This window comes from Oceanospirillum sediminis, from assembly GCF_014164585.1.
Lineage (GTDB): Bacteria > Pseudomonadota > Gammaproteobacteria > Pseudomonadales > Halomonadaceae > Oceanospirillum > Oceanospirillum sediminis.
Genome location: NZ_JACJFM010000031.1, coordinates 1 through 57,029 on the forward strand (window position 1 = coordinate 1; position 57,029 = coordinate 57,029).

The window sequence follows — 57,029 nt, forward strand, 5'->3', positions numbered from 1 at the left end:
TGCTCTTCAATGTCTGTTGCTATGCATAAACTGACAGATCTCAACTATTCGTCAAGGTAGCAAATAGTTGAGAGCGGGCTGAATAGTTACGCGGCTTTTTTATTTTCTGCCTTTTCTTTTTATCCATAATAAGCTGATGAGTCTCTTTATCGTGCTCAGGGTGTGGATAGTTTATGCGTCTTCCCTTCTTCTTTTATCCACATGCTCTGCCCTGCCTGTTTTATTCACAAGCTGTGATATGCTGAAAATAACACTGAACTCTGCAAAAGACGGAAATGGCATGGATAAATCAAAAAAGCTGTTAACCCGTATGATACGCCCTCTGGGCTGTCTGCTGATTCTGTTTGTGTTTCTGATGCACAGTACCGGCACCTGGCGTATTGAGTTCTTTGAGCGTCTGGAACGGATAGCCTACGATATCCGCATCAATATGACCTTGCCAGGGGAGGGTGATCCTCAGATTGTGATCGTCGATATTGATGAAGACAGCATGAGAGAGCTGGGACAGTTTCCCTGGCCCAGGGAGTATCTGGCCGAGCTGATATATCGTTTGTTTGCGGAATATGAAGTCAGCACTGTCGGGTTCGACATCGTGTTTGCTGAACCGGATCGAAGGGGAGCCAGTGAAGTGCTGGGCCGGATGCTGGAAGAAAAACCAGAACTGGAAGAGATATTATTGCCTTTGATGGCAGAAATGAACGGCGACCAGCAGTTTGGTGACATCCTAGCTCAGGTGCCAGCTGTACTCGGGTTTTACATGGATCGTGAAAGTGAAGATAGTACCCCTTCCGTGGGTGATCTGCCTGAACCTCTGGAAATTATCAGTCCGGTGTCTCCGGATCTTTTACCGATACCGGAAGCGTTTCGTTTTAGCGGTAACCAGCCCATTCTGCAGAATAGTGCGTTATCCGCTGGTTTTTTTGATAATCCTCTAGTGGGTTCGGATGGTATTTTCCGTCGTGTACCTATGTTGCAGAAATATAGAGGCCAGTATTATCAGTCTCTTGCTCTGGCGATGATGAGAAGCCTGCTGGATATGCCTCCCGTGGAGCTGATTGTTTCCGGGGATGAAGAGAATCCTATTCTGGAAGCACTGGATGTTGGTGGTTTTCGGATTCCGGTTGATAATCAGAGTGGTGCTCTGGTGCCTTACTATGGCGGACGAGGTACCTTTGAATATATTTCAATTGTGGATATTTTCCGTGAAGAAGTGCCAAAAGAGCGCTTGCAGGGAACTATTGTACTGGTCGGTGCCAGTGCGCCGGGCCTGCTGGATCTGCGAACCACGCCTATCGAAAGTGTGTATCCGGGAGTAGAAGTACACGCTAACCTGATCGCGGGTATTCTGCAGCAATCATTCAGGCATCAGCCTGCCTATACCCTGGGTGGAGAGGTTTTGCTGATGCTGCTGATTGGACTGGTACTGACCTTCGCTCTGCCCAGAATGCCACCTCTTTTGATTCTTGCGGGGTCTTCTGTTCTGTTTATCAGCCTGTGGTCACTGAATCTCTGGTTATGGGAAGAGTATAACTGGGTGTTTCCATTAGCGGCTTCTATGTTACTGGCAGCTGCTTTAATTGCTTATCAGCTATCTTATGGCTATCTGGTAGAGTCCAGAGGAAAGCGTCAGCTGACCCGGTTATTTGGCCAGTATGTGCCTCCTGAACTGGTAGATGAGATGGATCAGGATCCATCCAGTATCTCTCTTGAGGGTGAAAGCCGGGATATGACCGTACTGTTTTCCGATGTCAGGGGATTTACTACCATTTCTGAAGGTCTGACGCCTGAGGAGCTGACGCGACTGATGAACGCTTTTCTGACGCCTATCACGGGCGTGATCCATGATCACAGGGGCACCATTGATAAATATATGGGCGATGCGGTGATGGCCTTCTGGGGAGCCCCGCTGAATGACCCTGAGCATGCCAGTCATGGTGTAAAAGCCGGACTTGAGATGATTAAAGTAATGGAAGAGCTGGGTCCGGAATTTAAAAAACGGGGCTGGCCTGAACTACGGATTGGTGTCGGACTGAATACCGGAATGATGAATGTGGGCAACATGGGATCTGAATTCCGTATGGCTTATACCGTATTGGGTGATGCTGTGAACCTGGGCTCCCGTCTGGAGGGTTTAACCAAGCAATATGGTGTTGACCTTATGGTGAGCGAAACAACCGCTGAGGCGGCATCTGAGTACGAATACCGACAACTGGATCTGGTGCGGGTAAAAGGTAAGCATGAACCGGTAGCGATTTTTGAACCCCTTGGTCTGAAAGGGATGCTGGATGAAAAGACGGTTTCCAGACTGGAGCGATATCATAATGCGCTGGAGCATTTCCGCAATCAGGAATGGGGATATGCGGAACGGGTACTGGATGAACTGAAACAGGAAGACAATCACTTGCTGTATGAGGTGTATCTGGAACGTATCCATCTGTACCGGGAAAATCCTCCGGGGGCTGACTGGGATGGCGTCTTTACCCATACATCCAAATAAAGACAATCAGGTACTTTCCTTGTGGGGAAAGTACCTGATTTTTATCGGCTCTCTATTCCAGAATGATAGATTAGTAGCCAAAAACAGCAGGTGCCAGATAGATCGTTGCCAGAGTAATCACCGCAATAGCGATGATATTCAGCAGGAACCCGGCGCGTATCATATCTTTCATCCGAATCAGGCCTGATCCGAATACAATGGCGTTCGGTGGGGTGGCTACAGGCATCATAAAGGCGCAGCTGCAGGCAATGGCTGCCGGAATTACCCAGACCAGAGGTGTGCCTGTCACCGACTCGGCAACCGGGCCGAGCAGGGGCAGAAATCCGGCTGCTGTTGCTGTATTACTGGTGATCTCTGTCAGGAAGGTAATCGCCGTGGTAATAATCAGTACGCTGAAAATCAGTGAAACGGCGCTGGCTCCTTCAATCTGATGAGCAATGAACTCTGCAAGTCCTGAGCCTTTAATCTGGGCCGCCAGTGTCAGGCCACCACCAAACAGAATCAGAATTCCCCAGGGGACCTTTTTTGCGCTTTCCCAGTCCAGCACTCGCTCATTACTGCCGGAGCGTACCGGCAGGGTAAATAGCAGAATAGCCGCAGCAATGGCGATACCAGTATCGGAGAATGCCAGTCCTGTCACCTGAGCCAGGTAAGGGCGGAATATCCAGCCAAGAGCGGCAAACAAAAAGATAATCAGTACTTTTTTCTCTCCGGCACTCATGTCACCCAGAGCACTTAATTGCTGTTCAAAGACTGCCCTGGCGCTGATACTGCCTGCTTTATCTACTTTATAGCTGACGCGAGTCAGCCAGAACCAGCAGATTGCCAGCATGGTGACTGATACCGGCACACCGAGTTTCATCCAGTCTGAGAAACCGATACTGATGTTATAGCTGTCTGACAGATAGGCGGCCATGAGTGCATTGGGCGGTGTGCCGATCAGAGTGCCAATACCGCCAATACTGGCACCGTAGGCAATGCTCAATAGCAGCGCTTTGCCAAAAGCATCATTCTCCGGGTCCCTGTCTTTAACGATCTGAATCACTGACAGAGCGATGGGTAGCATCATGACTGCGGTGGCAGTATTGGACATCCACATTGATAAAAAAGCGGTCACCAGCATCATACCCAGAATCTGTATGCTGGGGCGGGTTCCGGCCAGCAGCATGGTTTTAAGGGCAATACGTTTATGCAGGTGCCATCTCTCCATGGCGATAGAGATCAGGAAACCGCCTAAAAACAGGTAGATCAGCGGGTGAGCATAAGGGGCAGACACCGCTTTAATACTGGCAATGCCTGCCAGAGGGGCAATCAGGATAGGTAATAACGATGCCGCTGGGATGGGTACGGCTTCTGAAACCCACCAGCTGGCCATCCAGAAGGCCAGGCCTGCGGTTCGCCAGGCTTCAACGGAAAGGCCTTCGGCAGGTGGTTCGGTCATTAATGTGATCAGCATGACCACCGGGCCAAGCAAGAGCATCAGCCAGGGGATCTTTCTGGTTTGGTCGGTCACGTTCTTTTCCTCGTTAAGGATTATTTTTTTTGTGCTGACGTCTTATGAGCAATCTGGATGCCAGAGCCTGTTTCAAAGATTTTAGTTTATTAAAATCAGATAGTTACTTTTATTCAGAGGTAGCAGTTATTGATGATTGGGAGGATTTCCACACAGAAAAAATTCTATTTTTGTCACTATTTCCGCACATCAACAGAGATAAAGTCAGAACAGATACTCTATGATGTGAAATTAGATGTGGCTAATGAAGTCAGGCGCTGTACAGAAGGGAAAAATCAGGCGTTATATCGGTGAATTATAAACAGATATCCTAAGGTGGATGCTGAAAAACTCAGTTGTTGCCTCTGGTATAACGGCTACGTTCCAGTCCATATTTCGCCATTTTGTCATAGAAGGTTTTGCGAGGCAGGCGGAGTATCTCCAGGGCCTGCTTTACTGAGCCAGAGGTTTGTTGTAAGGCATCCTCCAGCAGTGATTGTTCATAAAAAGCCACTTTTTCAGACAGGCTTAAGTCCTCACTGAAGGCCGGTGATGTTGCACTGGATGACAGCTGAATATCAGTACCCAGAAGCACATGACGTTCAGCCGTGTTTCTGAGCTCTCTGACATTGCCTGGCCAGTCATAACTGATCAGCTGTTGTAGCTGATTGCTGTCCAGTGGCAATAGTGACTTATGAAAACGATTGGCTGCAATAGAGCTGAAATGTTTAAACAACAGGGGAATATCGGCTTTTCTGGCCCGTAATGGCGGAATATCGACTTTGACCAGATTCAGCCGATAGTAGAGATCGTGGCGGAAATCTCCCAGGTCAGCTTGCTGCAGAAGATCGGTTTTGGTCGCTGCAATGATACGAATGTCCAGATCGATCGCTTCATTGCTGCCAACCGGGGTGACTTTGCGTTCTTCCAGTACTCGCAGCAGTTTGATCTGTAATGATAGTGGAGTGGCTTCGATCTCGTCCAGAAACAGTGTGCCCTGGTGGGCAAACTCAAACTTACCGGCACGATGCTCTTCTGCTCCGGTATAGGCACCTTTTCTGACGCCGAACAGCTCGCTTTCGATCAGGTTTTCTGGAATAGCGGCGCAGTTAAGGGCGACAAAATTGGCCTGTGCTCTGTGGCTGTGTTCATGCAGAAAGCGGGCAACCAGTTCTTTCCCGGTACCGGTTTCACCGTGAATCAGTACATCCGCCGGAGTATCAACCACCGCATTGAGCAGACTCATCATCTCCTGCATGACAGGGGTATCGCCCAGAATTCTGACGCCGGGTTCTTTGTTCTGACGCAGCTGGTCTTTCAGCTGTCTGTTTTCCAGTACCAGACGACGCTTTTCCAGAGCCCGGCTTACGGTATCGGGCAGCGTTTCATTAACCGGTTTTTCGACAAAATCATAAGCACCCTTATGCATGGCCTGAACAGCCATAGGCACATCGGCATACCCGGTCAGCAGTATTACGGGTAACTCGCTGTCCAGGGCGGTAATTTGCTCCAGCAGTGACAGGCCGTCCATATGGGGCATATTGATATCGGTAATAACAATACCGGGAAACTGCCTGTTAATACGATCCAGGGCTGTTAAAGCACTGGTATAGGTGTGAACCTGATAACCTTCCAGCTCGAACAACTGACGCAGAGAATCCCGGATGATTTGTTCATCATCAACAATAATAATATCGGTTAACTCTGCTTTGTTGCTGAAAGGGAGATCAGCCATGAAAAGGTTCCTGTTTCAGTCGGATCGTAAAGCTGGCGCCCTGCTCTGATGCTTCGGCACCAAGCTCACCATCAAATGAACGGATAATATTCCGGGAAATGGATAATCCCAGTCCCAGCCCCTTTTCAGATTTAGTTGTAAAAAAGGGTTCAAAAATGGCATCCCTGAGCTCTTTATTCAGTCCGGGACCGGTATCCGTGATCTTTATGATAACCCATTTTTCGTGATTATCCTGTGAGTGCTGATCAGTTTCCGGATAAATCCGGATATCCAGTATTCGATCGTGATTTTCCGGAATCTGAGACATCGCATCGCAGGCATTAGACAATAGATTAACCAGCACCTGTTCCAGACGAATACTGTCAGCCTGTACCTGATAATCACCGGCAGATTGCTGCAGGCAAATATCATGCTGCTTTAATTGTGGGCCGATAATCGTCAGAGCGTGTTTCAGGCTGGTGATGACCGACACACGGCCTAAACGAGCTTCATCCTGACGACTGAACTGTTTAAGTTGGGCAACAATGCTATGCACACGCCGGAGCAGACTTTCAATAATGTCCAGGTTATCCCGTGCTTTGTCTGGCATACCCTTGTCCAGCATCCTGCGCGATGTCATAAGATAAGTACTAATAGCACTGAGAGGCTGATTGATTTCGTGGTTAATGCTGGCTGATAACTGGCCAACGGTGGCCAGTCTGGCGGTCTGAACCAGTGCATCACGAGTGGCTTCCAGCTCAGCTGTACGGGCAGATACTTCCTGTTCAAGACTGGCCCGTGTAAATAGCAATTGTCTGTATCCGGCAAGACGTCGCCAGAGATAGTTACCTGCCAGAAACAGTAACAGGTATCCGGCAGTCCCCAGAATAAGCCAGGTATAAAGCGAATCATCAGCAGAATCTTCGGCGATTAATACTGCCAGTTTCATTCTGAGCAAAGGTAACTCTGACTCACTGTAGATATAACGTCTGGAGTGAGAAGGAGAAAGGTTGTCACTCAGTTGCCAGAGCGGCGTGTTATGTATGACTGATTCTTTTTTCAATCCCGGCAGGATTTGCTGATTCAGGTCAGGATAGCGCCGGGACTGATCAATCTCAGTCCAGCTGTGCTGCCCGCTTTCTTGAATTTGTTTGAGCTGCCAGGGAATGAAGTTAGAGATAAAAACAACCTGATCTTCACCCCAGGCGATAAAACGAATGGGGTTGTCGTGTATATCGGCTAACAGGCCTGAATTCTGTTCGAACCGATTAATCTCCATTTTAAAGGTAACGACACCAGCTACTTTCTGATTCAGGTAGATCGGAGCAGAAAAGAAAACACCACGTTCACCGGACTTAAGCCCTAGCGCATAGTAGGATGCACTTTGTCCCGAGGCGGCTTTACGAAAGTAAGGACGGAATGAAAAGTTACTGCCAATAAAACTTTGTCCTGTCATATAGTTACTGGATGCGATTACCGTACCGCTTATATCCATCAGATAGATTGCATGGTCACTGCCGCTGCTATGGGCAATCTCCAGCAGAAGATGATTCAGATCCGGATTAACCCGATTATCTGATAAGCTTTTTATAATCATGTAGTTACTGGCTAATAACTCTGGAATAGCCTGAAAGCGGTTCAGTTCATTATTAATGTACTGACTCAGTTTATCAGCATGGTAGTCAGCCAGTTTTTGCTGCTGGATATGCTGAGCTCCGGTGATCAGGTAAAAAATGATACTCAGTAAAATAATCAGACCAGTTATTCCGGCCAGCAGGGTCAATCGCAGATATCGCATAAAATATATAAAGATATAAGTAATATGGTTTTTATGTCGTATTTTGTTGTATTCTGCCCTGGAATAGTGCGATCAGAAAGATAAATTCTGCCTTATCAGCTTATTTTGTCTCAACATTGTCTTCATCGGGCAGCTGAAGAAAGCATATCTTTGTTGTCAGAGGGTACGGGATAATCTTCTACTTTATGCTTACTGAGGTTCTTTTATAAAAAATGACAAGGTTGCCCATGATGACCAGGCAAAAGCCGGTTATGTTGATTTCATTCCATTCATAGTTTTCAAAAATAGTCGATATTCCCAGAGCAATAGCCGGGAACATAACGGTACTGTAAGCCGCTTTATCTGCTCCTGTACGGCCTACAAGCATCAGATAAGCCGTAAATCCAATCAGAGTGCCTGGAATAGCCAGATAAATGAGTGACCATAGATAAACAGGATCTGTACTCATATTAAACTGACTGTCTTGTATCAGAGCCAGAAGTGTCAGAATAAGAGTGCCATACAGAATACTCCAGGCATTGGTTGTCGGAGGACGCAGGCCTTTTTTCTGATGATGGACTGAAATCATATTGCCGGATGAGAACAACCAGGTTCCTGCCAGGCATAGGAGTATGCCTGAGATAGTGTCTTGCTGGGCGTCATATTGTAATTCAGGCCAGAACAACATAGATATGCCGCATAGTCCGATAATGGCTCCTGTCAGCATTTGCCGGGTTGGCAATATACCGAACCACAAGCGGTTATTAAGCATATTCATCACAGTGGCGATTGAAAAAACAACAGAAGCCAGTCCACTGCTGATATAGGTTGTTGAAAGGTAAAAGCAATAAAAGTTCAGCCCGAAAAGGCATACACCCTGAATCATACAAAGCAGATGATCCTGAAATGAGAGAGCCTGTAAACGTCGACTGAGCACGAGCAGAGGGAATAACACACTACCGGCCAGCAGAAAACGATAAATGATTGAAACTTCGGCGGCAATATCGCCCTGTTGTAGTTTAATAGCGATCCAGACAGAGCCCCAAATCCCGACTGTGACGATGTACAGGATCAGTGTCAGCATGGTGGAGTTCCTTTTATTGTCTGGCCGGATTTTCAAAAGCAGTCACTGTGCCTGAAAGAAACCAGATAAGTCCAGTTTTCTATTTCGTTTGATCAGTCATGAAATAACAACGTTCCGGGTAAGTTCCCGGTGCTCATACCCTGTTTGCTCCTATAGTTGGAGCAAACAGAAGAAAATCTCGACAATTTTTGTTCAGGCGCTTAACTGATGCCGTATACCCTGAGGCTTTACATAGAAAATATCGGAGCAATTTTATTTATGAATGTATATCTGGCTATAAAGCTGTTTTGAAAAGGTACTGAGATATACATTGATTTATATCAGGGAAAGCTTTTTTATATGCAGGGTTTCAGTATTGATACTGATAAAAACTGATTTTTCACCTGTCAGATTGATAGTGTAAGAATTTGTTTTATTGGGAAGTGCTTATTTATATGTTAATTGTGTTAAAAAGTATTGAAAGATGTAACCGGGTATAATACATTCTGAAAAGATACATGGCAGAGCCGCGTTTCATAATAGCAATCTTGTGCGCATGCTCAGTGGGGCAAAGGACAGGTACGGGTGATGGAAAAAACACTGAAAATTGATATTAGTGCGTTCAGAACTCAGAGTGACCAGAGTGCTCTGAATGAGCGAAGGGTAACCCCTTTGTCAGCCTGTAACCCTTATGACAGAAAGCCTGGGGAAAATAGTCATTTTGATTACTGGGCCAGAATAGAAGGCGCTGATAATGAATATGGTTTCAATTCACCAGAAGAGCTTGCCCGCATTATCGTTCATACTCCCGAAGTTATGAATATGATTAATGATAAATAAAATCATAAATCAATCAGGATGGCAGACTGATGAAAGAGCGATTTATTTTTAAAGAAAGAAATCAGTACAGTAAAATAAAATCTCTTTTGATATTTGCTTTGATTCTATGTTGTTATTTGTGGCTTTGCCTGCATAGTGGTTTTAGCCAGCTTTCTGATATAGTAAATAATAATACCGCGATGGTATTTTCTCTGGTTACTCTTCTTTCTTTTTATACTTCCGGCAGAGAGGCCAACGACTATGAATTTGTAGTCACCAGAATAAAGTTTGCTTATAAGTTATCGGTCCTTTCTTTGTTCTGTGTGATCTCTTTGTGTTTGCTGGATAACCAGGGCGCTGTTGTTTTATTTGGTTATGGACTGAAGTTTCTGATTGTTCTGCTGGCTATGATGACGGCATGCCTGATCGATATTTTCTGGTTTACGCTGGCCAGTAAGCTGGCAGGTGCCAGACGATCAGATATCAGTACTCATCATTAAATCTGAATTAAGGCCTGACAGTACAATTGCTGTCAGGCCTGTTTTTTTGCTTCCAGTCTGCTCTTAACAGGGGCTGGCGACTCTATCTTTTTGTAGCCACTGTGGCAGTCGGGCAAAAATCATCACATTGCCCAGCATAACCAGAGCAAAGCCAGCTGCTGCCAGAGATGTCCACTGATATCCCTCATAGAAGGTTGATACTGTCAGGGCCACCGCTGGAAACATGACTGTACTATACGCCGCTTTATCTGCCCCGATACGTCCAACCAGCATCAGATACGTGGTAAATGCAATGACAGTGCCCGGAATAGCCAGGTAAAGCAGAGACCAGAGATATTGAGGTTCTGAACTGAAGCTGAATTCAACACCCTGAATTATGGCGGTAATGCCCAGAATCATCACACCGTAGAAAATACTCCAGGCGTTAGTTGACGGTGGTCGCAGGCCTTTTTTCTGGTGGCGAACAGACACCATGTTGCCACTTGAAAATAACCATACCCCTAATGCACCTAATGATGCACCAAACAGTACGTCCTGGTTAAAGCCCCCTGCTGTTATTTCAGGCCAGAACAATAACGTAATGCCGGTCAGGCCTGTAACAGAGCCAATCAGAGTACGCTGAGTCGGGCGAGTACCAAACCAGATGCGGTTATTAATAACATTCATGACCGTTGCCATAGAGAAAATGACTGAGGCCAGTCCACTACTGATATAACCTGTTGCAGTGTAGAAACAGTAAAAGTTAAAGCTGAACAGACAAGCTCCCTGAAGTACGCAGAACAGATGATCCTGGATATCCAGTTTTTGCAAACGCCGACTGATCAGCAGAATTAAAAACATGGCACATCCGGCCAGAATAAAGCGATAGATAATAGAGGCCTGTACTGCCACATCACCAAGTTGTAATTTAATTGCGATCCAGGTAGTACCCCAGATCAGCACTGTAGCCAGATATAAACCTGCATTGAACATGATGTCTTCTCCGAGTATCAGCTAACAGGAGATAGATAGCGAACCAATCTCCTGTGAACAAAGAACTATCATGCCGGTTATAGCTACGGATAACTTGCATCATTCTGCGCTTTTTACATATTCTTGCGCTTTTTTGTCCGTATCTGCCGTTTTATGTCCTGTTATGACCTTGAGGCAGGCTAACAGCAGCAGTAGCATACAGGTCTGCAGGCATAAGATGATAAATCGGGTTATGCCGGTGATAATTGACTAAAGTAAGGTACCTTGAATGTCTGATCATACCCTGAAAGCCGGGCCAGCCTGTGTATCTGAACCCGTGTATCATTGCCTGTCTCAGACTAATGCTCGACTGGAAGTGCAAACGGAACTGACCAATGGCACCAGTGCGGCAATATGGGACAGGGATGATATTGATCTGACCCATTATCAACATCCGGGGCACCACACGCTAAGCTGTTATCTGGATGGAGGTCATGACATTCGAAGGGTTGATCAGCGCCGTTCCCTGAGTGGCAGAGGCCCCGGACGTATCTGTCTGATGCCATGTGACCATGAATCCAGCTGGGATGTGTATGGCAGAATTCGTTTTATGCATCTGTACTTTTCAGAGCAGCATCTGAAATCACTGGCTGGTCGTATTCAGGATAAAGGCAGTGATAATCTTCAGCTGCAGGATCTGACCTTTATTGATGACAGCTGGATTCGTAGCTTATGTCAGCAGGTGATTATGCCTATGAACTGGCAGGATAATGCTGACCGGCTGGCGCTGAGCAGTGCCAGTGATATGCTGATGGTGCATCTGTTAAAGCATTATTGCAGTGATTATCGTATCCGGCAGGATGTGAAGGGTGGCTTGTCGCCCTGGGTTCAGCGTCGTGTACTGGAGTTTATTGAGATCAGTCTTGATCAGCCATTGAGCCTGCAGCAGCTGGCGTCCATTGCAGAGTTAAGTGAATATCACTTTGCCCGCATGTTCAAAGTGTCTTTTGGTATGTCGCCACACCAGTATGTAACAGAGCGTCGACTGAATCTGGCAGCACGGCTGCTGACTGAAAAAACGTTTTCTCTGGCAGAGATTGCACTACAGTCCGGTTTTTCCAGTCAGAGCCACTTCAGTAAACGCTTTAAGGATTTTTACCGGGTTTCTCCGGCGGCTTATCGTAAAGCTCATTAAACGCGCTGGAATGCTTTCCTTAACGATATTGCCTGTAGCCAGGGCTGTGTATCTGCTTCAGGATTATCTTAATGGCGTTTATTCAGTTTCCAGTCATAGGATAAAAAATCGATATCTGTTTTATTCTGTTGCAGACGAAGGCTTTGTTCCTGTGTCAGGCCCAGCGCATCACTGTAAAGAGCAAGGAAGGTTGCCAGAGAGTCAGTATTACGCCAGCCCTGTTCAAAATCTTCCCGGTACCATTTAAAAATACTGGAGACCTCCAGTTCATCATCATTTAAGCGGTTGCGGGTACGATCCATAAGAAACCCTTGTGTCGCCTGTTCCAGCTGTTGTTCCAGCTGATCGCCGGTGTACGCTGTTCTGGCCAGTGCCGGACAGCCGATACTGGCGCAGTTAACGGCAAAATGAATTCTGGGTTCGTTATATCGACCAGAGCCCCGAATCAGCCCGTGTTCAATATCATCCAGAGAGCGCACCTCTCCCAGTAGCGGGATAAACTCCTTTTTCCAGGGCGAACTGAACAGTGAGCCCAGATCTTTAATTGAATCCAGCTCCGGGTAACGGGTCAGTATCAGCTCAACAGTCCAGGCATTATAAGCATTAATCAGAAACGCAAGCTGTTCTGTTTTCTCCCATTGATCAAATTGCTTCTGAGATACTTCCGCCAGCTGATTCAGATAAGCCTTCAGATTATCCCTATGCTGATTAAAACCTGCATAGTCGACTTCTGTAGCCTGACCTCCTCTGAGTTCATAGACATGATGCTGTAATAATGATTGCCAGGGGGTGTGGTCAAAGCGTTCAGAAGCCAGAACAGAATGGCTGAATATTAATGAAGCCAGAGCAAATGGCATCAGTAACTGAACAGGCCATTTTCTGAAGGTAAACAAGTGTCGGTTTACTTTGTACATCGGGGATGCCCCTGCGATCGGTAACCTTGTCAGAATGATAGGAACTTGCAGAATGCTTGCTTCTGTTTATCCTGATGAACATATCACTGATAGCTGTATACGCCTGAGCGGTGTATCCGGATGCATTTGAATATCTGCGTACTTATCGACTCGGATGCTTGTCTTCTCCCTCGCTAGCGAAAAGCCCGTGGGGCTTCGCCAAAATATTCCCTGAAACGACGACTGAATGCAGATGCGTCCTGATAACCCGTCTGGTGAGCGATCAGACTGACAGGATAGTCACTGTGTACTAATAACGCTCTGGCTTTTTCCATCCGCAGTTTTGTCAGATACTGCCCTGTAGACAGGCCTGTCACCTGCCGGAACAGGTGCTTGTACTGACTCAGGCTCAGACAGGCAATCGCTGCCAGCTCTGACAGAGGTGGGGTCAGACTAAGATCCCTGGCCAGAAATTCAGTCACCTTCTGAATGCGGGCATCATACAGGTTAATGCTTTGTTGTTTCTCCAGAAGCTGCATAAACAGTGTGAACATCTCACTTTCCAGATCAGGTGCATGCTCTGTGTTTAGCTGAATTTCTGCAAACTGGCAGAAGCTGAGCAGGCTATCGGAAACGGATATAAAGGGTTCACTCAGTTGCAGCAAGGATGAAGGCAATTCCGGTAAATCGGCAACCAGAAAGCGGGCTTTTTCATCTGCACAGAAGCGATGAGGCTGATATGAGCGAATCAGCACGCCTTGCCCTGGACCTATGCGAGCTTTGATCTCGTGGCTGTAAGCCTGATTTTCTTTCCTGGTTTGAATCTGTGCTTCTGTTTCTTTGTCTGTGCTCTTCCTCGCTGCAGAGGCAGATTTATGCAGAGGAATTTTTGGGGGAGATAATCCGATTTCAATGACACCATGCAATGGCATTACAACCTGACAATAATGATGATCATGCATTCGGGTTTTCAGGCTGTATGAACGCACAGACAGGCGGGAAATGGTTTGATTCAAATCTGACTCCATCGGATTCAATCGTCAGTACCTGATATCCCTGATCTGGAAAAGCTGGCCGGTTTTCCAGTGGGTTTATATCCTGCAATGGCGAAAGACTTTATTTGAACGCTGGTAAGCGTTGAGGATATTTGAATGAGTGCCTCTCTTCATGAGAGACACGCTTATAAAGCCTCTATTTACCCCATTTCTGCGCAGGCGGATGGTATTGATTAATAGCAGATAAAAGGGATTCAGGTGTATCAACCGTAATCAGCATATCCATATATTCCTGTTTCAGAAATCCCGCTGATACCATGCTTCTGATCATCTCCATTAATGGGTTGTAAAAACCTTTTGTATTATAAAAAGCGCAGGGTTTCTGATGATGGCCCAGCTGTGCCCAGGTCCATACTTCAAATATTTCTTCCAGTGTTCCGGCGCCGCCAGGCAAAGCTACAAAAGCATCCGCCATGTCAGCCATTCTTGCTTTGCGCTCATGCATATCTGAAACCACGGTTAATTCAGTCAATCCGGTATGAGCAATCTCTTTGTTCACCAGGTATTCCGGCATAACACCATAAACCCGTCCGTTTTTTTCCAGAACGGAATCTGCAATACAGCCCATTAGCCCTACTTTGCCACCGCCGTATACAACGTCAATACCGGCTTCAGCCAGCCAGTGGCCGAGCTGACGGGTTGCATCCATAAAGTCAGGCGTAAGGCCTGATGCTGAACCACAGTAAACAGCAATTTTCATAGAGGGATTATCTCCATATTCTGAAAGAAAAAGAGACATTAATGGATTTTCGCAGAAGTGTCAGTGGATTTATTTATTCACAGTGCTGGTTTAAAAAGACCTCCGATAAGTCATTTCTCAGAGGTCTCACTATCTGTTAATCAGCTAAACAGAGTATCAGTTAGACGAGGCAACGACTTTGATACCCATGGCCACCATAGCGCCTCCCAGAACTCTGTCAATCCAGTGGCTGATGCGCTGGAATTTCTGATTAATTGTCGGGTTGGACAGTATCATGACCACGGTTGAAAACCAGCCCATCTGAATCATCATCATCCAGATGCCATACACGGCCAGTTGGTACAGTGGCATATCCGGAGACAATACCAGGGTAAACAGAGAAACAAAGTAGATGGGGGCTTTAGGATTCAGGGCATTACATAAAAAGCCCATTGCTACGGTTTTCAGAGCTGATTTTCTGACATTATTCTGAGCGCCGTTTTCAGAAGCATTCACCTGATGATCAAGTCTATTATCATTCATGGCTCTTGCTTTCAGTCCCTTGATACCCAGCCAGATCAGATAGCTGCCACCCAGAATCTTGATGGCCCATAGGGCTGTTGTCGAGCTGGCAATTACGGCTGCCAGACCAAAGCTGGAATACAGGATGTGAATGGATAATCCCAGTGCTATCCCCAGACTGCACAGAAAACCTGTTTTTCTACCGTGGCTTAATGTCTGTTGAGAAACCAGTACAAAGTCCGGTCCGGGAGATGCCGCAGCCAGCAGATGAATAGAGCTGATAATAAGTAAACCCTGAATAAGATCCATCATGATCCTCCCGAATACGGTAAAAAGCTGTTTCGTTATTAAAGTATGGCGTCAGAATAACCTGATCATCGGGCTTTCTGAGCCTGGTTAAGCATATATAATAAACAATAAACTGATTAGACCGCTTTTAAGGAAAGGATTATTGCACTGTGCGCAAGAATCAGCATTTTTCTTTGTTATATGAAATGGCTGTCTTTGTTGAGGTGGTCCGTCAGGGCAGTTTCACACGGGCAGCTCAGGTTCTGGGGTGTTCTACCTCTTCTGTCAGCCGCAGTGTTACCCGGCTGGAAAATGCCCTGGGGACGGCTTTATTGCAGCGAACCACACGTAAGCTGAGACTGAGCCACGGAGGGGAAGATGTTTTCAGTCGTTGTGAACAGATGCTGGAGGCATCAGGGCTGGTGCTGGAGGTCAGTGAGAGCCTTAAGCAGGAAATTGAAGGGGATATCAGTTTATGTGTGCCAAAAGCGGTTGGCAGCACGCTGATACATCCCTTGATTCCAGAGTTTTTGCAAAGCTATCCGAAAGTGAATATTCATATGACCCTGGATGACCGGCCTCTGGATCTGATTGATAACCAGCTGGATCTGGCGATACGTATTACTGACCAGCCTCCTCCCGGATTGATGGGGCGGGAGTTATTTCAGCTGGATCATCTGCTCTGTGCATCACCGGACTATCTGACCTGTCATGGAACGCCTGAGCATCCTTCTGAACTATCAGAACACAGCTGTATCTATCTGGGTAATAACCCTCTGGATGCCCGCTGGCGTCTGAGAAACAATAAAGAACTGGTGACGGTTAATCTGAAGGGACGTTATGCTGCCAACCATACCCGTGTCCGGCTGGATGCCGTTAAAAAAGGTATAGGCATAGGAACCCTGCCTTTTTTCACTGCGCAGCCTGATCTGGAGGCGGGTAATATTGTGCAGGTTTTTCCAGATTGGGAGTTTATTACAAACTATCAGGGTGCGGTCTGGATTCTGCATCTGGCGACACGCCATTTACCACAGAGACACAGGGTATTTATGAAATATCTGGCAGAGAATCTGAAAGGGATTGCTGAACGCAATACTATGTCTGAAGACAGCTGGATGCCTGAAGGATACGATCTTTAGTCTGCATTGGCTTTAAAACGACGGCAACCAGAGTGCGAGAGTTTCCCCGGATTGCCGCCAGAAAAATATCAGACCCGGAATTTATGCAGCTCTTTATCCTGCTGAGCTGCCAGCTCAGCCATGATCTGGCACTGGGATTTCTGGGTAAGTGCTTGCTCTGAAACGTGCTGACTGATATCACGTATGCGCAGGGTGTTCTGATTAATTTCGTCCGTTGTGCGACTTTGCTGTTCTGCTGCCGTGGCGATGTGAGTGGTTATTTCATGAATCTGGCGGATATGGTTACGGGCATCATCCAGCACACCATTAGCCTTATCCGCAACCGTTCGGGCATCTTCTGCCTTATCCCGACTGGCCATAATAATATGTTCCGCTTTTTTCACGCCGTTCTGTAGCTGCATAATCATGTCATGAATCTCTTCAGTTGATTGCTGAGTCCGAGCTGCCAGAGCTCTGACTTCATCGGCAACAACCGCAAACCCACGTCCGCTTTCTCCTGCCCTGGCGGCTTCAATCGCGGCATTCAGTGCCAGCAGATTAGTCTGCTCTGCGATACCGGTAATAACGGTCAGGATGGATTCAATATTATCGCTGTAACGGGATAGTTCCTTAATGGTATGGACGACTTGCTCCATATCTCCGGTCAGATCGGTAATGGTTTTCTGGGTGTGCTCAACGACATTCAGCCCCTGGTCCGCAGACTGATCGGCAGAATGTGCTGCCAGAGCGGCTTGCTCTGCATGTTCGGCAACCGATTGAGAGGTCAGGTGCATCTCATGCATGGCGGTTGCCAGCTGATCCAGCTCATTTAACTGGGAAGACAGGCTGTCTGCTGCCACAGCGGCAGAATGGGAGGTTTGCTGGCTGTTACGGTGAACATCACCGGTGATCTGTTTAATGCGGGTGATCAGGCTTTGCAGGTGATCGACAAAATAATTAAAGTCCTGAGAGAGCAGGGCAAATTCATCATTGGATGTGATACTCAGACGCTGAGTCAGATCGCCTTCGCCGCGATTGATTTCTACCAGAGAGGTATGCAGGTTATGCATGGGTTTTAGCAGTGCAGTCACAGCATAATATAGGAGAACACAGCAAATCAGAGCACTGATTACTGTCGCTATCATGGCATTGATGCCCAGCTGACTGGCATCGGCCATAACCTTATTCTGTTCCAGCACTACACCGACATACCAGTTCTGACCATACAGTTTATCCAGTGGATGAAATGCGGTATACACATTACTTCCGGCGGATACGGCTTCGGTTAAATTATGTGTCAGTGCGGGTTGATTACCACTGAAACGGGCTCCCAGTAGTTCTGCAACCGATTTACCGTACATTTCTTTATCCGGGTGACTGATAATTTTACCGTCAGCCCCCAGCAGAAACGCATAGCCCGTGCCATTGAAGCTCAGGGTGTTCAGTGCTTCTGATACTTCATTCAGACTCAGGTCGCCGCCAAATGCGCCTTTAAATACCCCTTTATCGTAGAAATTGGCCACTGCTGAAATCAGCAGTTTGCCTGATGTGGCTCCGATATAGGGCTGGGTCAGTACCGCCTGACTGTGGCGGCGAGCCAGAGGGTACCAGGGACGTTTTCTGGCGTCATATCCTTCTGATTTTGAGTTCGGATTATTGGAAATCTTTTTTCCATCGCTATCCAGACCACCGAAAATCAGCAGAAACTCCTCTTTCAGCAGAGGATTATCAAATGTTGACTGAATGGTTGCTCGACTGAAATCCTGATCAATACGGGCTGACATCATATCAATCAGGCGCAGTTTGCCATTCAACCAGTGCGTAATCTGATGGCTTAATACCGTCATCGCTTCCTGGGTATTGCGCTCAGTTTTATCAAACAGTGTTTGTCGGGCGCTCTGATACTGGAACCAGGAATAGGTTGCCAGGGTGATAATAATGATGGCAGATGCGAGCAGAGCAATCTTATGTGACAGTTTCATCGGGTTGATCAACCTGTTAAATAGGGCGGCTGGTTAATGGACTGCTGGAATATTCAGCAATAATTGTCTTTGCAGGCGGGTTGCATTGATTACATGAAACCAGGTTATCCGGACATCCATGATTTGTTTTTTTATCTTTCCCTGACAACAGGTGGCAGCCTGAAACAACAGAAGCAGCCCGAAAGCTGCTTCTGTTGTTCAGAGTGGGTGCTGCTGTGTTCAGCTCTGAACCATTTCAGGTTCAGATACAGGATCTTTGGCGTTATAAATGTCTTCGTTCAGTTCGTTCTCAGACTTACCAATCAGTACCGATACCATCAGATCACCGGATACGTTTACACAGGTACGGGCCATATCCAGAATACGATCAATACCGGCTACGATAGCCAGGCCTTCCATTGGCAGGCCAACAGTGGTCAGTACCAGAGAGAGCATAATCAGACCGGCTCCAGGTACACCAGCTGTACCTACAGAGGCCAGCGTCGCAGTGGCGATAATGGTCATGTAATCCGCCATACTCAGATCAATACCGAATGCCTGAGCGATGAACAGTGCGCAAACCCCCTGGTACAGTGCGGTGCCATCCATATTAATGGTTGCACCCAATGGCAGGACAAAACTGGCAGTGCCTTTCGAGACACCCAGATTTTCACGGGCACAACGAATACTGACTGGCAGGGTGCCAGAAGAGCTGGTAGAAGTGAACGCCATCATCTGAGCATTCACAATGCCTTTCAGGTACTGAACTGGCTTCAGGCCTGCAATAACCGAGATTGCACCGGAGTAAACAACCAGTACATGCAGAATGCAGCCAATATATACCGCTGCAATCACTTTAATCAGAGGCAGGAGTACTTCCAGACCATATTTGCCTGCCACCCAGGCCATCAGGGCAAAGATGCCGTAAGGCGCAAACTTCATTACCAGTTCAGTCAGCTTGTACATGGCTTCAGCCAGGCTGTTGAACATTTTAACGGCAGGCTCGCCTTTCTCACCAATCAGGTTCAGAGCGATACCCAGGCCCAGAGCGAAGACAATAATCTGCAGGATTTTTCCGCCTGCCAGCGCTTCAATCGGGTTTTTAGGAATCAGGCCGATCAGAGTAGAAACCAGGCTGGGTGCTTCTTTGGCTGCAGCTGCAGCACCGGCATCCGGCTGCATATTCAGACCTGCTCCAGGCTCAAAGATAGTGCCCAGGCCCAGACCAATGCTGATTGCCACAGCCGTTGTAGCCAGATAGATCAAAATTGACTTGATACCGATACGTCCCATCTTGGCAGTATCCTGCATAGAGGTCACGCCGACGACCAGCGAGCAGAAAACCAGAGGCACAATCAGCATCTTGATGGCATTAATGAACAGGGTACCGATAGGCTTCAGCAGTTCTGCTTCAGGGCCCAGGAAGGCACCGACCAGAATACCTGCGATCATACCGATCAGAATTTTTTTCCACAGAGCCATCTGGCCCCATCCACCGCCACCGGTGGTCGCTGTCGCTACAGACATACGTTAACCTCTTGCTGGTTTTTTTCATTGTTGTCGGGAGGCTGGGACAGAAAGAGACAGAACTACAGTGATTCACTGAATCCGGAAACATTTAATACTGGCCCGCTGCACGGATACAGAGCAATGTCAGTGCCAGTTATTGTTTTTAGTTTAACTTGTTGAAATTAAAAGATTATTTATATTTTTATCTTAAGACCATAAAAGGGAAGGGGTATATCCATAGTTATAGCGCTATTCAGAGCCGTGCTGACATAATCCGGCTGGCACTATGATATAGCTGGCTTTTAGTTCTCTTTCTGACCAGATAACTCTGGTTATAACTATTCCTGAGGTTATAGTGGTTTGCGCTATGTTTTACTGATCTAATCTTTGAGGTTCAGGTATATGTAAAGGGAGAATGAGTAACTCTGCCGTATCCGCCCTGAAAGAACTGATATTCTGCGGCATAAAAAGCATTTTCTCAGATATCTGGTGGCGCCTTTTGACATAGACCCGGAAATATATCCATTCCATATAACTCAACCTATTCTTTTAAGGAATAGATTAAATGCACTCTTTTCTCTGTTCACGATTCATTCTGAGCTGATAAAGTCCGTTCTGTCGCCTTTTTCAGAATATGGAGTCTGATCTGGGTATGTCATTTTCTCTGAATAAAGGGCAAGGGTAATGGAGCTGGATCTGTTTCTGATTGGTTTACTGATTCTGACTGGATTGGGAGCCGGTATGGTGGATGCTATTGCTGGTGGCGGCGGAATGATTACATTGCCGGTGCTGATGGCGACGGGAATGAGTCCGGTTGAAGCGCTGGCGACGAATAAATTACAGGGCAGCTTTGGTTCTTTCGGGGCTTCTTTATATTTTGTACGTCGTAAAATGGTCCGGCTCAGCGAAATGAAACTGCTAATCGCCTGTACCTTTGTTGGAGCGGTAGCCGGAACTGTGCTGGTGCAGATGATAGATACCAGTCTGCTGGCAACAATAATGCCATTACTGCTGGTTGTTGTGGCTCTGTATTTTATGTTTTCCCGTTCGATTAGTGATCAGGATAGCGAACGCCGTATCAGTGAAAATCTGTTTGCTTTTACTTTTGCTGCTGCTATCGGATTTTATGACGGTTTTTTCGGTCCGGGAACCGGTACTTTTTTTGCGCTGGCTTTTGTGATTATGGCCGGATTTAATCTGAAGAAAGCTACAGCACATACCAAAATTCTGAATTTTACTTCCAATATTGCCGCACTGATTTTCTTTGCAATTGGCGGAAATATTATCTGGCTGGCAGGCTTTCTGATGGCGATAGGGCAACTGGCCGGAGGACAGCTGGGTGCCCGTATGGTCGTCACAAAAGGTACTCGTCTGATCCGGCCACTGGTTGTCGTCGTGACTCTGACCGTGTCGGCTAAATTATTCTGGCAGGAATATCAGAACGGTAGTTTTGAAGCGTTACTGTCGATATTGTAATAAAAAGCCGTTGTAAGTTGTTGAACAACTGTATGCAAACAATTCCAGTAAGCATCCGGGGCAGGCACTATTATTCTGATTTGCATGAAAAAAGATTGTTGCACCTGATGATGATTATACTATTTATATTAAAGAGTTAGAGTCATTATAATCGTTTATTATAAGTGGTAAAATAAATATTTCTTTTGCTGTTAGCATCACTCTGAGCTAAACCTGATAAAGCTACCAATAAATAACCGGGAGCTTTATATGAAAATTGCAACACGAATTATTCTTGCAATTGCATCTATTGCTATTGTTAGTCTGGTGTTATCAGGGATGATTCTGTTGTCTGAGTCTTCAGGGCTGAGCTCCGCTGCATTACAAAAAAAGGCCCAGGATAATCTGATTGCTATTCGGGAGATGAAAAAGCAGGATGTTGAACGCTATTTTGATACACTGTCCAGTCAGGTTGTCAGTATGGCGGCATCATCGGCGATTAAAGATTCTCTGTCGCAGCTCTCAGAAGCTTTTGAACAATACGAGTCTTCTTCCTTTCAATCTGATGCTTTGCGCCGTTATTACCGGGAGGCATTTAACGGGCAGTTCCGGGAACTGAATAATGGTCAGGATGGTAACCCTGATCAGCCCTTATCCCGATTGAGTGATACGGGGCGCCGTCTGCAACACTATTATATCGCCAGAAACAGCAATCCTCTGGGTAACAAACATCTGTTGGATAAGGCGGATGATGGTTCTGTTTATAGTGAAATTCATGCGGTATATCACCCTCAGATTCGTCTGTTTCTGGAAAAATTTGAATACTATGATGTTTTTCTGATTGATACTGCCGGTAATATTGTTTATTCCGTATTTAAAGAGCTGGATTATGCCAGTAACCTGATCAGTGGGGCCTATGCACAGTCAGGTCTGGGTGAGGCATTCAGAGCCAGCCGTGATTTGCCTGAGGGGCAGTTCTACTTCGAGGACTTTGCACCTTATTATCCCTCCTATATGGCACAGGCTTCTTTTATTGCAGCGCCGGTTTATAAGCAAGGGCGCAATATCGGTGTCATCGCTTTCCAGATGCCCATTGACCGGATCAATGGCATCATGACCAATGAGCAGAGCTGGCAGACAACCGGGCTGGGAGAAACCGGTGAAATGTTTCTGGTTGGGCCTGATATGACTCTGAGAAGTCAATCCAGGGCTCTCACTGAACGCCCTGAAGCCTACCTGCAGCGTATGTCTGAAATGAATGTCAGCCAACAGAGTCTGGAACAGCTCAGGGCTAAAGGTTCCAGTATTAAGCTGCAACCCGCGTTTTTGGAGCAGGCCAGACGTGCGCTGAGCGGACAATCTGATTTTGGTGCTGCCAGCAATTATATGGGGCAGGATGCCTTTATCGCTTCTGTGCCGGTCAGAGTACTGGGGCAGCAGTGGGCTATGATCAGCCAGATTGATCAGGATGAAGTGTTTCTGGCAATCAATGAGCTGAAATATTCGTTGATGGTTACTGTATCTATGACAGCGGTTGCAGGTGCTGTCATCGCGATTGTACTGGCAATGGTTGTCGGACGAGGTATCAGTACGCCTGCTGTGAAAATCACTCATGCGATCACCCGAATAAGTAAGAATAAAGACCTGACAATCCGGTTGAATGAGAACTGCAGCGGTGAAATCGGAGTTCTGAGCCGGTCGGTGAATACGATGCTGTCCTCTTTTGCTGAGCTGATTCAGGATATAAACCAGACTGCCGTACAGGTACGGCACTCTTCCGACAGTATCGCTTCTGCTATGGATGGTATTGGTGACAGTGTCCATAATCAGACGTCGCAGACTGAGCTGGTGGCGTCTGCGGTCAGTGAAATGTCAGCAGCGTCCAATGAGGTTGCTGAAAATGCTGAAAGTACTTCCGAATCCTCTCAGCAGGCTTATCAGGTTACGGCAAAAAGCTCAGAACAGGGTGATATTCTGGTTGAGAATATTCGGGCTTTGTCTGCTGGTATGTCTGGTGCCTCTGAATCCATGGCCCAGCTGAAATCTGAAAGTGATGCGATCAGTTCTGTACTGGATGTGATTCAGGACATTGCTGAACAGACCAATCTGCTGGCACTCAATGCTGCGATTGAAGCTGCCAGAGCCGGTGAGCAAGGCAGAGGTTTTGCGGTTGTGGCGGATGAAGTCCGACAGCTGGCACAGCGTTCCAGAGATTCCGCCGATGATATCCGGGGAAAAATAGATTCTCTGCAGGCTGAAACGGTGGCAGTGGTCAGGAGTATGGATAGTGCCAATCAGCTGGTAGAGTCCAGTGTCAGCAGTTGTTCAGAAAATAATGAGCGTCTGGCCCAGATTCAACAGATGATGACAGATGTGGCGGATAGAAATGCTCAGATAGCGGCTGCGGTTTCTGAACAGACTTCTGTTTCAGAAGAGATTAATATGAATATCAGCAGTATTTCTGATGCTTCTGCCGAGATCAGAGATCAGGTCAGAGTAACATCAGATTCTGTTACTGAACTGCGTAACCAGACCAGCATTCTGAATGCAAAACTGAAAGCATTTAAGGTCTGATTATTGCTCTGAAAGGAGATATGGCAATGGATAATCTGTTTTATCTGGTATATGCAAGCAACACTCCGGGGCTTAATGACTTTTTCGATAACCAGGGGTGTATCGCTGACTTAAATGAAGGCCGGGTTAAAAACTGTTAAGTGGGTTCTCTGAAGGTCAATGGCGTCAGGATTGATCGCTTTTATTCTTCGAATCAGGCGATTTCAATCCATGCCTGGCCGTGATGAGTGGTCAGGAAGTCTCTTGGAGCAGCATAAACATCAATACTGAATAGTTGTGCTGCTTCTGTCACCGCCAGATATTTTTCCTCTTTACCTTCCAGCTCGATACCATGAACCAGCTCGTACACGATAAAATCATCCGCTTCATAAGCAATCTGCTCAACACGATATTTACGACCATTGAAAACAATCGAAATAATAGTTTTCTTTGTTTCTTTGATCCAGTGGGTGTGCAGGTCGGAAAGATGTTGTGCCATTGCCATATTGCTCTCCTTATACAAAGCACCAGGCCATCAGATCTCCTTTGCTTTGTCAGGGGGTAAATCATGTTTTACTGATAAGGTTATATATTTGAGCAAAAGTATTGCGATATCCTTCAGCCAGTAACTGAAGCGTTTCGCATAGAAACTTTTACTCAGATGCCTGCTTATTATTTTCGGATCAATTTAAGAATTCTTTAGCCCGGAAGTTATTACCAACGATTACTCCGAGCGGTAGCAGAGTGGAGTGTTATCTTGTGTATCGCTTGTTTTTTTAGCTATGAACTGTCTGAAAGGCTTATTGCATAAGGATTTGAGCTATATATGCTTCAGGATATGTCATGAATCAGTCAAAGCAAAAAAATGCTGATGTAAAGAATTGTGTAACTTGTGTATACGTTCGCGTTGCAAGCTTCTGGCCCGACAGCAAAGACTGATAGGGCGACTCAGTTCTAACGGAAAGTGGTGTATGGCCTGAGTCGGAATGTGCATGGCTCTGATCAGACCGACAGGTATCAGAGCAGGGGCAACGCCACTAAGCCCGAGCTGGGCTACCGCAAAGTAGGAATCCATCTGCATCATCACTTTATAGCCATTGGCCAGTAGTATGGGTTCCAGGTAGCGATTGGCCGGATTCTGAAGGTCAATGGTTAGTAAGTGAGCTGATTCAGAGTAAGTTGGGGGGCTGGGGTAAATCAGCACATAGCGTTCCTGATATAACTCTGTAATCTGTAAGTCCGTCATAGCAGGCAACTGACCTGCGCAGATTCCCAGGGCTGCATCGCCTGCTCTGACTTTTTCCAGAATGACCGGGGTATGGTGAGTATGAAAGCTCAACCCCGGATCCTGTATAAGATATTGTGCAAGGAAAGGCCCCAGATAAGCAGCCAGTACTGTTTCTGAGCACGCCAGGTGCAGTGTGCTGTCATCTGTCATCTGCTGATGATCAAACAATAGCCCTTTAAGTGTCACCAGTTCAGGACCGGCTTCTGCTAAAAGCTCTTTAGCTTCTGGTGTGAGCTGGATATTACGGCCTCTGGGTTCTATCAGCTTTTTACCCAAACGGGCTTCCAGGTTAGCAATACGTTTGCTGACGGCAGACTGACTGATATACAACCGACTGCCCACTTTACCCATAGTGCCTTCCTGGGCCAGCACATACAGGGTTTCTAAGCCCTCAAGTAGCACCAGATATTCTCCTGCTTATTGATCCGGTCGATTTTTCTTCAGCCGTTTGCTGAGCGCGGGTTGCGAGATGCCCAGCAGGCGAGCCGCCATTGATTGATTATTGTCTGCCCGGCGAAGGGCTTCCTCAACCAGCAGGCTATCCATCATCGCCAGAGTTGGTAAAGGTTGCTCCGGATTAAACTGAACCGGCACCTCTTCACAGGCTGATACCGGTAGCTCCGCATCCTGTTCCAGCAGGTGGCGGAAGCTTTCCAGTGACAGCATATGTGATCGATGGCGGCTAAGGGCATCAAATATCAGAGCCCTGAGCTCTCGGATATTACCCGGAAAATGGTAGTTGCTCAGTAATAATGGCAACTCAGCCGGATATGATGGCACATTTTTCGACATCTCTTTTGCTGCCTGAGTGAGAAAGTGGTCGAGCAGCAATGGCAGATCTTCCTTTCTCTGACGTAATGCAGGCAGCATGACCTGATGAATGCAGAGGCGATAATAGAGATCTCGCCGGAATCGACCATCCTGCTGATGTTGTTGCAGATTCTGGTGAGTGGCAACAATAATTCTGGCCTGGCTACGTTTAGGACGGTCACTGCCTAACGGGTAATATTCACCTTCCTGTAGCAGACGCAATAGTTTTACCTGAGAGGCCATGCTCAAATCGCCAATTTCATCCAGAAACAGAGTGCCACCGGCGGCTTCTTCAATCAGGCCCGCACGGCTGCGATCTGCTCCGGTAAAGGCACCTCTCTGATGGCCAAACAGAGTATCAGCAAAGACATTATCATCAAGACCGGCAATATTGACGGTGACCAGAGGTCCGTTACGTCCACTGAGGTCATGAGCGGCTTTAGCGATCAGCTCTTTGCCTGTGCCGCTTTCTCCACAGATAAGAACCGGCTGATTGCTGTGAGCAATAGACTCCAGGTACTGAAAGATGGCTCGCATCTGAGGACTACGGGTCACTATGTCGTCGAAGACTCCGGGATGCTCCAGATGGTTGTGCATCATGCGCTGAGTCAGTGCCTGATTCTCCAGCCGGAGTTCCTGCATACGGATTGCTCGTCGTATTCCTTCGGTCAGTCGATCCTCTTCGGTTGTTTTTACAAAGTAATCAAATGCCCCCAGCTTCAGGCTTTCAACGGCAGATTCCACCTGATTCAGGCCGGAGATAATAATAACGGCAATCTCAGGATGTTGCTCGGCAATCATCTGCAGTACCTGTTGTCCGGCGATGTGGGGCATTGTCAGATCAAGTAAGACCAGGCCGATATGATGCGTCTGTAGCAGTGAAATGACCTGACGGCTATCATCGCAACGGTACAGGTGGTTAATACCAGCGCGTTCCAGCGTAATACTCAGACTACGCAGGAAAGATGCTTCGTCATCGACCAGAAGTACGCCGAATTCCGGATATAGGGTCTGATTTATCATGATGTTCTTGTGATGGCTCAAACGGTGCGGATAAATAGATTAGTATACCTGAGCATTCTGTGCTGTATTCAGGAATGATTAACCTGTGATTCCGAGTGCATGGAATAGCTATCAGTGGTTTGTGCAGTGGTGCTGGCAGGAAAAGTCAGTGTGACCCGTGTTCCTTCACCGGGTTCAGAGGAAAACTGCATCTGGCCATTATGGGCCTGAACAATACCACTGGATACAGACAGTCCCAGCCCGGTGCCACCCTGTTCTCTTTTAGTGGTAAAGAAAGGGTCTATCAGGCGTTTCAGGTTCTCGCTATCAATACCGCAACCCTGATCGATCACTTCCAGTCCGACCTGGCCGGAACCTGCATCGTAAAACGTACGGATACTGACGGCCTGTTGTCGATGACCCAGCGCCTGGCAGGCATTCAGAATCAGGTTAATGATCACCTGCTCTATCCGTTGGGCGTTACCGGCCACAGCTGGCATGGGCTGGTAATACTCGACACTGAAGTGATCGGTCGATTTCCGGATAGAGTTATCGACCAGGCGAATCGCCATCTCTGTGACCTCATTAAGATCAAAGGGAGCGTGCTCATCATCATGACGCTGGCGGGCAAAGTCTTTCAGATCTTCGACAATACGTTTGATACGCCGTGAGCTGTCCTGCATATCGGAGAGTAATAATGGAATTTCATCCCGCATTCTGGAATAAGGCAACCCAGCCAGTAAAAAATCGCCATGCTGCTGATAATGCTGTTCCAGAATATCCTCACAATCCTGCCAGGCATCCCGTACCATAGGAATATTCAGCAGTAATAATCCGGCAGGATTGTTGATCTCATGGGCGACACCTGAAACCAGAATGCCCAGAGAAGTCATCTTATCCGCCTGTATCAGTTGCTGTTGTCTGATATTCAGTTCTTCAGAACGCCGGTCGACCTCTTTTTTCAGCATACGATTCCATACCACTGTACCGCCCAGTACCACTAATAGCAGGGCTGATACAATCGCTGCAACTTTGCCCAGGTTTTTCCAGTCCGACGTGTGTTCCTGTAGCGGGCTTAGCCATTTATTATAGATTTGCTGCTGACGTCCGGTATTTTTAAGGATAGCCAGTCCTTCACTGAACTGAGCCAGAAGAGCATCGTTTCCTTTGCGTACTGCATAACCATAACGCTGAGCCTGAAAAGTACGGCCGACAGGAATAATATTGGATAACCCCAGCTCTTTACCAACATAGAGTCCGGGAAGATTGGCAACCAGAGCATAATCATGTTTGCCTGAGGCCAGTCTGCGCAGTGCATCTGCATGGGTGGGAACTGTAATCAGCCTGGCTCCGGTTTTATTGCTGATCAGATAGTCGTGCATAATCCCGTTTTCCTGCACGACCACTTCTTTGCCTGCCAGCTGCTGCAGTAAGCTGATTCTCTGTGCACCACGACGGGCAAAAACAGATTGGTGAATAATGGCATGAGCCGGACTGAAGTCAAAAATCCGGCTGCGTTCTTCTGAGCGTATCATACCCTGAAGGGCATCAATCTGGCCCTGCTCAAACGCTTTACGTATCTGAGACCACTCACCCATACGAAAACTGACTTTCATGCCCATGACCTCGGCAATAGCACGGGTCAGATCAACGTTATAGCCGGCAGGTTCACCCTGATCATTGATAAATTCGTAGGGGGGATAGTTATAATCTCCGCCAATGACAACCGTTTTCTGTGTCTCATCACCAAAGGCATTAATGCTGGATAAAAGCAGGGATAGTACTGCTATAAGAGAGATAATGTGTGGAGTAGCGGAATATAGCCAGTCAGGCATCAGTGTCTGAGTTTCAGCCTGATCATCAGTCGTGTGTGCCATTGATGAGCAACAGGCCGATGATACCGTATTCAGTGTTTTTATAGGTGCTAGCAGAGAGTTTCCAGAAATAACGCGCATAAGCCTGACGACAACCAGAAAAAGGCCGTTCCTGTGGCAAAATCACAGGAACCATTCGGGGTGTCATCATAACCTATTAAGACCTTAGTTTAATATCCGTCAGATGAAGTAAATGAGTTTATGCGTGACTTTATGGTCAGGCTAATTCAGTCGCAATAAAGCTAACCTGGTTACGTCCGTTCTGTTTGGCAAAGTACAGGCAATGATCTGCCAGGGATAAGAGTTCATCAGGCTGAATATCAGATGGTGTATCTGCATTCAGCACAGCGACACCTATGGATACGGTCAGTTGCAGTGTTTTGTTGTTGCCAGGTTCTACACGCATCTGCTCAAGATTACTACGGATTCGCTCGGCAACCAGAGAGGCATTGTCTGTATCTGTATCAGGCAGAAGAATTGCAAACTCCTCTCCACCCAGGCGCCCCGGCAGATCTGTTTCACGTAGTGAGTCCTGAACAACCACTGCCAGTTCTTTCAGTACCTGATCACCCACAGCATGTCCGTACTTGTCATTGACTCTTTTGAAATGATCAATATCCAGCATACACAATGCCATTGGATGTTTGTAGCGACGGGAGCGAGCAAACTCCTGTTCCAGCCTGTTCATAAACTGACGCCGGTTTGGCAATGATGTCAGTTCATCCGTATTGGCCATCTGAATCAGTCTGGCTTCAGTCTGATATTGTTCGATCAGCATACTGACAAAGTTTGCACTGCCCTCGATCAACTCAATATCGCTGGGAGCAGGCGCTGCCGGATATTGATGATACAGGGCAAAAGTACCGAGAATACGCCCATTTTTCCCCCGGACTGGTTCTGACCAGCAGCTGCCCAGATTAAAACTGGCAGCCAGTTCTTTGAAACCTGACCAGTAGGGATGATTCTGAATATCTTCTACAATGACTCTTTCGTTACGGAATGCCGCTGTACCACAGGAACCCACGCCTTCTCCAATCCTGACACCATTAATGGCGTTGTTATAAGCCTCTGGTAAACTGGGCGCAGCACCACTCAGCAGATGTTGCCCATCTGCATCCAGCAGCAAAATTGAACCTCTGATATCAGGCTTCTGCTCTTCAATTCCTTTCAGAACCTGTTCCAGCACATAGCTGAGCGGCTGCCCTTTCAGAGCCGCATGCATCGCCTGGCTTCTGATTTTGTCCAGTGCCTGTAATCGTCGTTGCTGAGTAATGTCTTCTCCCGCGCTGAGCACTCCGGTAAATTCGCCATTACTGTCATACTGAATGGCATTGTGCCAGGCTATTAGCAGCAGTTCTCCCTGACTGGTTCTGATTTTGCTTTCAGAGTAACGTTTCTGATGAATTCGTTTTCCCCCGGTAACCAGCTGCTGGAACTCCTCTTTTTCCTGATCTGGCTCTGACAGAAAGCGTTCACTGAACCAGTACTGGCTAATGACATCCTGCTCCTGACAGCCCAGCAGTTCGCAGGCTTTTCGGTTGATCAGGCTGATATAACCATCTTTATCCAGAGCGATAATCATGGTTTCAACAGTATCCAGATAGCTCTGGGCTCTGTCTCTTTCCCGAGCTGCCAGACGATGAGTTCTGATCAGATCACGAATCATGCCTATCAGCAAAAAAGTAAAGGCCAGACCGGATACCAGTACCAGTAACGATCGATTCGGGTCCCGATGACCCAGCTCATCCAGGCGTTCGGGATGGATGCTGAGCCGGAACTGCCAGTGACGCCCCATAGCGCTGAATGTCAGCATATGGCTCAGCCAGTCCTCTTTTATATCTTCCAGATTGGTTTGAGCCGCTTCTGTCAGAGGGGCATCAGTAATGTCCTGCATTTGCATTGCTGTCTGCTGATCATGAAGCGCGAGGGCATCCAGTATTATTTGAGGTTTTACCAGGGCCGCGATAAATCCCCGAATATTGTTTTGTCTTTCCTGCGGATCTTGTGATGGTTCTTCAGGACCAAAGACCGGACGAAAGAAAATGATGGAGCTACTCCCCTGTTTATCCTGAACGATGGCAAATGGAGCGGTTGAGGCAAAGCTCATACCCTGACTCAATATTTTCTGCATTGCCTGCCTGTTCTGGGAACGTGAGCTGGCATCGAACCCGATAATCATGCGATTACGAGCTATCGGCTCTGAATATTCAACCGGGTAGTACTCACTTCTTGACGCTGCTGGCTGCATACTATTGTCTTCAGCCCTTAGCGCTGTAATCTGACCTATAAAACCTTGCCAGCGAAGCCTGCGTTCAAAATCCGCTCTGTCTTCACCCTTGATTCTGGGGATCCAGTGTATACCCCATAATTCCGGGTGTCGCTCCAGTACCGGTCGGGTGAATACTTTAAACTGTTCCCGGCTGACATTTTCATGGCTGTCAAAGAAACTGCCAACAGAATCGATGATCTCTACAGTCGCACTGATACTGGTCTTCAGTTGGGCAAGGCGTTCATCTGCCAGGCTTTCTATTCTGGCCTGGGTTTGTTTCTGCTCCATCACTGAACTGTAAAAAAATGCAGACAAGCTAAGTACTACCCCGACAAAAGCTGTAGATAGCAGGTAGATACGTCTTTTCAGTGGCTGGATATCTGAGTCTTTGGAGGTTGACATGATATGTCGCTATAGCTCCTGATGGCACTGGAGAGAATCCTGTTTACATGGGGCTGTAAACACAGATAAATATTCATCAATCATCATGTTTCTTTACACAGTATATTCCTCTGGTATGCATAATTAAACCTGTCGGCTTCGGATTAGTCCGCTCTTTACAATCAGCTTTTTCTGATATGTTACCGGGGGCTCATTTCCAGAAGTTAAGACTAAAGATTGGACGCTGTCTGCCGCGGGATTCGAGGATAATAAAGATAAATTTTCTGCAGGCAGATAAATCAGGTCAGATTAATTATTTTCAGGTTGCGATATATCGGTCAATGTCAGGATATGCGATAAACCTGAAAGTAAGAATAAAACAACTTCTTTCATGAAATGTTGGCTGAAGTACAGGAACAGACGCTGAAACCTGATTTTGTAGCCGGAGATTCCTGACAGAGCTGTGCCAGTAATCGGACCAGATTGTCATCCCGATATTTACTGGAAAGGAAGTCTGATCGCTGCCAGGCCTTTATGGGGTTATTGCTGTGTGAAGATCAGTATATGTACTGTACTGGGATAACCCTCAGGAACCTGCTCGTGATATTTATCGCCATTCATATATATCCATTCAAACTACAACGATAACAGCAAATAAACTATGAAACTGAAATCCTTTTGAAATCAGATAATGCAACAGCAAATACTCTCTTTTCCAATTCAATCTGATTTTTAGCCAATGGTATTGTTTCCATGATTAATTTTGAACCTGATGAGCAACAACTGAACATGCGGCGGTTAGCGCAGAAATTTGCCCGGAATACGATTCGCCCTGTTGCCTTCGAATATGATGACGCTGAGACGCCACCATGGCCTGTCTTAGCACAAGCTGCTCAACAGGGGTTAATGAGCTATCGGTATCCGGAGCAGTATGGCGGATCAGGAATTGATAGCGTTCTGACAGCATGCCTGGTGTCAGAAGAGTTTGGCTGGGGTTGTGCTGGCATTGGTAATAATCTACTTGCCGGAGACACTGGGGTATTACCGATCCTGCTCAATGGAAATTCTGAGCAAAAGTCTCGTTATATTCCCCAGTTTTGCGATAAAAAACAGGTGAGAACAGGTGCATTTGCTTTAACGGAGCCAAATGCCGGATCAGATATTTCTGCTATTCGTACTACCGCTGTGCCCGATGGCAACGACTATGTGATCAATGGTGAAAAAACAATGATTACTGCAGCGGGTATTGCTGATCTGTATATTATTTTTGCTCAACTGGAACATGCAGGAATCACTGCATTCATTGTTGAAGCTGACAGCACTGGTCTTTCTATAGGTGGGACATACAGAAAAACAGGTATGAGAGCTTCTCAGGTAGGGAGTATTCAATTAAAGAATGTGCGCGTTCCTGCTTCGAACCGACTGGGAGAGGAAGGACAAGGTTTTTATATTGCTATGCGATTTTTTGAGTATAACCGTCCTGTTCTTGCCGCCTTAGCCGTTGGTGTGGCACGTGCTGCCTATGAATATGCGCTTGAATATGCACAGAAACGAGTGCAGTTTGGCCAACCTGTGATCAGTAATCAGGCCATCAGTTTTATGCTGGCTGATATGGCAACCGAAATTGATGCCGCACGTCTTTTAGTATGGCGAGCTGCGTCACTGGTAGATAAAAATTTGCCTGCCAATGCTCAGGCCAGTATGGCAAAAGTTTATGCAACTGATATGGCGGTGAAAGCAACAAATAATGCCGTACAAATTTTAGGAGGAATGGGCGTTATGCGTGATCACCCGGTAGAAAAGTGGGCTCGCGATGCCAAAGTATTACAAATTGTTGAAGGTACAGGGCAGATTCAACGCATGATTATCTCTCAGTTAGTGAGTACAGGTAAAAACTGATGTTAGAAAAGAATTTATCAGTAATCCATTGTACCACTCAGCAAATTATAACCTCTGGATTGCCTTTTCATCAGATGTTTGAAGCCCAGGCTCAAAAGTTTCCAGATTCAATCGCTGTCAGATTTAATGCAGCCAGTATTAAATATAGCGAATTGAATAATCGCGCGAATCAGTTGGCCCGCCATCTGAAAGCTATTGGAGTCGCTACGGATGTAGTGGTCGGGCTACATATATCCTGTTCGATAGATACAATTATTGCAATGATCGCTATTCTGAAAGCGGGGGGAACATATGTCCCACTAGATCCATCTTATCCTCAGGAACGTCTGATATATATGTTAGAGGATACCCGGCTTTCGATTTTAATTACAAAGGAAGATGAGCAAACAGGATTATTGGATGCATTAAATTTACAAACCATCACTCCAGTTTTTTTAGATACTGATGCCGTTATTATCAGCAAACAATCTCACAAAAACCTTGATACAAATGTCTCTCCTGTTGATTTAATGTATATAATTTATACTTCAGGCTCTATGGGGAAGCCCAAAGGTGTAATGGTTAGCCATGCCAATGTAACGAGGCTTTTTGCCGCTACTCAGGCCCACCTTCGCTTTGATGAGTATGATGTGTGGACTTTATTCCACTCTTATTCTTTTGGTTTTTCTGTATGGGAAATCTGGGGGGCACTGGTACATGGTGGCACATTAGTTATTGTTCCTCCTTCCGTTAGACAGAATCCTGATTCATTTCATTATCTGGTGTATAAGGAAAATATCACCGTACTCAGTCAGACTCCTTCTGCATTCAGTCTGTTCCAGTTATCTGATACAACATCAGGGCACAGCGACGATTCAGTGTTACGTTATATTGTATTCAGCGGTGAGTCATCAGATCCGGAAGTGCTTAAAAGATGGATACAAAAGCGAGGTGATGAGCAACCACAATTAATCAACATGTATGCGATTACAGAAACCGCAGGAGAAATTACTTATCGTCGAATAAGACAAACAGAATTGAGCGACAATGAGCGTAATAACATCGGTATACCATTGCCTGATGTACGGATTTATTTGTTAGATGGTAACCAACGGCCTGTTCCTCGAGGAGAAACAGGAGAAATGTATATCGGTAGTACAGCCGTTGCTCAGGGCTATCTGAATTTATCAGAATTGACGCAGCAACGTTTTTTATCCGATCCATTTCAATCTGAAAATAATGCTCGCATGTATAAAACAGGTGACCGGGCACGTTGTCTGCCAAATGGAGAAATTGAATTTTTAGGGCGCGCTGATGAGCAGGTTAAGATTCGAGGCTATCGAGTTGAGCCTGTTGAAATTCAACAGCTATTAATACAACACCAGAAGATCAGAGAAGCAATTGTTGTCACTCAATTAAGTTCAAATAGTACTCCCATTCTGGTTGCGTACTTTGTACCCAAAGCGGAACCATTAACTACCGAGGAACTAAAACATTACCTGAAAGCTACCTTACCTGATTACATGATTCCGGGTAGATTCATTGCGTTAGATCGTTTGCCTCGCTCAATTAATGGAAAAATTGATCGTCAGGCATTGAGTTTAGCTGAAGATAGGGTGGTAGAAAAAGCAAAGGGTTATGTTGCACAGACGGCAGAAGAGGAAGCCCTGGCAGCATTATGGAAGTTAAATGCATCACCTGAGCCAATAAATATATTAAGTGGAGGCTCTACTAATAAACCTGACTTATCTGCAGCACTCCCACAAACAGCAGTAGAAAAGTCATTGGCAGTGATATGGTCTGAGGTTTTAAACCAGCCAATGATCACATTAGATGATAGTTTTTTCGAACTGGGTGGAAACTCTCTGTTAGCAGCACAAATTATTTATCAAATTAATGATGTATTTAATGTTTCTTTATCTATGCGGGAGTTGATGGATAATAGTAGTATTAATGAACTATCTGTTATTATTGCAGAACGACAATCATCAACGGATGAGCTAGATGATATTCTGGAAGGCCTGGCTGAACTATCTGATGAAGAGGCACAGCAATTATTGTTTGAATCAATGAATGAATCAGACGCCTCTGTTGAAACTGAAAGGAAAGAAGCTAATACATTGGGGAACCTTGCCTGTCAGGATGAAACTTACATGCGAATGGCAATTGAGCAGGCCAGAGCTGCAATAGAAAATGGGCAAAACCCTATAGCCGCTTGTGTAGTTAAAGATGGTATGATAGTAGCGAGTGAGTATAACCAGGTATCACAACAAACAGATATTACTGCGCATGCAGAATTATTAGCTTTAAGGTCTGCCTGTAAACAACTTAACTCTCTTGATTTATCTGGTTGTGTACTATATATAACTTTAGAACCTTGCCCCATGTGCTTCAGTGCCAGCCAATGGGCTGGTATTGACAAAATTGTCTTTGGTGCCCGACGTGATGATGCCATCAAATTTGGTCTGGGTAATGAATCGGTTCATGTTCATACAATGAAAGAGCTGACTGATAGCTCAATTGAATTGGTCGAAGACTGCTTACGAGATGAGAACCTCTCATTACTGAAAACATGGCTGAATGAAAAGAATTATACTCAATATGATGGCATTGCTAAGCAATTTCAACAAATCAAGGATTCACCGATTAATAGACATGTTGTTGATTATACTTTTTTCAATTTAATTAACAATCTGGGTGATAATAAAAAAATTCTTGATTTAGCCTGTGGAGAAGGAAGTGTTTGTCGTCAGTTAAAGCAGCGAGGTGCACGCCATGTTGTTGGAGTCGATATTTCTTCAGCAATGATCAGCCTGGCCAGACAAAAAGAGAAAAATGAATCACCAGCGATAGAGTATATTTGCCAGGATATTTTAGCACTTGGAAAAATTGGTGATTTTGATCTGGTTGTTGCCTCCTTTCTACTTAACTATGCAAAAACAGAAGCTCAATTAGTTAAAATGTGTCAAGTAGCTTTTGATAACCTTAATTCTGGAGGCTGCTTTATTTTAATTAATGAAAATTTCGAACAGTTACCTGATAAATTTCAAGGTTATGAACGCTATGGTTATACTAAAAAAATTACTGAACCCTGGCAAGATGGTTCCGTGATTACATACACTATATCCGATGGTGATAATGAATTTGATTTCAATGGTTATTACTGGGGAAAAGATATTTATCAATCTGCATTTAAAATAGCAGGGTTTAATAAAGTTGAACTATATGGTTTGTCATGTTCACCTCAAGGTATTAATGAGTACGGATCTGCGTTTTGGCAAAACCTTATTGATAATCCTCCATTTATTGGAATTATTGCAAGAAAATAGAGAAAGAAGCATATGCAATCTAAAAAAACTATTAGCCTTGCTGAAAAAATCGCTCGCTTATCGCCTGATCAAAAAGCTTTGCTTAGGGCAAAGCTTAAAAATAACGATAGTAATATAAAGCCACTTTTACCCCAGTCTCGAAATAAAATCATTCCCTTGTCATTTGCTCAGCAAGGCTTCTGGTTATTTGAGCAGTTAGAACAAGGTCAGACTGTTAATAATGAATGGACTGCTTGTCGCATAGATGGCTCACTCAATATCGAAAATCTGAAGTATAGTATTCATACTATCATTGAACGCCATGAGATCCTGCGCACTCAATTTGTAATTAAAGATGAACAGCCGGTACAGATAATTAAAAGTAATTTCAATATTGATTTAGATGTAGAGTCTTTACAATACCTGTCTGAAGAAAAACGATGGGCAGAGATGAAAAAACTCTCAATATTAGAAACCCAGCGTCCATTTGATCTGAGTGAAGCACCGCTATTACGTATACGAATATTCAAAATTAATCAGTATACACATGTATTGTTATTAGTTTTTCATCATATTGTAACTGATGCCTGGTCAGCAGCCATCTTTTATGAAGAGTTAGGGCGGACGTACACTACACTCTCACATCAGCATCCAGCTTTACCAGATGAACTGCCAGTACAGTATGCTGACTATTCAATCTGGGAACAAGAACAGCCATACAGTCAGATATTAAAAAAGCAACTCACCTATTGGAAAAAACAACTGACGAACCTTTCCCCTCTTGAGCTACCTATTGATTATCCTCGCCCCGGCAAGCAACGTTTTCAGGGGGCAGAGCAATCAATTATCTTACCTTCTGCAGCACTTACATCTTTAAGAGTGCTAAGCCAGCATGAAAACTGTAGCATTTTTATGGCATTATTAGCTGTCTTTCAAATATTATTATATCGCTATAGTGGTCAGAGTGACATCGCCGTTGGTTCTCCTGTTACCAATCGAAAACAACCTGTAACCAGAAAGCTGATTGGTTGTTTTATTAATACTCTTATTTTTCGTAGTACTTTGTTACCAGACCTTTCATTCCGTATCTTGTTACAAAAAGTACGTGATATGGTCTTAGATGCTTTAAACCACCAGGATGTGCCTTTCGAAAAGCTAGTCGAAGCATTACAGCCAGAGCGTGATTTAAGCCGAAATCCTTTATTTCAGGTAATGTTTGTTTATAACGATACAATGTCAAGTATCGACCATTTTGGCACTTTAAATACCAGCCTGGTAAGAATTGAAAGCACTGTGTCAGCTTTTGATTTAAGTCTTCATGTTACAGAACATGACAACAATTTAAAAGCTTACTTTAGATATAATACTGGCTTATTTAAAGAGGCCTCGATACAGCGCATGGCTGAACACTTCGCTTTATTAATTGCCGCTATAACTGATGCGCCTGATAAGATAATAAGTCAGATACCCCTATTAACTTATGTAGAAACCCAGCAGTTAAAAAAATGGAATAACACTACAGCTGATTATCCTGAAAATAAAACTATTGTTGATTTGTTTGAGCAACAAGTAAAAAAAACACCTGATGATATTGCTTTAGCTTTTGAAGAGCATTCGTTGACTTATCATCAGCTTAATCAGCAAGCTAATCAGCTTGCTAATTATCTTCTTTCTATTAAAGTTGAAGATGGGGGGTATTTACTGGCTTCCCTTAATAATCCAGTGATAGCTATTGCTATAGAGCGCTCATTAGAAATGGTGATAGGTTTATTAGCAGTAATGAAGGCTGGTGGTGCTTATTTGCCACTTGACCCGGATTATCCTGTAGAGCGTCTGGCTTTTATGCTTAATGACTCAAACTCTTCTTTACTTTTGACACAGAGTAAATTTTGCCAGATAACAGATCAATTAATTGCTAATAATAATATTGATCGAGTTTATATAGACTCTTATTGTTCAAATGATGTTTGTGACGATTTAGATGTTAACATCAATTCAGATACTCTGGCTTATGTTATTTATACATCAGGTTCAACGGGTAAGCCTAAAGGTGTTAAAATTGGTCATCGCTCTGTTGTTAACCTTTTAACATCAATGCATAACCTTACCGGAATATCTCCACAAGATTCACTTCTTTCTATTTCTTCTGTATCCTTCGATATTATGGGATTAGAGGTTTATCTCCCTCTTATCTGTGGTGCAAAAGTTGTTATTGCTAATAAAGAAATAATCAAAGATGGTCTGAGTTTAGCAAAAAAATTAAATGATAACTCCGTTACTATGATTCAGGGGACTCCTGCAACATGGAGACTGTTACAGCTTGCCAACTGGGTTGGGAATAATAAAGTTACCATTTTATCTGGCGGTGAATCACTTCCTATTGATTTAGCCCTGTATTTAAAGTCCAGATCGAGGAATGTATGGAATTTTTATGGTCCTACCGAAACTACTATCTGGTCAACAGCTTATTTTCTGAAGGAAATATCAGGTAGTAACCCTATACCTGTTGGCTATCCTGTTATGAATACCAGAGTTCATATACTGGATAGATATATGCAGCCAGTTCCAGTTGGCGTACATGGAGAGTTATATATCAGTGGAGATGGGCTGGCACATGGCTATATTAATCAACCTGAGCTAACAGCTGAAAAATTCAGAGTACATTCTTTTGATGATGAAGATCCTATCCGTATATATAAAACTGGTGATTTAGCATGCTACCTGCCTGATGGCAATATTGAAATTCTTGGGCGTATAGATAAACAAACAAAGCTAAGAGGGTTTCGTATCGAATTAGATGAAGTAGATGCCATACTATTACAACACCCAGATATACAGGAGGCTGCAACAATAATAAAAGGCCAGTCGGATATTGATAAGAAAATAGTTTCCTATATTGTTACTAAAAATAAAGAAAAAGTATTTATTGATGGCCTTCGCCAATACTTAAAACAAAAACTACCAGACTATATGCTGCCTTCTGCTTTTGTAGCTCTGCCAGCGTTACCTTTAACACCTAATGCTAAAGTTGACCTTGATGCTCTTCCTGACTCAGAAGAGTTTAGAAAACTGTCTCAAGAAGTAACGTCAGCTCCTAAGGGTAAAATAGAATGCACTTTAGCCAGATTATGGCAGCAAGTATTAAATATTCCATCAGTTGGTAGAGATGACAATTTTTTTGATTTAGGAGGTCATTCACTACTATTTCTTAAACTGTCCAATTTAATTAAAAAAGAACAGGATGTTTTTTTACCTGATAATGTTTTATTGCAAGGGTATTCAATAAAAGATCAGGCTATATATATTAGCTCGCTTTCATATCTGTCTTTAGCCGAAAAAAATATAAACTATTTAGCTTTATCGGATAGTGACCGTAGCAAAATATTAACTCTGGCCAACGGTAAAAACCAGCAGCAGCACTCTGACTATCCGTTGATATTTCCATATAATGAAGGCCTATCCGGAATTCCTTTGTATTTTGTGTCTGGGAGCAAGTACCTTGCCAGTCATATAAAAAACAGGCCTTACTATGAGTTATTATCTGGTTTTAACCTGATTAAGCTGGATCAGTCTAATATCAATGTCCTGGCGGATTATTATGCCAGGGCAATAATTGATATGAACCCTTCCGGGCCTTATATATTAGGTGGGTACTGTTCAGGCGGGTTATTAGCTTTTGAAATAGCCCGGCGTATATTGGCTGATAATAGGATTGTTCCATTATTAATTCTGGTAGATCAGAGTTTGCCATACCCTTATTCAGGGAAAATTGCCTTTTTACCCTTTTATAATAATCGTTCGCTAGCTGCAGATCTTTCGCACCCTGATACAGAGGAGCTGGCTGAAAAGTACTATCCTGAAGGGTGGACTGTTGATGCAATTGATTGTGATCATATGGAAGAGTTGAGTTACACTTCTTCTATTTTAATATCTGAACGTATTGAAGCCCGGATACAGCAGGCAGTAGATAATAAAAAAATTCTTCCATTACCTGAATCAGCTAAACGGTATGAGATAGAGTCAGAGTTAAAATCCCATGATTTTAATAATTTGCTTTTTAATATTTCAGTGACCAATAATAGTGAGGAAATATGGCCAGCGAAACAGGTATGTATAACTGATTTATGGCTGTCGTCTTCAGGCAAGATAATAGAGTTTAAAAGAAATAAACTTATTATAGATCATGATATTTCTCCTGGGGAGAAATATAGCTTTTTATATTCTGCTAATAAAGTCAGAGAGTCGGGAGAGTTTACATTATATTTGTTTTTGTCAGACCTGTTTGGTACTGATTTTAACTATCAATATGGCCAGAAATTTAAACTTGGAATCACTAGTTATGACTCTCCTCCTATAGATATTGAGTCTATAGATAAAATGGCAGAAGCAGGTGAATTAAATACTGCTATTCAGCATTATAAGCATTATTTGCATGATAATAGTGCAGATAGAGTAAAAGTTCTGATAAAAATTGCTAATATCATTGGACAAGCTCGTGGGCCTCAATGCTCTGTAGATATAAGTAAACTTGCGTTGCAGGCTAATCCTGATGAAAAAGAAAAAGCTAATATCTATCAGACTCTTTATGAAGAGTATTACTCTCTGAAAGATTATGCTAATTCTGAGTTTTATTTAAATAAGTTTTTAAAAACAAATAGTACGTTGAAATCGGCGCTATATCTTGCGCTAATTTATACTGAGCAGAAAAAATATTCAGAAGCAAACAAGATTTTTTTGAGTCAAATAAAGAAACATAAAGATCACTATCCTAATGTACTGTCTAAAGCTTTAATGATATTTGCTGAAAATGTTATAAGAAATAATGTTGATGGGAGGTATTTAAGCTCTATATTTAAAAATAAGCCGTCGATAAATAATAATCAAGTACAGTTTTTATTCAATTATGCGCAATTTAAAATTAATGAGAATAAGCTTGAGGATGCAGAGGTTATCCTGGAAGAACTTATTGATTATTATCCTTTTTTGTTACCTGCTTATGAAATGTTGTACAGTATCAATATTGGAGTAAATCAGATTGATAAAGCTATTAAAATTAAAGAGAAAATGTGCAGGCTAAGTCCTTTTTCTATAACACATAAAAGGGAGTTGGCAGAGTTAAAGGAAAATAAAAAGCTGAAAAATTATGATTGATCCCCATATCATAATTTTTTGTGCTCTTGTACATGGTCATTATTTCACAAAGATTTAAGCGCTTAACATTAATATTTTCTCCAGTTAACGCACGGAGAGCCATTATAGCTGCACTTTGTGGAGCCTCGGGGGCTGGAGTGGCTGCTGTTTCATAATTCTCTACAGCATTTGATTCGTTTTTATTGTATTATTTATTTGTGGGAAAAATTCCCTCTTTGCAAATGCAAACGGGTTCACAGACCAGTTTCAGGCTTTGAGTTACCCTGGACATTCGGGTGTCCGACCCGGTTTGAAATGTGGATGATATCACCATGAATAAAATGACTTCTGCTCTGGCAGGTATATTGTGTTTCAGTGCGGCAGGTTTGATGGCTCTGTCCGCCTCCGCTCAGACTCCTAATGCATCTGCATCGGCAGGTCTTAACCTGACGGGTTTATCTTACTGGTCTACTCAATGGACACTCATTGACGTAATGAAACAAGCGTCTAATGGCCGTGGTCAGCTTTGGGCTACCAGTAATATGGATTCCTGGGTATTTAATACCGGACATCAGGCACAACTGGATCTGGATGAAAATGGCTGGCCCAGATCATTGCCGGACCGGAGCAGCAGTGATTTTCATTATGTCAGTACCATCATTTTTCAGGATAACGCGCATTATCCCGTCGGGGATTACACCGTCTTATATGACGGGGAAGGTGAGCTGAATTATGGTGGTGTGACGCTGATTTCTTCCTCTGCCGGACGTGATGTGGTGCGTCTGGATGAAGGTCGTTATTTTCATTTACAGATTCGCAGTACAGATCCTGAAAATAACGGCAATTACCTGCGCAATATCCGTATTATTGCTCCCGGTGGTCTCTGTGGGGCTGCTCTGAGTTTTGCACAGCAGGCGAATAATTGTACCGAACCTGATCAATTTACTGCTTTTGCCAGTATGGAAAAACCACCGGTTTTTCATCCGCTTTTTCTTCAGGATATTGCGCCTTTCAGAACGCTGCGTTTTATGCGTTTTCTGAATACCATCAATAATCCGGTAAAGGAATGGAGTGAAAGCGCCAGACCAGAACATGCCAGTTGGGCACTGAATGCCGGAGCGCCTGTGGAGGTTGCTGCAGAGATGGCTAATGAAGTGCAGGCTGAGCCCTGGCTTAATCTGCCGGTACGTGTCAGTGATGATTATGCTCGTCAGGCGGCGATGACGGTTAAAGAGACGCTGGACGATCATCTGACACTGTACCTGGAATATGGTAATGAACTCTGGAACAGTGCTTATCCTTATATTCTGGATGGCATGTACGCTGAAGAACAGGGGAAGCAGCTCTGGCCCGATGCCGGGGTGTCCGATTTTGAATACCGGCTGAACTATTACGGTATGCGCAGTGCTCAGATCTGTGCAATCTGGAAAGATGTGTTTTCTGATAGCCCTGAGCGGGTTCAGTGTGTGATGGGAGGCATGGGAGCAAACAGCTGGGTGAATAATCAGTCCTTATCCTGTCCGCTATACGCTGTCAGTCAGGGACGTTCCTGTGCTGTAGATATGTCCGCACTGGCTATTGCACCTTATTTTGCCGGTTATATGGCTGATGATCGTTATCTGCATATTCTGTCAGAGATCTCAGAGGTTAATCAGCAATCGCAGGATGGTCTGGAGACGCTGTTTGATGAACTCTATCGTGGCCTTTTCAGAGAGCTGACAGAAGATCCGAATCTGGAAGAGTGGCAGCAGGCTCCGGCAAATGGCGCGCTGGCGCAGGCCAGAGGGTATATTGAAGAAAACAAAGCTCTGGCAGACGAGTATGGCCTGCAGCTGGTCGCATATGAAGGCGGTCAGCATCTGACATATGCCGGCAATATACAGGGGGACAGAGAAGCGATTAATGAGCATGTCTTTCTGGCAGCCAATCGGGACCCCAGAATGGGACAGGCTTTTAAGGATCACCTGACAGACTGGCATGAAGCGGGTGGGGCCGTATATGTGTTATTTGAATCAACCGGACGTTATGGCCGTTATGGTGCATTTCCTCTGAAGGAATATCAGCTACAGCCTGAATCCGAAACGCCTAAAATGACGGCAGTGCTGGAGTATATGCAGCAACCTTGTCTGTGGAATGGTTGTGAGCGTATTACTCATTCTCAGGATGATAATCAAGGATCAGCCAGTCCGGATGATGGAATCAATGATGACTCCAGTACTTCGGGTAGTGATCCATCATCTGATGATGCCGGAGTAGACAATAATAACGATACTCTGGATAGTGACAGTTCAGAAGATAGTCAGGGCTCGGATGACAGCGGGGCTGCCGGTGATACCGGAGCTGACGATACTGTCGGTGATTCTGGTTCAGGCCAGGATAACGAACCTCTGTTTCTTATGGTTGCCCCGATTTATGACACTCAGGGAGCTGTACTGAGCTGGCAGGGAGGTCCTTCCGATGTGGCGTACTATGAAATTTACCTGGATCGGGTCAGAGTGGGCCATGTTAAAAATGGCTATGAATATACTTTGAACTGGCTGGAGCTGAATCGTCATTACGGCTTCCGGGTGATTGCCCGCGATCATCAGGATCAGATCCTGGACGAATCCGGTCTGGTGATCAGTACTGCCGGTGATTCAGAAGCGCCATCCCGGCCGGAAGGTCTGGTTGCAGAATCGGATGGTGAATATGGTTTTAACCTGAGCTGGCAGGCAGCGACAGATAACCATCAGGTTGGCTGGTATAAAATTTACCGTAATGGTGTGCTGTACACTATGACTGCGGCGGCGGAGTTCCATGACCCCTGGCCACCGCAGGGGCCTGTCAGTTATGCCATTGTTGCTAAAGATGTATCAGGTAATTTGTCTGAAATCAGCGATGAAGTTCAGGCTCGCTCTGAATAATCGGGCTGCCTGAAAGGTGTCATAACCGCAAACAACATGAAGGGTAAGTACTGTATTGGACTTACCCTTTTTTATACCTCAGCCAGCTTAAGTAATAGCCAGTTTTTAAGCAGTTCAGCCTGGGGAGATAAAGGTGCCCGGGCGCTGTAAGCCAGGTACAGATGCCTGTGAGCAGGTAATGAATGCGTGCCGACTCTGACCAGTCGTTGTTTAGCCAGAGCATCACGGGCCAGAATCTGGTCAGCCAGAGTGATCCCCAGCCCGTTTTCTGCACAACTCAGTGCCAGCTGAGCCTGATCAAAATGCAGGGCTCGCAGATTAAAGTTATCCAGCTGCATTTCAGGGTAAAACCTGTGCCAGTCCGGGTGCAGAATATCGTGAATCAGCGTGCAATCGGAAAAATCTCCTTGCCGGATACCGGGAAACTGTTCCAGATAATCCATAGAGCAAACTGGAAACAGTCGCAGTGACTGGAGCAGATAGCAGCTTAACGATGGATCGGGAGCTGCCAGATAACGAATCGCCAGTTCAGAGCCATCATCAGCAAAGTTAATCAGATAGCTGGACGTATGGATGCGCAGATCAATCAGAGGGTGTTGCTGTATAAACTCTTTCAGGTTGCTGTTCAGCCATAGAGCAGAAAATGACTGGGTCAGAGAGAGCTTCAGACTGCGGCTGAACGATAGCATCTGCATTGAGTGCGTGACACCAATCAGCTCCTGTAATAAGGGGTTTACCCGGTTAAAATAGGTACTGCCTAATGGCGTCAGGCTGATCATGCGAGTACCCCGGTTAAACAGGCTGCCTCCTAACCAACTTTCCAGAATTCTGACCTGCTGGCTGACGGCCCCAGGCGTGACTGAAAGCTGGCGTGCTGCTTCTTTAAAACTCATATGCTGAGCTGCGATACAGAAATACTGAATGGCTTTCAAAGGAGGCGATTGCATGGGAGATCTTTCATCTGTTTTTCCGAGGTTGATCAGTATATCGCTTTCTTTTACAGGATAGAAAAACTCTTCTGTAACCTGTTTTAAAATCGTTTGTCCTGATAAAGGTTATTCACGATGATAGCCGCCTTCTGTTGGGTTTTACTAATGAGAACAGTGATGAGCGTAAGGCGGATAAATCCCTGGTGGGTGGTAGCTGCTGCCGCAGTTATTCTGGCGTATAACATGGGAATCAGGCTGACGACCAGCCTGCTGATTCCCGATATTAACCAGGATCTGGGTATATCTCAGACCGATCTGGCATTTGGTTTTGCAATGCAAAACCTGTTATGGGGGGCCGTATCTCCCGTCGCTGGTCTGATGGCCGAGCGTTTTGGCACTGTCCGGGTCTTGCTGGCAGGGCTGATACTCTATGGCAGCGGGCTTATTGTCTCTGCGTTATCAGACAGCAATACTGGCTTTTTTATCGGCAATGCTGTGTTATTGGGAGTAGGAGTCGGGGCCAGTACTTTCCCGATAGTACTGGCTGCTGTCGGGAAACGTTTCCCGGAACAAAAACGCACTCTGGCATTAGGTGTCGCCAGTGCCGGAGGCTCTTTAGGCCAGTTTGGTTATGCCTGGGCTCTGGGGCAGATTAATCCGGTGGCTGGCTGGTCTGATACTCTGATGATTTTCGCCGGTACTACGCTGGTCGCTGCGGGTCTTGTCTGGTTGATGGCTGATGAGCAGAAGCAACAGGATGAAAATACTGCTGCAGGAAAGCGGGCCTTATTTGACTGGCAGGCTATTGGCGATGCATTTAAAGTTCGGGATTATCAGTTACTTAATATTGGCTTTTTTGTCTGTGGGTTCCACATCGCGTTTATCTCTGTGCATATGGCAGGATTCGTGAGTTTTTGTGGTTTACCTTCAACGGTTGCATCTAACTCTATCGCTCTGATTGGTCTGGTTAATGTTGCAGGCAGCATTCTGTCGGGCTGGGCGGGAGACCGCTGGCATAAACCCTGGTTGCTGACACTGGTATATGGCACTCGTACTGTGCTGATCATTATGCTGATGGTATTGCCTAAGACCTATGAAACCTTCTATCTGTTCTCTGCCGTTATGGGCATGCTCTGGCTATCGACCGTCCCACTGACCAGTGGCTGTGTTGCCCATTTATTCGGCACAAAAAACCTGGCGTCGCTGTTTGGTATTGTGATGTTCAGTCACCAGATTGGTGCCTTCTTTGGCAGCTGGTGGGGTGGATTGCTGTTTGACTGGTATGGTGATTACAGCATGGCCCTGAGTGTCAGCGCGGGTCTTGGGCTGTTAGCCGCTATGGTACATCTGCCAATGACTCCTGCGCGTTTCAGAGCAATGAAAGCCAGTGCATGATCAGGGAATAAATTGACAATCCGGGGAGGAGATTACCGGGTGTCATAAATATTCGGTGTTCCGGTCATGTTTCTGTCAACTCAGGGCGATATGCTGGTCAGCAAGTTAAGGCAAACTATTCACGCAGTTCTTTATCGCCTTGCCTGTTTACCCTGACGTAAGCATGAACAAAGGAATGATTGGAGCCACTGTTATGGATGACAGAGGGGATGGAATCCCATCTATTTCAGTCAGAAAGCTAGTACAGGATAATCACCTGTACTGGTTTTTTTAGTTTTGTGCGAATGAAAAGTTATGCTTCGGGTATCAGAAAGTCAGTGGGCTTCAATTAGTTTGCTATTTAGCTACGGGATGCCAGATAAACACCGGCTCCGGCCATAATTGAGCCAGCACTTCTGTTTAACCTTTTTACTGCAGCCTCTGAGCGTAGCCAGCGCCTGGCTCTGGCTGCAAACAGAGCTATTCCCATCAGACCCAGCATCAGGCCGAATAGTGTTAATACGACTGCCAGCAGAATATCACCGCCTTCCAGTGTGGTAATATCCATAAAGGTTGGTAAAAACGCGATGTAGAAGAGAATGACTTTAGGGTTGGATGCGGAAATCAGAAAACCCTGCAGAAAACTCAGCGCCATCCCTGATTTATTGGCCTTTTCATCAGCAGCTTCCAGAGCCAGAGGTGCATTCCACATTTTCCAGCCCAGATAGATCAGATAAGCGGCTCCGAGAATACGGATAACTGTAAACAGTTCACTCCAGTGCGTTGCCATGACGGCAAGGCCAAAGCAGGCTGCGACCAGATAGAATATATCGCTGATGGTCATACCCAGAGCCAGCATAAAACACGACCCTGCTCCCTGAACCAGAGCACGGGCTAAAATAGCAAATACACCAGGGCCGGGAGTGATATCAAAAATCAGTATGGCAATAAAAAAGGATAGCGCACTTTCGAATGTCATGAACTTTAACCCGGTTACAGGATCAATTGAGGAAAATTCCATTTAGGAGCCGTGAAATTTAGCCTGAACAGATATTAAGTGCAATATCCTCTGGTTTCCTGCCGGGTGACTGCTCTCTGCCCTGTTGATTGAGGGTTTACGCAGATAGATTACTAATCCAGGCGGCGGTAGCCGTGGATCATGCCTGTAATCAGATTATCTTTTTTCTGCCAGCTTTCACGTATCGCTGCTAATACATGTAATGGAATCAATAACATGATGCTATCAGCGATCAATCCATGAAGCTCTTCAACCCAGTCTTCACCCCAGAAATAATCAATTTCTTCCATCATATATCCGGTTATTCCCAGCCCCAGAATGAGTAGCATCAGGGTAATCATCATAAGTGCACCGGGTGGAGTATGGGTAATAACAGGAGGGTGCCATTGCCCTTTATACCACTGCTGCAGCCGGGTCAGACCGGGCCAGAATGTATGCCATCTGGAGGATTCTGAACCGATAAATCCCCAGATTAAACGCAGCAGTAGTAAAGCAAGCGCGATATAGCCCAGCCATTGATGCCAATCGCTGCCTTCTTCTGTCATTGTCATGTTAGTCAGAAATATACCAGCCAGAGACCAGTGAAAAAGGCGGATAAACCTATCCCAGACTTTAACGCGCTTGCGATGACCCATGAGATCAGTCCTCAATCTCTTCTTTCATTATTTTGCCGCTGACTGGGTGGAAGTAAACTTCAACCTTCTGCCCTGCACTGTTCCAACCGTAGATTTCATAGCAATGCCCACGGCTTTCCTTAAATTTTTTGATCTTATATCCCATATCAACAATACGTTGTTGCATGACATTCTCATCGATCCATTCTGCAGTGCGCCCTTCTGTGCAGCTGGGGCCTGCCAGTGCCGGAGTACTCATACCTGCAAGAGCAGCCAGAACAAAGGTTCCAGCCAGAGTCGAGGCCAGTTTGCCGGTGCGATTCAGTGAGCGTTGAGTCATTGCTTATCTCCTGTGCCTTAATGGCATTTTGCTTAAGGTGCCGATCCGGGAGGATCGACAGGTCTTTTTTGATGAGATAAGTATTGAACGGAAAGCTTAAGGTAGTCTTAACGATATGAATAAGATTGCAAAACAGGAAAGCCCGGCATTATTTCCAGGCTATGAATATACCGGGATATCAGCGAACCAGTTCGGCTAAAGAGTCAACCACCAGGTCCGCGCCACATTCCTGTACGGGTTTGCCATGATCATAACCGTATGTGACGGCGATGGTGGTAAAGCCTGCATTTTTACCGGCTGTGATATCGGTGATGGAGTCTCCGATCATCACGCCTTTTTCCGAGGGGATGTCCAGTTGCTGGCAGGCATGAAGCAATGGTAATGCGGAAGGTTTTTTTTCTGCCAGAGAATCGCCGCCCAGCACCAGAGCAAAATAGGATGCCAGTTGCAGCTCTTGCAGAATATCCGGGACAAATCGATAAGGTTTATTCGTAATCAGCACCATAGGGATTTTACTGGTTCTGGCCTGATCCAGCAGGGTAAAAATACCTTCATAACAGACGGTTTTTTCACCTTTACAGTGCTGATAGTGCTGTAAAAAGAGCTGATGGGCGTTCAGAAACTCGTCATCATCGTCAGATAATTGCTGATCCCCTCGAATATCCTGGCACAGAGCGCGTTTAACCAGAGCGGCTGAACCATTGCCCACCCACTGGCGAACAGCGTCATAGCCAGCCGGGGAGCGTCCCATATCCGACAGCATGCTATCCACAGCGGTTGCCAGATCCGGAACAGAATCAATCAGGGTGCCATCCAGATCAAACGCCAGCAATTCTGCCTGAGCAATCAGAGGATGAAGGTGTCGGGGCAGGGCATTCAAAGGGAGACTCCTGTAAATCGGCTTATGAGAAGGAACAGATGGCAGGCTGCTTTCAGACAGCCTGCTGATCCGTTTACACAGTAATCTGACTTTACTGGCCTGCTTTGGCCAGTTCTGCGCGCATCTGATCGATAGTGGCTTTATAGTCATCGGTGTTAAAGATGGCTGAACCGGCAACAAAAGTATCTGCTCCGGCTTCTGCAATTTCACGGATATTCTGAATACCAACACCACCATCAATTTCCAGACGAATATCCAGACCACTGTCGTCAATAATTTTGCGTGCCTGACGCAGTTTGTCCAGAGTGCCCGGAATAAATTTCTGGCCTCCGAATCCCGGATTGACGGACATCAGCAGAATCATATCTACTTTATCCAGTACGTAATCCAGGTAGTGCAGAGGCGTTGCCGGATTGAACACCAGACCTGATTTACAACCACCATCCCGGATCATCTGCAGAGAGCGGTCAATATGGTCTGATGCTTCCGGGTGGAATGTGATCCAGCTGGCACCAGCGTCAATAAAGTCACTAATCATACGGTCTACCGGTGATACCATCAGGTGCACATCAATCGGGGCCTGAATGCCATAGTCTCTCAGTGCCTTACATACCATAGGGCCGATAGTCAGATTAGGAACGTAGTGGTTGTCCATCACATCAAAGTGCACAACATCGGCACCAGCATTCAGAACGTTTTCAACCTCTTCACCCAGACGGGCAAAGTCGGCCGATAAAATCGAAGGTGCAATTTTAAAATCTGACATCAGGAGCTCTCATCGTTATTCAGGCTAATCACACCTGAGATTCTGGCATCAAGCGTGAAGTCTCAGGTTTAAGAGGCGGCCATTTTAACCAATGACCGGTGGGAGTCCAGTGCTATCAGCATTGCTTCTGTATCTGATAATGCGAAGTTCATACTGTCATACTGAGCCGGTGATTAACATAACAGTCTGGTATCTCAACAAAAAGCCTGAATATACCTTTGGGATGATAGTTCTTTATCGGCGCTGAGTTATTTATACTTCATACATCGACATTCAGTATTTGGCACAGGGGATGAAGAGTGATCAACAGGAGAAGACTGGCTAATCCAGTGTTAAGACTGGCAATGGCCCTGACCTTATCGGCATGTGTCAGTACACAGGTATGGTCTGCAGATGATGAAGAAGCTATTAAGGATGAAGAGCTGGCCGAAGAAGAGCCAGCTAAGCCAAAAGAGCCGCCTAAGCCTCATGTAACGCCGGATGCTGACGAAACCCGTTTTGAGTTTCTGGCCCGACAGTCTGATCCCAGAGAGATTATGCAGCTGACTGCTCTGGATGAAGAGGTGCTGGCGTTGTTTCTGCCAGAGAATCAGGCACAAGCCCGTGGTGCAGTGCTGATACTGCATGAGGAAGATACGCATCCTGACTGGCCAACAGTGGTTAATCCGGTGCGTACTCTGCTACCTGATTATGGCTGGGCAACAATAACGGTTGCTATTCCCAGTCCTGGACCTGCTATTCAGCCTGAGCGAACGTTAGCGGCAACAGAGGTTTTCAGTCAGATGCCAGATGAAGAAGAGACTGAAGAAGACGCTCCGGCAGCAGAAGAAGGTGCTGAAGAGGAACTGGCAGATGAAGCCGATGATGGCCCGGTAAAAAATGATGAAGAAGGCGACGAGCTGGGCGGAGAAGATGAAGCCGATGCACCACCACCCGTGCCGGAAAAACCGAAAGCCCCTGTTGCTGAACGTGTAAAGGCCCGTATTGATGCTGCTCTGGCTCAGTTACAGAGTATGAACTACAACAATGTCGTGCTGATGGGGCACGGTGTCGGTGCCGCCTGGTTGCTGGGTTATCTGAAAGAGCAGCCACTGGAGCCAACTCAGCCACTGATAATGGTTCAGGCCCGTCTGCCGTTCCATGATATTGGTCTGGATTTGCCAGGATTACTGGGTGAACAGCAGCGTCCGGTACTGGATCTGTATTATGCTGACAGCCGCTTTGCTCTGAAGATGGCAAAGCAACGTGCAGATTTTGCCAGACGATCGGGAAATCCGGGCTATCGTCAGACTCGTTTACCTGGTAACTCGGTGAATGGTCAGACGGATGCCAGAGGACGTCGCGTGGTACAGAGCGTCAGAGGCTGGCTGGATTCTCGTCTGGCCCGTGACCCTGAACGTCAGCCGGAAGATCCCTACCTGAAAGCGCCGGAAGGTGACCCTTACCTGCCTGGTGGTGTGCGCTCTGAAATGATTGAAGAGGAAAAATCAGAGGATGGTCAGAGCAGTCGGCAGATGCGTAATATGATGTAAAGAGCAGTCGGCAGATGCGTAATATAGTGTAAGTTGCAGCAGATTCTTTCATCTCATGAGCCATTGCTTTGCAAACAAGGGGAGGTTGTCAGGCCGCCCCTTTTTGCTATGGCTTTCAGCGGTGTACTACTCCCTGAATTGCTCCTTAATCTGACGAATTGCATCCAGATGTGTCAGGAAAAGTTCGACCAGCGCTGGGTCGAAGTGTTTGCCTGCTTCCTCTTTGATCAGATCAATCGCCGCTTCTTCAGACCAGGCTTTTTTATAAGGCCTGACACTGGTCAGTGCATCAAATACATCGGCAATCGCGACAATACGGGCGGACACAGGAATTTCTTCACCGGCTAAACCTCTGGGGTAGCCGCTACCATCCCACTTCTCATGGTGACTCAGAGCGATCTCTCGCGCCGTCACCATCAGGTCTGAGGTATCTTCCTGACCCAGGATCAATGCGCCGATTTCAGCGTGTTTCTGCATGATTTTCCATTCATCTGCATCCAGTTTGCCCGGTTTTTGCAGTATCGCATCAGGAATACCAATCTTACCGATATCGTGCATGGGAGCGGCATGCAGCAGGTTTTCTGCCTGATGTTCAGAATATCCGGCAGCCCGTGCCAGAACCTGAGCGTAATGGCTCATACGGATCACATGCAGACCGGTTTCATTGTCTTTATATTCTGCCGCACGGCCCAGACGCTGCACAATGGATAGTCTGGTCGATACCAGCTCATCCACCCGAACCAAAGACAGGTGATTTTTGACCCGTGCTCTGACAATGGCGGGATTCACCGGCTTGGAAATATAATCCACAGCACCCAGCTCCAGCCCTTTGGCTTCATCATCACTTTCCGACAGTGCCGAGATAAAGATCACTGGAATATGTCGCGTATTAGCAGCTTCTTTCAGTCGTTGACAGACATCATAGCCTGATAATCCAGGCATCATAATATCGAGCAGAATCAGATCCGGGTGCTCTTTTTCGGCCAGTAAGAGCGCACGCTCTCCATCTCTGGCGTAGATCAGGCGATAGTGGGACTGAAGAATATTTTTCAGAACCTGCAGGTTATTGGCTTCATCATCGACCAGAAGCAGAGTGGCCTGATCATTATGAGGTTGCATGAGTCTTCATCTCCTGAAGGTAATCATTAAGCAGACGGGCAGCATTATCCGGTTCAAAGTTTTCCAGGCAGAGTTCAACATCCGCTGCCAGAGAATCGGGCAGCTGGTGGCTGATCTGCTGGAAAAGTGTTTCAGGTATTTCTCCGGTCTGTAGTACCGAGATCAGTGCCTGCAGGTGAGTGACATCGACGGTGTCAACAGGTTCCTTATCACTGCTTGCGGCTTCTGTGTCCATCTCTTGTAGTGGCATCGCATCCCTGATCTGATCGATCAAACGTTGATATTGCTGTAATAAAGTCTCTTGTGTATCTTTGTCCCAGGCTGCATTTTCTTTCAAAAAACGTTCCTGTTGCGCAGCCCAGAGTGCCAGATCCGGCAGGCAAAGATTCCCGGCGGCACCTTTAATACGGTGTAGCTCCATCAGACGGATTGTCTGGCTTTGTGGTAATCGCTCTGACAGATAACCGGTCTGATTGTTTGGATCTCGCAGAAACTTTGCAATGGCTTTATAGTGCTGCACCTGTGAACCCCATAGTGTGATCCCCTTGTGCTCATTGATGGTTTCAGTCGGTGATACGACTTCGGTTTCTGCTGCTATAGCTGTCGAGATGGGCTGATCATCAGTATCGCTGTTTTGACACAGCCCCAGAACATGGGCGATCTCCATCAGAAGTTTTTCCACTTCCAGCGGTTTGGTAGCAAAACCATTCATTCCGGCCGCTAACGCCAGTCTGCGATCTTCTTCCATCACACTGGCGGTTAGTGCGATCACTGGCGTCACTTTCTTCCGTTCGGCTTTCTCTATGATGCGGATACGCTGGGTGGCTTCGTGACCGTTGAGCTCAGGCATCTGCACATCCATTAAAATAACATCAGGATGTTCAGAGAGATAATACTCAATGGCCTCCAGACCGTTACTGGCAGGAATAACGCTATGGCCGTGATTTTCAAGAATGGTAGTGATTAGTTCAATGTTTTGTTCAACGTCGTCAGCTACCAGTACCTTCAACGCAGGTAGTTCAATAACGGGAATTCTTCTTTGAGCTTCATCCAGTGCGGCCTGGTCAGGAGTTGTCGCTTGCAGAGGCAGGGTCACTGTAAAGACGGAGCCTTCTCCCAGAGTACTGGTGACATGAATGCGCCCTCCCATCAGGTCTATCAGCTGTTTGGATATGGTGGTGCCCAGACCTGTACCGCCAAAACGACGTGTCATACTGGAATCGGCCTGGGCAAAAGGTTCAAAGATACCTGCCAGCCGATCCTCAGCAATACCGATACCTGTATCACGTACTTCAAAACAGACCTCGCCGGACTGACCGGGAGATAATGTCAGCGTGACGCCGCCCTGCTCCGTGAATTTTACGGCATTACTCAGCAGGTTGAGGATGACCTGTTGTATTCTCAGGCTGTCACCGCAGAAATACTCATCCAGCTCCGGTGAGTAGTGCAGTGTCAGATCCAGTTTTTTTCTGGCCGCCGTCAGCGATAGTGTGGCGATCAACTGCTCGCACAGGGCATTTAAAGAGAAGATACGCTCTTCCAGTTCCAGCGAGCCACTTTCCAGCTTAGCGGTATCCAATACGCCATTCAGCAGGGAAAGTAAGGACCGGGCGGATGAACGGACAATATTCAGTTTCTTCTGCTGGCGTTCATTCAGTGGGGTGTCCAGCAACAGATCGGTAAAACCGATAATAGAGTTCATCGGGGTGCGGATTTCATGGCTCATATTGGCCAGGAAGGCACCTTTGGCTTTAGCGGAAGCGATGGCTTCATTTTTGGCTGCCAGCAGCTGAAGCTCCAGCACCTTGCGGCTGGAGATATCCAGTAAAATACCGTCGATCCATTTGACGTTACCCTGATCATCCAGTACTGGTGTACCAAACTCCTCCACCCAGCGTACGGCACCATTTTTATGGGTAATACGATACTCGACCACATAAGCTTCCTGCTTTTCAGCTGCCAGAGCCAGTTCCTGACTGACGGTCAGATTATCATCGGGGTCGATCAGGTCTATAAAATTGATGGTATTGTCTAAAAACTCTTTAGCGGAATAACCGGTGATCTCTTTAACCCGATCACTGATAAACAGCATGCTCCATTGTTCGTCCCAGAGACAGCGAAACGATGCGCCGGGAATATTGCGGATCAGTGTACGTAGCTGATTTTCCCGCTCTTTCAGTTCACGGGTGATCTTTTTTTGTTGACTGATATCGGTGATAAAGCCACAAAAATAGGTCTTACCGCTCTGAGTCATCTCCGCGACAGACAGGCGGATATGAATCTCATGCCCCTCTTTATGACGGGCACTGACCTCCCGGCCAACACCGATAATCTTACGCTCGCCGGTTTTCAGATAATGGGCCAGATAGCCATCATGAGCGCTTCGGTGGGGTTCCGGCATCAGCATATTGATATTATTACCAATCACTTCTTCGGCTGTGTAACCCAGAATCTGTTCCGCAGAGCGATTATAGGATTGCACAATACCGGTTGCAGACATCTTGATAATGCCATCCACTGCGGTATCAAACATCGCTTGTAGTTCGGAGCTGATATCTTCACTTTGCCTGAGCATCGAGCGGTAGCGCCCTAATGCATTGATGGTAACAACCATCAGGCTGATCACAATAGTGACTGCTCCTATGATTATAGCCAGTGTGTAATGGCTTTCCTGCACCGGATCAAAATCGTCCATAGGGGTGCCAATAAACCGTGCCGAAGCCATTCCGGTGTAGTGCATTCCGGCAATAGCCAGCCCCATCACCAGACTGGCAATCGCTCTGAGTTTATAGCCTCGCCAATGCAGATACTGGCGTAAACCGAAGCTGACCCATAAGGACAGAGAAGCCAGAGCTACCGCCACCACAATCGACAGTAAGAACATCGGCAGATCATATTTCAGTTCTGGTGCCATAACCATTGCTGCCATGCCGGTATAGTGCATAGCCCCGATACCGGCACCGACGGCCAGGCCTCCCAGGCTTATATGACGTAGGGATATCGTACTATGAGAGAGAATGCTGAGTGCTGCCAATGATGCGATAAAAGAGGGTAGCAGCGAGGCTATTGTGGTAAACAGATCGTAATCGACCTCAGTGCAGAGGGAAAACGCCAGCATGCCGATAAAGTGCATTGACCAGATGCCGATGCCCAGTGACAAAGAGCCTGAGGTCAGATGAATCTGTCGCGCGGTTTTGGAAGCACTACGTTGGGCGATGGCCGAGAGTGTCAGCGCCATATAGGAGCTGAGAATGGCAATTATCAGAGACAGCCCAACCAGCCGATTATCATATTGCCCAATCAATAACATTGATGGGGACAGGTCGTTAAGCACAAAAAGATCTGCTATAGCCATATATGTACCGGTGTTAAATCAGTGAATTTAAACGCCGGAAAGGCTCTTCAAATCATTTTCCGGTCTATGTGAGGCAATGGTGCTGATCGGATGTGTTTTTTGTGTTTTTTTGATTCAGATCATCTAACAATACTGTGGACACTTTCATGCAGCAATAACCCCGTAAAGGCTTAATTGTTCATAAGTGTCCATGACTTTTTTCTCATTCAGGGATAAAC

The 57,029-nt window shown here is 45.9% G+C and carries 38 protein-coding genes; 13 read left to right on the forward strand and 25 right to left on the reverse strand.

Annotation, left to right across the window (positions count from 1 at the left end):
* Positions 1 to 280 precede the first annotated feature (280 nt).
* Positions 281 to 2,497, forward strand: coding sequence for a CHASE2 domain-containing protein (locus tag H4O21_RS18375; protein ID WP_182810349.1), 2,217 nt, complete (start codon positions 281 to 283; stop codon positions 2,495 to 2,497).
* A gap of 70 nt (positions 2,498 to 2,567) precedes the next feature.
* On the opposite strand, the gene H4O21_RS18380 is transcribed toward H4O21_RS18375, so the two are convergent.
* The 4 genes from H4O21_RS18380 to H4O21_RS18395 all read right to left on the reverse strand — a co-directional run bounded on the left by H4O21_RS18380 (position 2,568) and on the right by H4O21_RS18395 (position 8,564).
* Positions 2,568 to 4,010, reverse strand: a complete 1,443-nt coding sequence (locus H4O21_RS18380) for an SLC13 family permease (RefSeq protein ID WP_368737569.1) — start codon at positions 4,008 to 4,010, stop codon at positions 2,568 to 2,570.
* Positions 4,011 to 4,341: 331 nt separating this feature from the next.
* Positions 4,342 to 5,724: a sigma-54-dependent transcriptional regulator gene (locus H4O21_RS18385; RefSeq protein ID WP_182810350.1), complete on the reverse strand. Its 1,383-nt coding sequence runs from the start codon at positions 5,722 to 5,724 to the stop codon at positions 4,342 to 4,344.
* Positions 5,717 to 7,501: a sensor histidine kinase gene (locus H4O21_RS18390; RefSeq protein WP_220495734.1), complete on the reverse strand. Its 1,785-nt coding sequence runs from the start codon at positions 7,499 to 7,501 to the stop codon at positions 5,717 to 5,719. Before H4O21_RS18390 ends, H4O21_RS18385 begins: the two co-directional genes overlap by 8 nt.
* A gap of 178 nt (positions 7,502 to 7,679) precedes the next feature.
* On the reverse strand, positions 7,680 to 8,564 hold the full coding sequence (locus H4O21_RS18395; protein ID WP_220495735.1) for a DMT family transporter: 885 nt from the start codon (positions 8,562 to 8,564) through the stop codon (positions 7,680 to 7,682).
* Positions 8,565 to 9,131: 567 nt separating this feature from the next.
* On the opposite strand from H4O21_RS18395, the gene H4O21_RS18400 reads away from it, so the two are divergent.
* Positions 9,132 to 9,383, forward strand: coding sequence for a hypothetical protein (locus H4O21_RS18400; protein ID WP_182810352.1), 252 nt, complete (start codon positions 9,132 to 9,134; stop codon positions 9,381 to 9,383).
* A 179-nt stretch (positions 9,384 to 9,562) separates the two neighbouring features.
* Positions 9,563 to 9,862 (forward strand): hypothetical protein, encoded by a 300-nt coding sequence (locus H4O21_RS18405; RefSeq protein WP_182810353.1) that lies wholly within the window; start codon positions 9,563 to 9,565, stop codon positions 9,860 to 9,862.
* A 63-nt stretch (positions 9,863 to 9,925) separates the two neighbouring features.
* Here the strand turns inward: H4O21_RS18405 and H4O21_RS18410 are convergent, their stop codons facing one another.
* On the reverse strand, positions 9,926 to 10,834 hold the full coding sequence (locus H4O21_RS18410; protein WP_182810354.1) for a DMT family transporter: 909 nt from the start codon (positions 10,832 to 10,834) through the stop codon (positions 9,926 to 9,928).
* 268 nt (positions 10,835 to 11,102) lie between these two features.
* Here H4O21_RS18410 and H4O21_RS18415 point away from each other — a divergent pair, with 268 nt between their 5' ends.
* The gene (locus H4O21_RS18415; protein ID WP_182810355.1) at positions 11,103 to 12,008 is read left to right on the forward strand and encodes a helix-turn-helix domain-containing protein; all 906 of its coding nucleotides are present in this window, start codon (positions 11,103 to 11,105) and stop codon (positions 12,006 to 12,008) included.
* A 68-nt stretch (positions 12,009 to 12,076) separates the two neighbouring features.
* Here H4O21_RS18415 and H4O21_RS18420 read toward each other — a convergent pair whose 3' ends face one another.
* The 4 genes from H4O21_RS18420 to H4O21_RS18435 all read right to left on the reverse strand — a co-directional run bounded on the left by H4O21_RS18420 (position 12,077) and on the right by H4O21_RS18435 (position 15,469).
* Positions 12,077 to 12,922 (reverse strand): DUF547 domain-containing protein, encoded by an 846-nt coding sequence (locus H4O21_RS18420; RefSeq protein ID WP_255487368.1) that lies wholly within the window; start codon positions 12,920 to 12,922, stop codon positions 12,077 to 12,079.
* Between the two features lie 173 nt (positions 12,923 to 13,095).
* Positions 13,096 to 13,917, reverse strand: coding sequence for a helix-turn-helix domain-containing protein (locus H4O21_RS18425; RefSeq protein ID WP_182810356.1), 822 nt, complete (start codon positions 13,915 to 13,917; stop codon positions 13,096 to 13,098).
* A 175-nt stretch (positions 13,918 to 14,092) separates the two neighbouring features.
* Entirely contained in the window at positions 14,093 to 14,656 is a 564-nt protein-coding gene (locus tag H4O21_RS18430) for an LOG family protein (RefSeq protein WP_182810357.1), read from the reverse strand.
* A gap of 156 nt (positions 14,657 to 14,812) precedes the next feature.
* Positions 14,813 to 15,469, reverse strand: a complete 657-nt coding sequence (locus tag H4O21_RS18435; protein ID WP_255487369.1) for a LysE family translocator — start codon at positions 15,467 to 15,469, stop codon at positions 14,813 to 14,815.
* A gap of 146 nt (positions 15,470 to 15,615) precedes the next feature.
* On the opposite strand from H4O21_RS18435, the gene H4O21_RS18440 reads away from it, so the two are divergent.
* Positions 15,616 to 16,584, forward strand: coding sequence for a LysR family transcriptional regulator (locus H4O21_RS18440; protein ID WP_368737570.1), 969 nt, complete (start codon positions 15,616 to 15,618; stop codon positions 16,582 to 16,584).
* A 68-nt stretch (positions 16,585 to 16,652) separates the two neighbouring features.
* On the opposite strand, the gene H4O21_RS18445 is transcribed toward H4O21_RS18440, so the two are convergent.
* The gene (locus H4O21_RS18445) at positions 16,653 to 18,545 is read right to left on the reverse strand and encodes a methyl-accepting chemotaxis protein (protein WP_182810358.1); all 1,893 of its coding nucleotides are present in this window, start codon (positions 18,543 to 18,545) and stop codon (positions 16,653 to 16,655) included.
* A 219-nt stretch (positions 18,546 to 18,764) separates the two neighbouring features.
* Positions 18,765 to 20,051 (reverse strand): dicarboxylate/amino acid:cation symporter, encoded by a 1,287-nt coding sequence (locus H4O21_RS18450; protein WP_220495736.1) that lies wholly within the window; start codon positions 20,049 to 20,051, stop codon positions 18,765 to 18,767.
* Positions 20,052 to 20,717: 666 nt separating this feature from the next.
* Between H4O21_RS18450 and H4O21_RS18455 the strand changes: the two genes are divergently transcribed.
* Complete coding sequence (locus H4O21_RS18455; RefSeq protein ID WP_182810359.1) at positions 20,718 to 21,509, forward strand: TSUP family transporter; 792 nt, start codon at positions 20,718 to 20,720, stop codon at positions 21,507 to 21,509.
* Positions 21,510 to 21,758: 249 nt separating this feature from the next.
* The gene (locus H4O21_RS18460) at positions 21,759 to 24,062 is read left to right on the forward strand and encodes a methyl-accepting chemotaxis protein (protein WP_182810360.1); all 2,304 of its coding nucleotides are present in this window, start codon (positions 21,759 to 21,761) and stop codon (positions 24,060 to 24,062) included.
* A 193-nt stretch (positions 24,063 to 24,255) separates the two neighbouring features.
* Here the strand turns inward: H4O21_RS18460 and H4O21_RS18465 are convergent, their stop codons facing one another.
* The 6 genes from H4O21_RS18465 to H4O21_RS18490 form a co-directional block, all read right to left on the reverse strand.
* Positions 24,256 to 24,546 carry a hypothetical protein gene (locus H4O21_RS18465; RefSeq protein WP_182810361.1) on the reverse strand — a complete coding sequence of 97 codons (291 nt, stop codon included), beginning with the start codon at positions 24,544 to 24,546 and terminating at the stop codon, positions 24,256 to 24,258.
* A 336-nt stretch (positions 24,547 to 24,882) separates the two neighbouring features.
* On the reverse strand, positions 24,883 to 25,731 hold the full coding sequence (locus tag H4O21_RS18470) for a LysR family transcriptional regulator (protein WP_182810362.1): 849 nt from the start codon (positions 25,729 to 25,731) through the stop codon (positions 24,883 to 24,885).
* 15 nt (positions 25,732 to 25,746) lie between these two features.
* Complete coding sequence (locus H4O21_RS18475; RefSeq protein WP_368737571.1) at positions 25,747 to 27,159, reverse strand: sigma-54-dependent transcriptional regulator; 1,413 nt, start codon at positions 27,157 to 27,159, stop codon at positions 25,747 to 25,749.
* Positions 27,160 to 27,230: 71 nt separating this feature from the next.
* Complete coding sequence (locus H4O21_RS18480; protein WP_255487370.1) at positions 27,231 to 29,018, reverse strand: transporter substrate-binding domain-containing protein; 1,788 nt, start codon at positions 29,016 to 29,018, stop codon at positions 27,231 to 27,233.
* Complete coding sequence (locus tag H4O21_RS18485; protein WP_182810364.1) at positions 29,002 to 29,166, reverse strand: hypothetical protein; 165 nt, start codon at positions 29,164 to 29,166, stop codon at positions 29,002 to 29,004. The genes H4O21_RS18480 and H4O21_RS18485 overlap by 17 nt, the downstream gene beginning before the upstream one ends.
* A 66-nt stretch (positions 29,167 to 29,232) precedes the next feature.
* The gene (locus tag H4O21_RS18490) at positions 29,233 to 31,686 is read right to left on the reverse strand and encodes a sensor domain-containing diguanylate cyclase (RefSeq protein WP_182810365.1); all 2,454 of its coding nucleotides are present in this window, start codon (positions 31,684 to 31,686) and stop codon (positions 29,233 to 29,235) included.
* 768 nt (positions 31,687 to 32,454) lie between these two features.
* Here H4O21_RS18490 and H4O21_RS18495 point away from each other — a divergent pair.
* From H4O21_RS18495 to H4O21_RS18510, 4 genes are all read left to right on the forward strand, one after another.
* Positions 32,455 to 33,564, forward strand: coding sequence for an acyl-CoA dehydrogenase family protein (locus tag H4O21_RS18495; protein WP_255487373.1), 1,110 nt, complete (start codon positions 32,455 to 32,457; stop codon positions 33,562 to 33,564).
* Entirely contained in the window at positions 33,564 to 36,872 is a 3,309-nt protein-coding gene (locus tag H4O21_RS18500) for an amino acid adenylation domain-containing protein (RefSeq protein WP_182810367.1), read from the forward strand. The genes H4O21_RS18495 and H4O21_RS18500 overlap by 1 nt, the downstream gene beginning before the upstream one ends.
* A 12-nt stretch (positions 36,873 to 36,884) precedes the next feature.
* Entirely contained in the window at positions 36,885 to 42,002 is a 5,118-nt protein-coding gene (locus H4O21_RS18505) for a non-ribosomal peptide synthetase (RefSeq protein ID WP_182810368.1), read from the forward strand.
* Between the two features lie 311 nt (positions 42,003 to 42,313).
* Entirely contained in the window at positions 42,314 to 44,884 is a 2,571-nt protein-coding gene (locus H4O21_RS18510; protein WP_182810369.1) for a fibronectin type III domain-containing protein, read from the forward strand.
* A 71-nt stretch (positions 44,885 to 44,955) separates the two neighbouring features.
* On the opposite strand, the gene H4O21_RS18515 is transcribed toward H4O21_RS18510, so the two are convergent.
* The gene (locus H4O21_RS18515; protein WP_182810370.1) at positions 44,956 to 45,831 is read right to left on the reverse strand and encodes a LysR substrate-binding domain-containing protein; all 876 of its coding nucleotides are present in this window, start codon (positions 45,829 to 45,831) and stop codon (positions 44,956 to 44,958) included.
* A gap of 159 nt (positions 45,832 to 45,990) precedes the next feature.
* On the opposite strand from H4O21_RS18515, the gene H4O21_RS18520 reads away from it, so the two are divergent.
* Complete coding sequence (locus H4O21_RS18520) at positions 45,991 to 47,208, forward strand: MFS transporter (RefSeq protein WP_182810371.1); 1,218 nt, start codon at positions 45,991 to 45,993, stop codon at positions 47,206 to 47,208.
* Positions 47,209 to 47,548: 340 nt separating this feature from the next.
* Here H4O21_RS18520 and H4O21_RS18525 read toward each other — a convergent pair whose 3' ends face one another.
* From H4O21_RS18525 to rpe, 5 genes are all read right to left on the reverse strand, one after another.
* Entirely contained in the window at positions 47,549 to 48,166 is a 618-nt protein-coding gene (locus tag H4O21_RS18525) for a LysE family translocator (RefSeq protein WP_182810372.1), read from the reverse strand.
* A 152-nt stretch (positions 48,167 to 48,318) separates the two neighbouring features.
* Entirely contained in the window at positions 48,319 to 48,840 is a 522-nt protein-coding gene (locus H4O21_RS18530; protein ID WP_182810373.1) for a cytochrome b/b6 domain-containing protein, read from the reverse strand.
* Positions 48,841 to 48,844: 4 nt separating this feature from the next.
* Positions 48,845 to 49,159, reverse strand: coding sequence for a PepSY domain-containing protein (locus H4O21_RS18535; protein ID WP_182810374.1), 315 nt, complete (start codon positions 49,157 to 49,159; stop codon positions 48,845 to 48,847).
* Positions 49,160 to 49,337: 178 nt separating this feature from the next.
* Positions 49,338 to 50,039 (reverse strand): phosphoglycolate phosphatase, encoded by a 702-nt coding sequence (locus H4O21_RS18540; protein ID WP_255487371.1) that lies wholly within the window; start codon positions 50,037 to 50,039, stop codon positions 49,338 to 49,340.
* Between the two features lie 91 nt (positions 50,040 to 50,130).
* Complete coding sequence (gene rpe, locus H4O21_RS18545) at positions 50,131 to 50,805, reverse strand: ribulose-phosphate 3-epimerase (RefSeq protein WP_182810375.1); 675 nt, start codon at positions 50,803 to 50,805, stop codon at positions 50,131 to 50,133.
* Between the two features lie 299 nt (positions 50,806 to 51,104).
* Here rpe and H4O21_RS18550 point away from each other — a divergent pair, with 299 nt between their 5' ends.
* Entirely contained in the window at positions 51,105 to 52,337 is a 1,233-nt protein-coding gene (locus tag H4O21_RS18550) for a DUF3530 family protein (protein ID WP_182810376.1), read from the forward strand.
* A gap of 126 nt (positions 52,338 to 52,463) precedes the next feature.
* Here H4O21_RS18550 and H4O21_RS18555 read toward each other — a convergent pair whose 3' ends face one another.
* Entirely contained in the window at positions 52,464 to 53,456 is a 993-nt protein-coding gene (locus H4O21_RS18555; protein ID WP_182810377.1) for an HD-GYP domain-containing protein, read from the reverse strand.
* The gene (locus tag H4O21_RS18560; RefSeq protein WP_182810378.1) at positions 53,443 to 56,811 is read right to left on the reverse strand and encodes a PAS domain S-box protein; all 3,369 of its coding nucleotides are present in this window, start codon (positions 56,809 to 56,811) and stop codon (positions 53,443 to 53,445) included. Before H4O21_RS18560 ends, H4O21_RS18555 begins: the two co-directional genes overlap by 14 nt.
* Positions 56,812 to 57,029 lie beyond the last annotated feature (218 nt).

Bases quoted from the DNA above. Each gene is read 5' to 3' on its own strand.
- H4O21_RS18480 (WP_255487370.1), bottom strand. From the start codon at position 29,018: ATGGCACACACGACTGATGATCAGGCTGAAACTCAGACACTGATGCCT.
- H4O21_RS18535 (WP_182810374.1), bottom strand. From the start codon at position 49,159: ATGACTCAACGCTCACTGAATCGCACCGGCAAACTGGCCTCGACTCTG.
- H4O21_RS18485 (WP_182810364.1), bottom strand. From the start codon at position 29,166: ATGATGACACCCCGAATGGTTCCTGTGATTTTGCCACAGGAACGGCCT.
- H4O21_RS18410 (WP_182810354.1), bottom strand. From the start codon at position 10,834: ATGTTCAATGCAGGTTTATATCTGGCTACAGTGCTGATCTGGGGTACT.
- rpe (WP_182810375.1), bottom strand. From the start codon at position 50,805: ATGTCAGATTTTAAAATTGCACCTTCGATTTTATCGGCCGACTTTGCC.
- H4O21_RS18420 (WP_255487368.1), bottom strand. From the start codon at position 12,922: ATGTACAAAGTAAACCGACACTTGTTTACCTTCAGAAAATGGCCTGTT.
- H4O21_RS18430 (WP_182810357.1), bottom strand. From the start codon at position 14,656: ATGAAAATTGCTGTTTACTGTGGTTCAGCATCAGGCCTTACGCCTGAC.
- H4O21_RS18515 (WP_182810370.1), bottom strand. From the start codon at position 45,831: ATGCAATCGCCTCCTTTGAAAGCCATTCAGTATTTCTGTATCGCAGCT.
- H4O21_RS18530 (WP_182810373.1), bottom strand. From the start codon at position 48,840: ATGGGTCATCGCAAGCGCGTTAAAGTCTGGGATAGGTTTATCCGCCTT.
- H4O21_RS18520 (WP_182810371.1), top strand. From the start codon at position 45,991: ATGAGCGTAAGGCGGATAAATCCCTGGTGGGTGGTAGCTGCTGCCGCA.
- H4O21_RS18435 (WP_255487369.1), bottom strand. From the start codon at position 15,469: ATGATGGATCTTATTCAGGGTTTACTTATTATCAGCTCTATTCATCTG.
- H4O21_RS18460 (WP_182810360.1), top strand. From the start codon at position 21,759: ATGAAAATTGCAACACGAATTATTCTTGCAATTGCATCTATTGCTATT.
- H4O21_RS18445 (WP_182810358.1), bottom strand. From the start codon at position 18,545: ATGAAACTGTCACATAAGATTGCTCTGCTCGCATCTGCCATCATTATT.
- H4O21_RS18500 (WP_182810367.1), top strand. From the start codon at position 33,564: ATGTTAGAAAAGAATTTATCAGTAATCCATTGTACCACTCAGCAAATT.
- H4O21_RS18390 (WP_220495734.1), bottom strand. From the start codon at position 7,501: ATGCGATATCTGCGATTGACCCTGCTGGCCGGAATAACTGGTCTGATT.
- H4O21_RS18405 (WP_182810353.1), top strand. From the start codon at position 9,563: ATGGTATTTTCTCTGGTTACTCTTCTTTCTTTTTATACTTCCGGCAGA.
- H4O21_RS18505 (WP_182810368.1), top strand. From the start codon at position 36,885: ATGCAATCTAAAAAAACTATTAGCCTTGCTGAAAAAATCGCTCGCTTA.
- H4O21_RS18395 (WP_220495735.1), bottom strand. From the start codon at position 8,564: ATGCTGACACTGATCCTGTACATCGTCACAGTCGGGATTTGGGGCTCT.
- H4O21_RS18555 (WP_182810377.1), bottom strand. From the start codon at position 53,456: ATGCAACCTCATAATGATCAGGCCACTCTGCTTCTGGTCGATGATGAA.
- H4O21_RS18465 (WP_182810361.1), bottom strand. From the start codon at position 24,546: ATGGCAATGGCACAACATCTTTCCGACCTGCACACCCACTGGATCAAA.
- H4O21_RS18385 (WP_182810350.1), bottom strand. From the start codon at position 5,724: ATGGCTGATCTCCCTTTCAGCAACAAAGCAGAGTTAACCGATATTATT.
- H4O21_RS18560 (WP_182810378.1), bottom strand. From the start codon at position 56,811: ATGGCTATAGCAGATCTTTTTGTGCTTAACGACCTGTCCCCATCAATG.
- H4O21_RS18375 (WP_182810349.1), top strand. From the start codon at position 281: ATGGATAAATCAAAAAAGCTGTTAACCCGTATGATACGCCCTCTGGGC.
- H4O21_RS18510 (WP_182810369.1), top strand. From the start codon at position 42,314: ATGAATAAAATGACTTCTGCTCTGGCAGGTATATTGTGTTTCAGTGCG.
- H4O21_RS18450 (WP_220495736.1), bottom strand. From the start codon at position 20,051: ATGTCTGTAGCGACAGCGACCACCGGTGGCGGTGGATGGGGCCAGATG.
- H4O21_RS18455 (WP_182810359.1), top strand. From the start codon at position 20,718: ATGGAGCTGGATCTGTTTCTGATTGGTTTACTGATTCTGACTGGATTG.
- H4O21_RS18400 (WP_182810352.1), top strand. From the start codon at position 9,132: ATGGAAAAAACACTGAAAATTGATATTAGTGCGTTCAGAACTCAGAGT.
- H4O21_RS18415 (WP_182810355.1), top strand. From the start codon at position 11,103: ATGTCTGATCATACCCTGAAAGCCGGGCCAGCCTGTGTATCTGAACCC.
- H4O21_RS18495 (WP_255487373.1), top strand. From the start codon at position 32,455: ATGCGGCGGTTAGCGCAGAAATTTGCCCGGAATACGATTCGCCCTGTT.
- H4O21_RS18525 (WP_182810372.1), bottom strand. From the start codon at position 48,166: ATGACATTCGAAAGTGCGCTATCCTTTTTTATTGCCATACTGATTTTT.
- H4O21_RS18490 (WP_182810365.1), bottom strand. From the start codon at position 31,686: ATGTCAACCTCCAAAGACTCAGATATCCAGCCACTGAAAAGACGTATC.